The 55845-nt window shown below is 69.0% G+C and carries 59 protein-coding genes (1 of these 59 only partly in view); 37 read left to right on the forward strand and 22 right to left on the reverse strand.

Going from position 1 to position 55845, the window contains the following annotated elements:
- The 6 genes from OG293_RS11730 to OG293_RS11755 form a co-directional block, all read left to right on the forward strand.
- On the forward strand, nt 1-258 hold the final stretch of the coding sequence (locus OG293_RS11730; RefSeq protein WP_405998735.1) for a pyridoxal-phosphate dependent enzyme. It extends 840 nt beyond the left edge of the window; the window shows 258 of its 1098 coding nt (coding positions 841-1098); its start codon lies off the left edge, out of view; its stop codon occupies nt 256-258.
- Nucleotides 259-434: 176 nt separating this feature from the next.
- Nucleotides 435-1118 carry a hypothetical protein gene (locus OG293_RS11735; protein WP_405998736.1) on the forward strand — a complete coding sequence of 228 codons (684 nt, stop codon included), beginning with the start codon at nt 435-437 and terminating at the stop codon, nt 1116-1118.
- A 198-nt stretch (nt 1119-1316) separates the two neighbouring features.
- Nucleotides 1317-1538: a PaaI family thioesterase gene (locus OG293_RS11740; protein ID WP_405998737.1), complete on the forward strand. Its 222-nt coding sequence runs from the start codon at nt 1317-1319 to the stop codon at nt 1536-1538.
- Between the two features lie 17 nt (nt 1539-1555).
- Nucleotides 1556-1867: a DUF4326 domain-containing protein gene (locus OG293_RS11745; protein WP_405998738.1), complete on the forward strand. Its 312-nt coding sequence runs from the start codon at nt 1556-1558 to the stop codon at nt 1865-1867.
- An 81-nt stretch (nt 1868-1948) separates the two neighbouring features.
- Complete coding sequence (locus tag OG293_RS11750; protein WP_405998739.1) at nt 1949-2218, forward strand: type II toxin-antitoxin system Phd/YefM family antitoxin; 270 nt, start codon at nt 1949-1951, stop codon at nt 2216-2218.
- A complete protein-coding gene (locus OG293_RS11755) occupies nt 2211-2474 on the forward strand; it encodes a type II toxin-antitoxin system RelE/ParE family toxin (protein ID WP_405998740.1) in 264 nt (87 codons plus the stop codon). The genes OG293_RS11750 and OG293_RS11755 overlap by 8 nt, the downstream gene beginning before the upstream one ends.
- A 1182-nt stretch (nt 2475-3656) precedes the next feature.
- Here OG293_RS11755 and OG293_RS11760 read toward each other — a convergent pair.
- Nucleotides 3657-7253 carry a Z1 domain-containing protein gene (locus OG293_RS11760; protein WP_405998741.1) on the reverse strand — a complete coding sequence of 1199 codons (3597 nt, stop codon included), beginning with the start codon at nt 7251-7253 and terminating at the stop codon, nt 3657-3659.
- A gap of 168 nt (nt 7254-7421) precedes the next feature.
- Between OG293_RS11760 and OG293_RS11765 the strand changes: the two genes are divergently transcribed.
- The 4 genes from OG293_RS11765 (at nt 7422) to OG293_RS11780 (ending at nt 9610) form a co-directional block, all read left to right on the forward strand.
- On the forward strand, nt 7422-7610 hold the full coding sequence (locus OG293_RS11765; protein ID WP_405998742.1) for a hypothetical protein: 189 nt from the start codon (nt 7422-7424) through the stop codon (nt 7608-7610).
- A gap of 249 nt (nt 7611-7859) precedes the next feature.
- Nucleotides 7860-8246, forward strand: coding sequence for a CPCC family cysteine-rich protein (locus OG293_RS11770; protein ID WP_405998743.1), 387 nt, complete (start codon nt 7860-7862; stop codon nt 8244-8246).
- The gene (locus OG293_RS11775; protein WP_405998744.1) at nt 8243-8974 is read left to right on the forward strand and encodes a HEAT repeat domain-containing protein; all 732 of its coding nucleotides are present in this window, start codon (nt 8243-8245) and stop codon (nt 8972-8974) included. The genes OG293_RS11770 and OG293_RS11775 overlap by 4 nt, the downstream gene beginning before the upstream one ends.
- 3 nt (nt 8975-8977) lie before the next feature.
- Nucleotides 8978-9610: a DUF6000 family protein gene (locus OG293_RS11780; protein ID WP_405998745.1), complete on the forward strand. Its 633-nt coding sequence runs from the start codon at nt 8978-8980 to the stop codon at nt 9608-9610.
- A 320-nt stretch (nt 9611-9930) separates the two neighbouring features.
- Here the strand turns inward: OG293_RS11780 and OG293_RS11785 are convergent, their stop codons facing one another.
- Both OG293_RS11785 and OG293_RS11790 read right to left on the reverse strand, forming a co-directional pair.
- Nucleotides 9931-10062 carry a hypothetical protein gene (locus tag OG293_RS11785; RefSeq protein WP_352151732.1) on the reverse strand — a complete coding sequence of 44 codons (132 nt, stop codon included), beginning with the start codon at nt 10060-10062 and terminating at the stop codon, nt 9931-9933.
- A gap of 173 nt (nt 10063-10235) precedes the next feature.
- The gene (locus OG293_RS11790; protein ID WP_405998746.1) at nt 10236-10586 is read right to left on the reverse strand and encodes a hypothetical protein; all 351 of its coding nucleotides are present in this window, start codon (nt 10584-10586) and stop codon (nt 10236-10238) included.
- A 153-nt stretch (nt 10587-10739) separates the two neighbouring features.
- Between OG293_RS11790 and OG293_RS11795 the strand changes: the two genes are divergently transcribed.
- Nucleotides 10740-11804, forward strand: coding sequence for a serine/threonine-protein kinase (locus OG293_RS11795; protein WP_405998747.1), 1065 nt, complete (start codon nt 10740-10742; stop codon nt 11802-11804).
- 112 nt (nt 11805-11916) lie between these two features.
- On the opposite strand, the gene OG293_RS11800 is transcribed toward OG293_RS11795, so the two are convergent.
- Nucleotides 11917-12273 carry a hypothetical protein gene (locus OG293_RS11800; protein ID WP_405998748.1) on the reverse strand — a complete coding sequence of 119 codons (357 nt, stop codon included), beginning with the start codon at nt 12271-12273 and terminating at the stop codon, nt 11917-11919.
- 95 nt (nt 12274-12368) lie between these two features.
- On the opposite strand from OG293_RS11800, the gene OG293_RS11805 reads away from it, so the two are divergent.
- Both OG293_RS11805 and OG293_RS11810 read left to right on the forward strand, forming a co-directional pair.
- Entirely contained in the window at nt 12369-12911 is a 543-nt protein-coding gene (locus OG293_RS11805; protein WP_405998749.1) for a hypothetical protein, read from the forward strand.
- Between the two features lie 181 nt (nt 12912-13092).
- Complete coding sequence (locus tag OG293_RS11810) at nt 13093-14112, forward strand: restriction endonuclease (protein ID WP_405998750.1); 1020 nt, start codon at nt 13093-13095, stop codon at nt 14110-14112.
- A gap of 312 nt (nt 14113-14424) precedes the next feature.
- On the opposite strand, the gene OG293_RS11815 is transcribed toward OG293_RS11810, so the two are convergent.
- Both OG293_RS11815 and OG293_RS11820 read right to left on the reverse strand, forming a co-directional pair.
- A complete protein-coding gene (locus OG293_RS11815) occupies nt 14425-14955 on the reverse strand; it encodes an NUDIX domain-containing protein (RefSeq protein ID WP_405998751.1) in 531 nt (176 codons plus the stop codon).
- Nucleotide 14956: 1 nt separating this feature from the next.
- A complete protein-coding gene (locus OG293_RS11820; protein WP_405998752.1) occupies nt 14957-16312 on the reverse strand; it encodes a tetratricopeptide repeat protein in 1356 nt (451 codons plus the stop codon).
- Nucleotides 16313-16535: 223 nt separating this feature from the next.
- Here OG293_RS11820 and OG293_RS11825 point away from each other — a divergent pair, with 223 nt between their 5' ends.
- From OG293_RS11825 to OG293_RS11840, 4 genes are all read left to right on the forward strand, one after another.
- Nucleotides 16536-17285: a hypothetical protein gene (locus tag OG293_RS11825; protein WP_405998753.1), complete on the forward strand. Its 750-nt coding sequence runs from the start codon at nt 16536-16538 to the stop codon at nt 17283-17285.
- Nucleotides 17286-17364: 79 nt separating this feature from the next.
- Nucleotides 17365-18276 carry a phosphotransferase family protein gene (locus OG293_RS11830; RefSeq protein ID WP_405998754.1) on the forward strand — a complete coding sequence of 304 codons (912 nt, stop codon included), beginning with the start codon at nt 17365-17367 and terminating at the stop codon, nt 18274-18276.
- 1 nt (nt 18277) lies between these two features.
- Entirely contained in the window at nt 18278-18970 is a 693-nt protein-coding gene (locus OG293_RS11835; RefSeq protein WP_405998755.1) for a class I SAM-dependent methyltransferase, read from the forward strand.
- 35 nt (nt 18971-19005) lie between these two features.
- On the forward strand, nt 19006-19551 hold the full coding sequence (locus tag OG293_RS11840; protein ID WP_405998756.1) for an HAD domain-containing protein: 546 nt from the start codon (nt 19006-19008) through the stop codon (nt 19549-19551).
- Nucleotides 19552-19704: 153 nt separating this feature from the next.
- On the opposite strand, the gene OG293_RS11845 is transcribed toward OG293_RS11840, so the two are convergent.
- The 5 genes from OG293_RS11845 to OG293_RS11865 all read right to left on the reverse strand — a co-directional run bounded on the left by OG293_RS11845 (nt 19705) and on the right by OG293_RS11865 (nt 24746).
- Nucleotides 19705-20145 (reverse strand): hypothetical protein, encoded by a 441-nt coding sequence (locus OG293_RS11845; protein WP_405998757.1) that lies wholly within the window; start codon nt 20143-20145, stop codon nt 19705-19707.
- 57 nt (nt 20146-20202) lie between these two features.
- A complete protein-coding gene (locus OG293_RS11850) occupies nt 20203-21900 on the reverse strand; it encodes a relaxase/mobilization nuclease domain-containing protein (RefSeq protein ID WP_405998758.1) in 1698 nt (565 codons plus the stop codon).
- A complete protein-coding gene (locus OG293_RS11855) occupies nt 21890-22465 on the reverse strand; it encodes a hypothetical protein (RefSeq protein ID WP_406003567.1) in 576 nt (191 codons plus the stop codon). Before OG293_RS11855 ends, OG293_RS11850 begins: the two co-directional genes overlap by 11 nt.
- Nucleotides 22466-22780: 315 nt before the next feature.
- A complete protein-coding gene (locus OG293_RS11860; RefSeq protein ID WP_406003568.1) occupies nt 22781-24034 on the reverse strand; it encodes a DUF3631 domain-containing protein in 1254 nt (417 codons plus the stop codon).
- A gap of 517 nt (nt 24035-24551) precedes the next feature.
- A complete protein-coding gene (locus OG293_RS11865; RefSeq protein ID WP_358978449.1) occupies nt 24552-24746 on the reverse strand; it encodes a helix-turn-helix domain-containing protein in 195 nt (64 codons plus the stop codon).
- A 121-nt stretch (nt 24747-24867) separates the two neighbouring features.
- Here OG293_RS11865 and OG293_RS11870 point away from each other — a divergent pair, with 121 nt between their 5' ends.
- Both OG293_RS11870 and OG293_RS11875 read left to right on the forward strand, forming a co-directional pair.
- A complete protein-coding gene (locus OG293_RS11870; protein ID WP_405998759.1) occupies nt 24868-25368 on the forward strand; it encodes a helix-turn-helix transcriptional regulator in 501 nt (166 codons plus the stop codon).
- A gap of 24 nt (nt 25369-25392) precedes the next feature.
- Entirely contained in the window at nt 25393-26511 is a 1119-nt protein-coding gene (locus OG293_RS11875; RefSeq protein ID WP_405998760.1) for a tyrosine-type recombinase/integrase, read from the forward strand.
- Between the two features lie 108 nt (nt 26512-26619).
- Here OG293_RS11875 and ychF read toward each other — a convergent pair whose 3' ends face one another.
- Nucleotides 26620-27708, reverse strand: a complete 1089-nt coding sequence (gene ychF, locus OG293_RS11880) for a redox-regulated ATPase YchF (protein ID WP_405998761.1) — start codon at nt 27706-27708, stop codon at nt 26620-26622.
- A 195-nt stretch (nt 27709-27903) separates the two neighbouring features.
- Between ychF and OG293_RS11885 the strand changes: the two genes are divergently transcribed.
- Complete coding sequence (locus OG293_RS11885) at nt 27904-28509, forward strand: DUF6542 domain-containing protein (protein ID WP_405998762.1); 606 nt, start codon at nt 27904-27906, stop codon at nt 28507-28509.
- 142 nt (nt 28510-28651) lie between these two features.
- Here OG293_RS11885 and ppgK read toward each other — a convergent pair whose 3' ends face one another.
- Both ppgK and OG293_RS11895 read right to left on the reverse strand, forming a co-directional pair.
- Nucleotides 28652-29392, reverse strand: a complete 741-nt coding sequence (gene ppgK / locus OG293_RS11890; RefSeq protein ID WP_405998763.1) for a polyphosphate--glucose phosphotransferase — start codon at nt 29390-29392, stop codon at nt 28652-28654.
- Between the two features lie 31 nt (nt 29393-29423).
- Nucleotides 29424-30440: a 4-hydroxy-3-methylbut-2-enyl diphosphate reductase gene (locus OG293_RS11895; protein WP_405998764.1), complete on the reverse strand. Its 1017-nt coding sequence runs from the start codon at nt 30438-30440 to the stop codon at nt 29424-29426.
- Nucleotides 30441-30572: 132 nt separating this feature from the next.
- Between OG293_RS11895 and xseA the strand changes: the two genes are divergently transcribed.
- From xseA to OG293_RS11910, 3 genes are all read left to right on the forward strand, one after another.
- The gene (gene xseA / locus OG293_RS11900; RefSeq protein WP_405998765.1) at nt 30573-31781 is read left to right on the forward strand and encodes an exodeoxyribonuclease VII large subunit; all 1209 of its coding nucleotides are present in this window, start codon (nt 30573-30575) and stop codon (nt 31779-31781) included.
- 29 nt (nt 31782-31810) lie between these two features.
- A complete protein-coding gene (locus tag OG293_RS11905; protein ID WP_405998766.1) occupies nt 31811-32050 on the forward strand; it encodes an exodeoxyribonuclease VII small subunit in 240 nt (79 codons plus the stop codon).
- Nucleotides 32051-32176: 126 nt separating this feature from the next.
- Complete coding sequence (locus tag OG293_RS11910) at nt 32177-32767, forward strand: malonic semialdehyde reductase (RefSeq protein WP_405998767.1); 591 nt, start codon at nt 32177-32179, stop codon at nt 32765-32767.
- Nucleotides 32768-32891: 124 nt separating this feature from the next.
- Here the strand turns inward: OG293_RS11910 and OG293_RS11915 are convergent, their stop codons facing one another.
- Entirely contained in the window at nt 32892-33095 is a 204-nt protein-coding gene (locus OG293_RS11915) for a hypothetical protein (protein ID WP_405998768.1), read from the reverse strand.
- A 225-nt stretch (nt 33096-33320) separates the two neighbouring features.
- Between OG293_RS11915 and OG293_RS11920 the strand changes: the two genes are divergently transcribed.
- Entirely contained in the window at nt 33321-34028 is a 708-nt protein-coding gene (locus OG293_RS11920; RefSeq protein ID WP_405998769.1) for a hypothetical protein, read from the forward strand.
- A 66-nt stretch (nt 34029-34094) separates the two neighbouring features.
- Here OG293_RS11920 and OG293_RS11925 read toward each other — a convergent pair whose 3' ends face one another.
- Nucleotides 34095-34616, reverse strand: a complete 522-nt coding sequence (locus OG293_RS11925) for a DUF4245 domain-containing protein (RefSeq protein ID WP_406003569.1) — start codon at nt 34614-34616, stop codon at nt 34095-34097.
- Nucleotides 34617-34748: 132 nt separating this feature from the next.
- Between OG293_RS11925 and glpX the strand changes: the two genes are divergently transcribed.
- On the forward strand, nt 34749-35780 hold the full coding sequence (glpX, locus tag OG293_RS11930; protein ID WP_405998770.1) for a class II fructose-bisphosphatase: 1032 nt from the start codon (nt 34749-34751) through the stop codon (nt 35778-35780).
- Nucleotides 35781-35948: 168 nt separating this feature from the next.
- On the opposite strand, the gene OG293_RS11935 is transcribed toward glpX, so the two are convergent.
- Both OG293_RS11935 and OG293_RS11940 read right to left on the reverse strand, forming a co-directional pair.
- Complete coding sequence (locus OG293_RS11935) at nt 35949-36302, reverse strand: WhiB family transcriptional regulator (RefSeq protein WP_405998771.1); 354 nt, start codon at nt 36300-36302, stop codon at nt 35949-35951.
- 151 nt (nt 36303-36453) lie between these two features.
- Nucleotides 36454-37110: a DUF1707 domain-containing protein gene (locus OG293_RS11940; protein WP_405998772.1), complete on the reverse strand. Its 657-nt coding sequence runs from the start codon at nt 37108-37110 to the stop codon at nt 36454-36456.
- 203 nt (nt 37111-37313) lie between these two features.
- On the opposite strand from OG293_RS11940, the gene OG293_RS11945 reads away from it, so the two are divergent.
- The 4 genes from OG293_RS11945 to OG293_RS11960 all read left to right on the forward strand — a co-directional run bounded on the left by OG293_RS11945 (nt 37314) and on the right by OG293_RS11960 (nt 43587).
- Complete coding sequence (locus OG293_RS11945) at nt 37314-38990, forward strand: fumarate hydratase (protein ID WP_405998773.1); 1677 nt, start codon at nt 37314-37316, stop codon at nt 38988-38990.
- A gap of 306 nt (nt 38991-39296) precedes the next feature.
- A complete protein-coding gene (locus OG293_RS11950) occupies nt 39297-40691 on the forward strand; it encodes a class II fumarate hydratase (protein ID WP_405998774.1) in 1395 nt (464 codons plus the stop codon).
- A 58-nt stretch (nt 40692-40749) separates the two neighbouring features.
- Entirely contained in the window at nt 40750-41427 is a 678-nt protein-coding gene (locus OG293_RS11955) for a DUF402 domain-containing protein (RefSeq protein WP_405998775.1), read from the forward strand.
- 309 nt (nt 41428-41736) lie between these two features.
- Complete coding sequence (locus OG293_RS11960) at nt 41737-43587, forward strand: SpoIIE family protein phosphatase (protein ID WP_405998776.1); 1851 nt, start codon at nt 41737-41739, stop codon at nt 43585-43587.
- A 276-nt stretch (nt 43588-43863) separates the two neighbouring features.
- Here OG293_RS11960 and OG293_RS11965 read toward each other — a convergent pair whose 3' ends face one another.
- A complete protein-coding gene (locus OG293_RS11965) occupies nt 43864-46086 on the reverse strand; it encodes a transglycosylase domain-containing protein (RefSeq protein WP_405998777.1) in 2223 nt (740 codons plus the stop codon).
- Nucleotides 46087-46354: 268 nt separating this feature from the next.
- Between OG293_RS11965 and OG293_RS11970 the strand changes: the two genes are divergently transcribed.
- From OG293_RS11970 to OG293_RS11995, 6 genes are all read left to right on the forward strand, one after another.
- Nucleotides 46355-47290 carry an SPFH domain-containing protein gene (locus OG293_RS11970; protein WP_405998778.1) on the forward strand — a complete coding sequence of 312 codons (936 nt, stop codon included), beginning with the start codon at nt 46355-46357 and terminating at the stop codon, nt 47288-47290.
- Entirely contained in the window at nt 47236-47502 is a 267-nt protein-coding gene (locus tag OG293_RS11975; RefSeq protein ID WP_406003570.1) for a hypothetical protein, read from the forward strand. Before OG293_RS11970 ends, OG293_RS11975 begins: the two co-directional genes overlap by 55 nt.
- Nucleotides 47503-47709: 207 nt before the next feature.
- Entirely contained in the window at nt 47710-48234 is a 525-nt protein-coding gene (locus tag OG293_RS11980) for a PadR family transcriptional regulator (protein ID WP_405998779.1), read from the forward strand.
- On the forward strand, nt 48231-48917 hold the full coding sequence (locus tag OG293_RS11985; RefSeq protein ID WP_405998780.1) for an ABC transporter ATP-binding protein: 687 nt from the start codon (nt 48231-48233) through the stop codon (nt 48915-48917). The genes OG293_RS11980 and OG293_RS11985 overlap by 4 nt, the downstream gene beginning before the upstream one ends.
- Nucleotides 48914-49732, forward strand: a complete 819-nt coding sequence (locus OG293_RS11990; RefSeq protein ID WP_405998781.1) for an ABC transporter permease — start codon at nt 48914-48916, stop codon at nt 49730-49732. Before OG293_RS11985 ends, OG293_RS11990 begins: the two co-directional genes overlap by 4 nt.
- Nucleotides 49696-51270: an FtsX-like permease family protein gene (locus tag OG293_RS11995; RefSeq protein WP_405998782.1), complete on the forward strand. Its 1575-nt coding sequence runs from the start codon at nt 49696-49698 to the stop codon at nt 51268-51270. The genes OG293_RS11990 and OG293_RS11995 overlap by 37 nt, the downstream gene beginning before the upstream one ends.
- Before the next feature lie 13 nt (nt 51271-51283).
- On the opposite strand, the gene OG293_RS12000 is transcribed toward OG293_RS11995, so the two are convergent.
- Nucleotides 51284-52228, reverse strand: coding sequence for a hydrogen peroxide-inducible genes activator (locus tag OG293_RS12000; RefSeq protein WP_405998783.1), 945 nt, complete (start codon nt 52226-52228; stop codon nt 51284-51286).
- 130 nt (nt 52229-52358) lie between these two features.
- Here OG293_RS12000 and OG293_RS12005 point away from each other — a divergent pair, with 130 nt between their 5' ends.
- Together OG293_RS12005 and OG293_RS12010 are read left to right on the forward strand one after the other, a co-directional pair.
- Nucleotides 52359-52913: a peroxiredoxin gene (locus OG293_RS12005; RefSeq protein ID WP_405998784.1), complete on the forward strand. Its 555-nt coding sequence runs from the start codon at nt 52359-52361 to the stop codon at nt 52911-52913.
- Between the two features lie 5 nt (nt 52914-52918).
- On the forward strand, nt 52919-53452 hold the full coding sequence (locus OG293_RS12010) for an alkyl hydroperoxide reductase (RefSeq protein WP_405998785.1): 534 nt from the start codon (nt 52919-52921) through the stop codon (nt 53450-53452).
- 118 nt (nt 53453-53570) lie between these two features.
- Here the strand turns inward: OG293_RS12010 and OG293_RS12015 are convergent, their stop codons facing one another.
- The gene (locus OG293_RS12015) at nt 53571-54953 is read right to left on the reverse strand and encodes an AI-2E family transporter (protein ID WP_405998786.1); all 1383 of its coding nucleotides are present in this window, start codon (nt 54951-54953) and stop codon (nt 53571-53573) included.
- A 113-nt stretch (nt 54954-55066) separates the two neighbouring features.
- Complete coding sequence (locus OG293_RS12020) at nt 55067-55759, reverse strand: transglycosylase SLT domain-containing protein (protein WP_405998787.1); 693 nt, start codon at nt 55757-55759, stop codon at nt 55067-55069.
- Nucleotides 55760-55845: the final 86 nt, after the last annotated feature.

A 55845-nucleotide genomic window follows, 5' to 3' on the forward strand; every position in this document is an offset into this window, starting at 1 on the left:
CTTGCCGAGGGCATCGCGATCCCCCGTCCGCCAAGGGCCCGGCAGATCCTGCGGGCCGTACGGGAAACGGGCGGCACCTTCCTCACGGTGACGGAAGACCAGATCCGGGCGGCTCAGCTCGACCTGGCCGCCCGCGGACTGTTCGTCGAGTCCACGGGCGTCGCCTGCTGGGCGGCGGCCGGTGCCCGGAGCGAAGGCACCGCAGTCGTCCCCCTCTGTGGCGCGGGCCTGAAGACGGGGCTTGCGCCGCGGCCGTGACCGGCGTTCCAGTCGGTCCAGGTGTCGTGCTCGATGAAGACACCGTGTCTCCCGCATCTCACCCATCACGCCGGTTGCGGTGACAAGCGCGGAACCAACCTACGAGCGATGGCCCGGCGGGCGGATGTACGCGATGCCGGAGCTTGGCCACGGGCGGCTCACCCCGTCCCGGGGGCATGCTGTTGGATGGGCGCGTGACCGTATCCGATGTCGCTCGGCAACTGCCGCCCGTCCCCGTCCTGCGTGACCTCTGCCGCTCGATCGCCATGCTGGAAGCGATGGTGAGCCCCGAGTGGGAGGACCGGCTGTACTCCTTCGACGCGCGCTGGTCCACGTCCGAGGAAATGGCGTCGATGCGGACCGCCTCGGGCGACGAGTACGCCATCGTCTTCGCCCCGTACGGCGCGTTCGTCCGGGGCTTCGCCCATGAATCACCGATGAGCCCGTACGTGGCCGACGGCACCTGGCCCGGTGTGCTCGACGAGGTCCCGGAGGTCTTCCGGCCGTGCGTGCAGGAACCGGCCTTCACCGACGAGGACGGCATGCCCGTCGTGACGGCCTGCCTGTGGCGCGAGCCCGCCGACGAGGGCTGGCGGACGGGGACGATCGCGTTCCCCGAGGACGAGGATGACCCGGACGGGGCCGATGGGTTGTTCGCGCTGCTGACGGCCGGGACCCCGCAGGCGTACAAGGAGTTCGCCGAGGACTACTACGACCTCCGGCTCGACCTGGCGGCCGTACGCCATGTGTACGCGCTGCGACCTCTGACGCCCGACGTGATCGCGGCGCTCAATCCCCACCTGACGCCGGACGAACTCACGGAGGACATCGACTCGATCGGCTATCCGCAGGAGCTGTGAGGGCGGCGGGGCCGGGCGGGCAGGGGCACGGCGGGAGTGGGACGGGCGTGAGCATGGCGGGCGGGAGTGAGGCCGGCCCGTCGACGATGCTTCCCTCCAGGGCCCTCCAGGGCGGGTTGCCCCTCCCAACCGGCTCCGAGTTCATGCTCCGCGGAGGATCGTCAGGCCCGTGGTCAACGGCCGCGCAACGACCCCGCCGTGCTTTTGCCGGCCCGCACGGACACCACCATCCAGCTGGGCGTGAACATGGTGCGCCCGGCGTTCGCCCACACCGGCCCGCCGCGCTGCGAGGGCACCGTGATCCACGCGGGCCGGACCACGGCGACCGCCGAGGCGCGCGTGATCGGCACGGCCGACGGCAAGCTCTACGCACACGGCACGACCACCTGCGCGATCTTCGCGTTGCCCGGCGCGGCCTGAGGCCGGAGGATCCACCCATGGACAGGACGACCGTGGTCAACCTCAAGGGACATCGCGACGACCCCGATTACGCGGATGTGGTCTACGTGGGCCGCGCGATGCACCGCGGCGGGTGGCACCTCGACGCCTCCCCACTGGCCAGCCCCTTCCGCCCGGGCCCGGACGGCACCCGCGAAGAGGTCATCGAGAAGTACCGCACCTACCTCCTGACCCGCCCGGACCTGCTGGCGCAGCTGCCGTCCCTGCGGGGCCGGCGCCTGGGCTGCTGGTGCGTACCGGAACGGTGCCACGCGGAGGTTCTGGCGGAACTGGCGGACGGGGGCGCCTGAGAGGTGCCGATCGCGTGGCTCCCGGGGCCGGACCAAGCCGCCGCGTTGTGTACACATGGGACACTCGGTACCCTTGGGCGCATGACGCAGCCACTGCCCATAGAGTCCATCCGCGACGTGCGTGCACACCTGGCGGAGGTCGTGGAGCGCGCAGACCGCGACGACCTACCCACGGTGATCACGCGCCGAGGCAAGGAAGTCGCCGCCGTCGTCTCCATCGAGGTACTGCGCAAGTACCAGGAATGGGAAGAGCGCGAGATCAACCGGATCATCGACGAACGCATGGCCAACCCGGCACCCGGCATCCCGATCGAGGACATCATGAGGGAGACGCTGGCGCGCAGTGAGTGAGTACCGGACCGTCTTCCGGCCCGAAGCTCAGGCGGAGCTGCGCAAGATCCCCCGCGACATGGCGCTCCGTATCCTGGCCAAGCTAACCGAGCTGGAAGGCGACCCACTCGGCTTCAACACCACCGCACTCGTGTCCCAGCCCGAACGCCGCCGCCTACGTGTGGGTGACTATCGCGTCGTCTACACGATCGACAACGGTGAGCTGGTGGTGTGGGTCGTTCACGTGGGGCATCGTTCCACCGTTTACGACACCTGATCCTGCGCCAGGAACAGCTGCGATCGGCCGGAATCCGCTGGAGGTAGCGGCACCAATGTCCAGGCGGCCGCGCCAGATACGGGGAAGCTTCGAATGGTCGTGGCCAAGCCGGTACATGATGCACTTCGTGCGCGAAGCGATCCACGGCCTTGGTATCCGTGTCGATCGGTGCCCCGGAGCGGTGGCACAGGATCGTCCTCGCCTCATGCGTGACTCCGCCTTTCGGCACGTGCCGGATCGTGTGCTTCACGAAACCCATTGATGAGCGGGTCACGATTCCCCCGTGGGCCTGTCGCTTTGCCTTGCACGACGGGCATTCGCAGGGCGGGAATCCGAATCCCTTGTCGGACGGATTGCCGGGCGGGGCAAGGTGCGTCACCTTGTCCTGTACTTCTGTCCGGGCGGCTGTCTCGGCGTTGATCCGATACACAGCGATCGTCATGGTGGTCACGTGATCACGTGCCCTTTCCGGTTGGCGCATGGCGCCATTCCTCGCCCAGATGACACAACAGGTAAGGCCGGACCAGGGTCAGAGGGCGCTCCCAAGGCGCGGGCGGGAACCACTGCGCGCGAGGCTCCGGCAGCAGCGGAACGTGCCTCGCCCCGCGGTCCTCCCGCAGGTGGCTCGCATCCACCCCATGGGGCGGGAAGTTTTTCGGGTGGTGTCGTCGCTGCACAGGCGGAGCAACCCGGAGCTGAGGAGGCTGTCCAAGCTCTCTCTGGGGTCGCGCTCTGATCCACCTTCGGCCACGTGACCAACGCATGACCAACAGCGGCCAGAAACGGCAGCTGAGAAGGGTGTTCGGGCACGCCCCAAGGGTCACCACCAAGTCACCACCGTGCCCAGCAAAGCAAGAAAACAGCCCGGAACGCTCCGAAGAGCGACCGGGCCGTTTACCATCTGACCTGCATGTTTGACCCCTGACCACCTGGAGTGGTGAGGATCCCCGGATCTTGGGCTAAACGTTGAAGCGGAATGTCTGCGGACTGGTCCTGACCTGCGGCGGAGTCCCGTCCAGGGCTCTGACCTGGGATTTCCTCGTTGGGATGCGTTGGCTCCCGACGGCCGTTTACGGGTGTCCTGCGGACTGGCTGCGGACTGAGCACAGGCCCGACTCCGGCCCGACATTGCACGAGCCGAACCTTGTCCGTCCGTGACGCCAGAGATGGGGCGCTGTCTCGCTATACGTCGCCCGCCTGGAAGCGGATAGCCGGCCCGGATCCGTCGGCATCCGTCCTGTCCGGAGTGAGCAACGCGAAGGCGATGGAGACGCGGGCGGGATCGACAGGGTGCACCAGCGCCTGCTCGGGCTCGACGACGGGATAGAGCAGCGCGATCCCGCGCTCGCCATCACGCAGCAGCTCCCGGACCACCCGACGGTGGCCGGGATCACTGATCGCGCCGAAGGCACCCGGGCGCCGACGAGCACGCCGGAACAGTGAGATCTCAGGCGTCCCGGGGAGGGGTCCCTTCAGAGCGTTCACCGAGGCAAGCTGCGGGGCAACGATCAGCCATTCCCCCAGGGGCGCCGAGCCAGTGCCGAGACTCCGCAGATAAGCGAGGTGCGGTGCGAAGACCTTCGGATGGTCCCACTCCAGTCCGCCCAGTACGTCGAGCAGCTGTCCGTGTGTGACGATCGCGGTGAGTGCCGAGAACGAGGCGGCCCTCGTCCCGTCGTGGGCGGGCACCGAGAACTGCTCCAGCGGTCCGCCCAGAGCCGACAGCACCGGCCGCCACCGTTCCGTGTTCCGTGTGATCGTGGCTCCACCGACAGGCAGTGCGCTCGGCTCGATCCATCTTCCGGGCGAGCGGATCTCCACAAGCCGGGCATTCATCATTTTGCTGGCGCTCGTGGGCTTCAGCTCCGGGAGGTACTGAGCCACCAGCGGCCTGATCTGCGACGGCGTGATCGCCGGGCCGCCGTCCACCGGCTTGGCGTAGTCGGCGAGCTGTGCCCGGAAGGCGTCTTCGTCGCGGCAGGCGGCCTCGAACGCCTCGTACAGGTCGATGCCGTGGTCGCCTCCCGTGCCACGCCCGATGTACAGCCGCACCAGGTCCCGGTAGCCGTGGCGGAACCCGAACCAACGGCCCATCTGCATGAGTGAGTCAGCTTGGTTGGTGCTGCGCCGGTAGTACGTGACGGTCAGACCTTCGACGGTGAAGCCACGGGATAGTTTGGCGCCTCCCACAAGGATCTTCCACACCGGACGGCGGTCGAAGTCCACGGTCCCGCTCTCGATGTCCCGGTCGCCGTTGACCACGACGACGGGACCTTCTCCCCCTTCGATGCGGGTGCGCGCCGCGCGGAGGTACGGCACCAGGTCACCGAAGTCCGGTGGCCGCACGAACCCGTCGTGGTGGTGGGCCGAGACTGGTGCGAAGTCGGACTCGAACAGGGCGTGCAGCCGTCCGAGCCCCCCGCCCCGCTCCTGCTGGTCCGCGTGCCAGAGCTGGGCGATCCGGGTCGCGCTCTCGCGGTGGTCGGCCATCCGTACGGACTCGTGGACGAGCATCGTGTGGTGGCGGTAGCCGATACCGCTCGGGTCGTGCGCCTCACGGTAGAGCTTGACTGCCGCCGACAGGAGAAAGGCGTCCATTGCCTGCCGCAGGTACACGTCGTCATCGCCCCCGGTCTCCCCCATGGGTCGGACGTGCGCGAGCTCCTTCGAGTCGGCGACCGTCCGCTCGTCCACTGGCACGGGTGAGTCGAAGTCGTGGAACTCGCGCGCCCCCATGTAGCCGGAAGGGCGGGGCAGAGCGATCACGAAGTCCTTGGGAAACAGGTCCTCCTGATCGGTCGGGTCGATCAGGACGTTCGCGAACGGGGTGGCGGTGTAGGCAACGTACTGGGCGCGCGGGAGCAACCCCAGCAGTTCGGAGACGAGGCCGTTGATCGCCGTGCGTTCGGCACCTTCCCGTCCTCTCCCGGAGTGTGCCGTGTTCACCGATCCGTGGTCCGACTCATCGTCCACGATCAGGACGGGAACCTCTTCGAGCTGTCGCCCCAGCCGCCGAAGGTCGCTGACGACCCGCGCCAGAACCGCCTTGTTCTTCTTCACCACCATGAGTCGCGCCGCGCTGCGGTGCAGGTTGCGTGGGTCGTGGAACGGCAAGGTGGGATCGGCCTTCTCGAATTCAAGCGCGGTGATGCCCTGGCGCAGCGCCTGATAGTCGTCGTCACGGGTAGTGAGTCGGATGACGTCGAACGCGCCGAGGCGTGATGGGAGTTCGCCGTGCGAGAGGAATCCGCCCCGCTGCCACTGCGGGTCGTCGGCGTACTCGGAGTACTCCTCGGGAGCGCCGCGCAGAATGTTCTCCTTGCCCACCAGTTCCATGTCGAGACGCCGTTGAGTCTGGGAGCGCAACATGTTGAGGGAGCCACTGAGCACGATCACCAGCCGGTAACCGCGGTCCACCGCCTTGGCGATCACGCCGGTGAAGTTCGCGGTCTTCCCGGACTGGACATGCCCCATCACCAGGCCCTTGGTCTGATAGGCGACCGCGTCCGTGGGGTCGGCGAGCCGCTCAACCACTCGGTCGGCAGCCTCGTCGATACCGGTCACGGCCTCAGCCGACCAGCCCTTGAGGTCCCTCAAGCACCGTTCGTAGGCGGGCCAGTACCAGCCGTCGGCGAAGCGCGCCGGAGTGGCCCACGGCTGTGGCGGTTCACCGATGACGATGGGGCCGGCGGCGAAGGAGATCGGGATCAACTCGGTCAGAATCCGGCGGGTGGCGGGCTCTAGGGCGAGGGCTTCGTACAGTGCGATCCGTCGCTCGGCGCTGCGGGGCGGGCTGTCCGTCCACCGCGGGCCCGTCTCGTGGTCCCACCGATTGATGTTCCGTCGCCAGGAGTCGACCAACGGGCCCGCGGCGGCTCCGGCTGTCAGCTGGCCACGCAGCACGTGCTGTGAGGTATCGGGCCGGGCCGATAGGTCGGGGGACACGTACACGACTGCTCGGGCAAAAGGCCGAGGACCGGACCCGGCCATGGTCTCGAAGGCCAGGTCATGCAGCTCGACCGTTGCCTCCCCCAGCGGTCCGACATCCGGATCGCCCAGAGGAACGAGGGCATCCAGCACGTCGCGGTGGCGCTGTTCGAGTTCCAGCCGGTCATAGGTCGCGCATCGGCGATCCCGTGTACCCGGCAGGGAATCCGTCCCCGCCATGGTGGGTGCGGAATCCGCACCCACCAAGATGGTGCGCCAGGAGGCCAGAACGGTGGAACGCACTCGGACGGGCATGTCACGGGCACCGGGTGCGTGCTGTGCCGCGTAGCGGTCCAGCTCGGTCAGGAAGGCGTCGCCACGGTCCTCCAGCGATCCCGTAAAGATGTGCAGTTGAGTGCGCAGCCGACGGATCTCCGTGAGGGCCCGGTTCAGGGCGGCCTCCGCTTCCGTGCTTCTGCGATCTGCCTCCTTGGCCTGTTCGGCCGTGCGGCGGACCTGGGCGCTCAGCGTCCTTATCTGGTGCTGTGGGTCCTTGCGCCCCTCCTTGGCGGCGTCATGGAGGCGCCGCAGTTCTTCGGCCTCGGCTACGAAGAGCCTGTCTCCGGCAAGCCCGATGAGCTGTTCGACGAACTCCACAGGCGGAAAACTCTTACACCTGAGGTACCTGCTGATCGTCGCGAAGTTCCACGACAGTTTGCGGGCGACGGCCCTGCGCGATAGGCCCAGCGCGTCGAAGGCCGCGCGCATGGCCTCTACGAGGTCCAGTTCGGCGGCGGACAGATCGGCGCGAGACTCATCGAGCGTGCCGTCCGCCCGATTGTCTGACAGCACCACCCATTCCTACCTGCTACCTCTGACACCCGGGGGTGTTGCGCGGAATCCTGCAACACCCCAACTGTTGCAGCCCGCTCTGCAACATGTTGCCCCGTGCGCAACACCCTTCGAGTACCGGAACGTCGTCACCGGAACTGCCCGACCTCACCACCAGGACGACGAACAATGCGCAAGCCCAAGGCGATCAAGAAGGACCTGAAGACGACCTCGAAGTGGACGGTCCGCATCCGGCTGCTACGTCGGTTCGCCCGCCGCGCCTGGTCAGGTCTCATCAGGCACATGCTCCGCGGCGCGGCTTCGGCGCTCGGTTCCACACTCATGGCGTGGCTCATCTGGTGGGCGATGAACCGGTGAAGCGCAAGACGATTCCCTTCGTGCCGATCGGCGTTGTCGGAGAGCCGGCTCCCGACCGCACTGGCTGAAGCCGGAACCACACGTCGGCACCGCACGAGGAAGGGGCCGGGCCCACCAGAGCCCGACCCTTTTTCTCTGCACGTTCGGCGAGTTATGCGTGGAAGCGGAATGGATCCGGGCAAGCATCTTGCGGTCGTTCAGCCTGGAAATAAATGGCATCGGGACGGGCCCGTCGCTGAGAATACGCGGGTGAGCCACCGCCAGCCGTGTCCCTGCTGCGGGCACCTCGTGTTGGACGAGATGCCCGGGTCGTACGAGATCTGCCCCGTCTGCTTCTGGGAGGACGACGGAGTCCAATTCCGCTGGCCGGCCGCGCCCGTCGGCGCCAACAGGGTCACACTGATCGAGGCTCAGCGGAACTACCAGGACTTCGGCGCCTGCGACCAGCGCGGCCGCCAGTACGCCCGCCCTCCGGCCGCGGACGAGCCGCTCGACCCCGCCTGGCGCCCCATCGACCCGACTCGCGACTCCTTCGAGGACTGGGAGGCTGACAAACGCACCCCGTGGCCCGACGACCGCTCGGTGCTCTGCTGGTGGCTCCCCACCTTCTGGCGTCGCAGCCACCCGGCGTCATGACGTCCCGCATCGACGCACTCGTGCAGCAGCTCGACGGCGAGGCCGCCGCGTCCTACGACGCCCGCGCGGAACTGATCTGCATCGGCTCCGACGCCATCCCCGCCATCGTCGACGGGCTGCCCTCCCTCGGCGGCTTCGGTCACCTGACGGCCTTCGAGGTCTTCGAAGAGGTGGGCGATCCCCGCTGCGGCCTCGCCCTCATCGGCCTACTGGACAGCGACAATCCGACCGTCCGCGAGTGGGCGGCCATGGCCTTGGCGAGCCTGGAGATCGGTGGTGCGGTCGAGCCACTGCGCCGCGCCTACCGCGCCTGCCTGGAACGACAGACCCCGCCCGACTGGACCGAGCCTGGCGGCATCCGTTGGGCTCTGACGGAACTCGGCGCCCGCACCCCTGTCGTCCCACCGCTCACCGCGCGCTTGCGCACCGCCGCTGCAGATGACGCCCCCGGATGGCCCTCAGCCCACTTCGCCGAGATCATCAACGACCTGGCCGACCACGCCCAGGTGGTCCTCTACTCCCAATTCTGGCGGGTGGACGCCGGCCGCACGTACGGCATCTCCGGCACCGGCCTGGACTGGGAACTCGACTGGACCGCGCCCTGGGAGCACCTCGTCGAAGAGTCCCGCACGTGGTCGCTACTGGAAGCCTCCGAAGCCCCCGTCGGCGAGAACATCTTCGTCGCCCCCACCTGGATCGACCGTGCCGACCTATCCCCGGAGAGGTGACCGATGCCGTTCCAGCACCCCGAGGAAATCGGTTACGGCTACGTGATCGAGCGCTACGTGACGAGGAAGGACTCGGACCACCCGCGCTACCTCGAACTGAACAGCGCGCGCATCCTGCGGCCGGGGTGGCCTCACGCCAAACGCTTCGCCCGCCACCTGATCGACGACGCCTCCGCCATCACCGACGCCGAACTGGAAGCGCTCCTCGCCTACGAATGGCGCTCGCGCCTCACCGCCGCCTGCCTGATCGGCGTTGACCGCCGCGAATCATTCCGCGGGCGCATCGGCGACCTCCTCCTCGCCAGCGAGGTCTGCTACTCCGGCAACGCCTACTGCTTCGCCCTGGCCCGCCTCGGCACCCACGCCGATGCCGAGCTCCTCATCGCCTACCTCGACCACTACCTCCCCCGCACCGACCTCCGCTACGACCAACCCGCAGCCCTCGGCGCCCTCCTCCACCTTGACGCCCGCCTCGGCACCCACCGCGCGGCCCGCTTCACCCAGCCCGACGGCCTCTGGGACCACTGGGTCAACGCCCTGGCCCATCTCCGCGACCACCCCGACTACACCCCTACTGAGCAGCGCCGCTGGACGGACCTCCACTGCGCCTTCGCCAACGGCTGGACCCGGCCGTAGCCGTGGCTCAGTTACCCGTAGGCAGCCTGGGGTGGGGAACCCGTCGTACCTCAGGATGGGGATGGATGGGCACTCGACTTGCTACCCGCGGGGGCCGAAGGCAACGTCGTTGGTAACGGAATCAGTATCGCTATTGGCACGCCGTCGTTGCCCATCAAGACTGCACATACCGAAAGTCAGTGAACCGATGGGGGTGTACTGATGAGTGACCTGTTGGACGCGGTCGACACGGCTCACGGCAACATCGAGCGCCTAGCTGATCCAGGTGCCCTTCGCGACGCCACCGAGCAAGTGATGGCTGTCGCACGTCAGCATGGCACTCAGGCGATCCTCGCCGCCAGCCCCGTCGCGGAGCGCTTGGTGGGAGCGCTCTTGTCGTCGTACAGCGAGTTGGTCAGCTTGTCCTCGCAGGCAGCCTTAGCATCCCAGAACGTGCTGATCGTGGACGTCAACCTTGCCAGCGGCACTACTGTGGCGCAGGCCGCACGCCACGCCCGCAGCCTCGGAGCACGACGTATCCACGCAGTCGTCCTCCACCAACTGACCGCGGTCGCAGCGCAAGCCGCAGACTGTGGCGTGGATGTGTTGGACGTACTCGGAGAACTACCACCGGCGCGCCCGTCCTCTACGACGGATTCGGGTCTGTAGATGCAGCGGGCAGAGCAGTGAGAGCCGCCGCAGCCGCAGCCGATCGCTTGGAGTCCAACGCCTTACCCCGTGCAAGAGCATCGGCCTTGCTCAGGCCAAGCGCCTCGCCGACTTCCTTGCCGTTGCGGTACACAACCTGCTGGATCTTGTGATCGCGGCTGACGTATCCGAGAGCGCCTTCGACCATGAGGCGGTGGCGCGGTGCTGCCATACGGTTGCCAGACGGGCTGACGTCCGCGATGCAGATCACCACAGCATCGGGGTTCAAAGCTGAGAGCTTGCTACTGAGCTTTCGCCCCAAGTCTTCCACCTGGTCAATGACCTCCAACGCTGCCGTCCGGAGCTCACACACCTCCAGCATCCGCGGCCCGCCGTGCCATCCCTCAAGGGCGACACAGGTAACTACCGGACCTCGCCCTGCCGTTGGGAAACCCACACTGATCCCAAGTACCACCATGCGCAGCACTATAGGGTGTCGGGCATGTCGGGAACGGTCATCGCCCAGGTCGGCAACCGCCAGATCGGGAACCGCATCAGCGATCGCTACAAGGTGCTGGAACGCCTTGGGCGTGGATCCGGTGGCGAGGTCTACCGGGTCGAGGATGAGCACCTGTGCACGGAAGTAGCGCTGAAGCTCTTCGAGCCCTTGCCGGGTCAACCGGCAACGTGGGACGAGGCCCAGGTACTCAAGCAGTTGCAGAGCCAGTACCTCCTCGCCGTCTACAACGCCGACATTGCCAGCGGTACCGACATCCGGTACATCACCATGCCTGTTATGGACGGCGACCTTGAATCGGCCGCGACGCCCTTCGGCGTAGCCGCTGCCAAGGCGGTGCACTGGGGCCAACAGCTCGGCTACGGGCTCGAGCGCATCCACGCCGCCGGTCTGCTGCATCGTGACGTCAAGCCCGGCAATGCCTTCGTCGACACGGGTGACGACGTCCTGCTGGGAGATCTCGGCTTTGCCGTACGGATGGACGCTGATGGCCAGACGGTGGCGAACGGAACACTCGCCACCGTGGCTCCGGAGGTATTGAGCACGGGTAAGTGTTCGGTGGCCTCGGATGTCTACTCGCTGGCTGCAACCATGTTCTACCTCCTCTCCGGGCAATACCCGAATGGCCCGCTGAGCCTGGGACGACAAGCTCGTAAAGATCGAATCCTCCGCGACCAGTTCGACAAGCTCCGGGATGTCGCCCCGCACGTCTCCCAGAGTCTGCGCAGCGTCGTCGAGCGGGGGCTGTCCAAGGATCCAGCGGCTCGGCCCGGCAGTGCGCAAGACTTCGCCAACCAGCTCGCCCGGTGTTCGCACCATCGCCGGCCTTGGCGCCGCATCGCGGCCCACGACGGTCACGACCAGTGCTTCGAAGGCGGTGCAGCCGGGTCGGCGAAAGAGATCTCGGTATGCGTGCTGCGGGACATACGCGGCCACAGCAGCATCGAAGTACGGCACGCAACAGGACGCCGACTGCGCCAGCACGAGAAGAGCGGGCTCCAGCGAGACCACGTACCCGCCGCATTGCGTTCGCTGTTTCGCGGCCTGTAGCACGGCGGCAGGGACCGCCGAATGCCATGGCGTGCTGTTTGTCCCATCGCAAGACCGAGCGGGTGAGCGGCGCTTCCCCGGCGGGCGAGACCGACTTGCGATCCGGAGTCAGTCAGGGCCGCAGCCGCCGAGCCTGCGGGTCGTAGCAAACGAGCCCCATCGATGCCGCGAGATCGGCAGCGTAGGTCGAAGCCTCCTCGGCCATGCTGTAGCGCATCGGGAAGTAGATGAACGGGCCGGCCGCCTCGCCGATCAAGGGCCCGGTCGACCAGGGAGAGGTGTCTTCCTCGTCCTCCGCGAGGTCCACCCATCGCGCCAGGAGCCCGGCAACGTACTCGGCGACGCGCGGTGACGGTGGAAACTCTTCGTCTGTGTCGATGTAGCGGTCGTACAGCTTGGTGAGGATCTCACCCGCGATCACATCGTCTGCGGGTCTGTCGCCTTCCCACACCGCCAGGTCGTAGCTCATGGCCGCACTGTGCCACGCCCCACTGACAGCACCCCTCCGGCCTCGCCACTCACTCAGCCGGACCCACTGTCCGAGGCCGCTGTTACGTTCCGCCCATGACCGCTTCAGATGATCTGCTCCGCCGGATCGAGCAAGACCCTTCCTTGGCCGCCTCGCTCGCCTGGCCAGGCGACTTCGACATCGATCGCCGAGACCCCATTGAGGACCTTGCCCTTCCTACAGGAACACCGCTGCACCCGATAGCTGGCTGCGGCGCCGGCGGCACGTACTTCCTGTGCGGGGAAGCCGGGGCCGATGAGCGACCTGTCCTGTACGCCGACTCCGAGGGCCAGGCCACTCTGATCGGCGCCGACCTCGTCGAGGCCATCAGGCTCGTCGTGATCCTGCCCTTCTGGCGGGACCTGGCGAAGGGGTTCGCGATCGGCGAGCTGGGATCGGAACTCCGTGCCGACCACCCCGACTTCGACACTGAGCGCGACCGTCTCCTGGACGCCCTCGCGCTCACACCTGCCTCCGAAGAGGAGGCCGCCGCCCGGCTGTTGACCGTCGCAGCACGCACGGCCCCGAACCACATACCGCACGTTCCGGGCGACGAACATCTGCCGTACGAGCCCCTCTTCGGAGACGGCCTCGGATAGCGACACAGCCCTCGGTGGGAATGGCAGCAGTCTCACTTCGCTGCGACGTATTCGGGCGGGTCGACTCCGCCCCGTTTCCGGGCTGGATCGAGGCCCGACTCACTGACGCTCATGGGCGTCATCACGTCTTCCAGCTCCACTGGCCCGCCGCACATGGCGGGGCAATCCATAGCGAAGGCAGGTGAGTGCCCGACTCCTCTCTGTAGCATCATCTGACCAGGCGTTAGCAGCCCTGTACAGAGACTGGGAGGTCGGACGAAAGATGACAAGCACACCGAAACCCGCGCCGCCGATCAGCCCAGCCGCCTACGGCGCCCTTGCTGGCGCGCTGAAATCGATCTTCTGGTACAAGCGTGACCTTGAACGCTTCATCCGCCTGTGGGCCACAGACCACCCTTCCTTGCTGGCCCACATGGACTTCAGTGGCTACAAGTGGGCCACCACGGACGAGTTCGTGGACCGACTGATGGCGAATGAGGGCCGATACCGCGACCTTTCACTTCGGATGATGGCGGAGATCTCGCAACTGACGAGCTTCCCTGGGCTGAAGCGACACGAGAGCGCCGAATCGCTGGTCGCCGAAGCAAGGGAAGCGGTTGACCACCTCAGGGAGCTGGTAGACCGCCAGCGCGATGCCCACGAGGAACAGTCACACTTCGATGATGAACTTGTCACCTACCGTGCGGTGGTGGAGGCTCAGCAGAGCTTCGACGCCAAACTTGCCGCCCTCAAAGAACGCTTCATCGAATTGGAGCGTATGGATAATCGCCAGAAGGCTGGCAGGCTCTTCGAGCCATTCCTAAACGACGTCTTCAGGTTGTTCGACATGGAGCCCCGCCTGTCATACAGCCTGGAATACGAGCAAATCGACGGCTCACTCACATTCGACACAGATGACTACATCATTGAGGCCAAGTGGTGGCAGGAGGCAATCCAGCCCCACCATCTTTACACCTTTAACGAGAAAGTAAGGCGAAAGGGAAAGAATTCACTTGGAATATTTATCAGCGTAAATGGATTCACTAGCGGAGCACGAGAAGCATACCGAGAGAGCACTCCGTTCCTGACGATGGAAGGTCTCGATTTCTTCTACGTTCTCGATGGACGCCTCACGCTCGACGAACTTCTTCGACGTAAGAAGCGTCACGCAAACGAGACCGGAAGCTGTTATTTCCCGGCCACGATGTTCCCGGGCGAGTAGCTGGCTACCGTTGAGGCGGAGTCGCAAGACGCTCTGCTGCTTGAGGTGGGCCGCATCGAGGACGTTGACCCACTGCTGGCGACTGCGGGATATAGGTGGCGACCGTCCGTGCATTGATGTGGGAACGAAGGGGTGCAGGATAATCCTGGCACGACCCGCGCCAACTGCTCTGCAGAGCCGACCCGGCCGCCGGAGACAAGGTGTACGCGGACCGCCTGGCCAAGGCGACGCGCCCACCGCCAAAGCGGCCTGAGCCCTCCCTCAGACAGGGCCGAGATTTTATACATAATGCGCCCGAATTCAGGGCGGCGGCTAACTCCATCCGTCGAGTGACACCTGGGAACTTCCGACCAGGTACTGATGGAGGGCGCTGGCTGTGGTGTCCACAAAGGCTTCGGGGATGGCGTCGGCGTCGATCCAGCGGACCTGGGAGTGCTTGCGGGGTTCGCGGTTTTCGGGTTCGCCGGTCCAGTCGTGGGCGGCGAAGACGACCGTGAGGAAGCCGTTGGGGGCTTCGACGCCCCAGGCGCCGTGGATGATGTGGGCGACCTTGAGGGACTCGGGCTTTACGGTGAGGCCCGTCTCCTCGTAGAGCTCGCGCACCGCAGTTTCGGTGATGGGTTCGCCCGGCTCGCTCTTGCCGACGGGGAGGTCCCACAGGCCCTGGGCGAACTTGGCGTTTTCGCTGCGCTGGAGGAGGACGACGCGGTTGGTCGCCTTGTCGTGGACGATGACGGCCGCGACCAGCAGGGTCATCGATTCGAGCGCCGGCTTGAGGGCTTGGGAGCGGTCGTCGGTCTGCTGGGCCACGGTGTTCCCTTCGTCGGGCGGGTTGTTGGGCATGTTAGGCGAGGGCCTCGCGGGCGCGGCGGGCGAGATCGGCGGCACCGGGAACGCGGCGGCGCTGGTAGACCGCGAGCGTGGAGCGGATTGAGGTGATCGCCTTGCGGGTGCGGTCGGAGGTCATGCCTTCCATGAGGACGAGGGACTGGGTCCAGGCGGCGACGGCCTCGTCGGCGCGGGCCTGGGCGGCGAGGCTGTCGCCGAGATCGGCGTGGGTGAGGGCGTGGACGCGCTTGTACTTCTCCGGGTCCCAGCGAGTGAGGGCGTCCCGGTGCTGCTGCTCGGTGCCGATGTGGTCGGCGAGGTCGGTCAGGGTGCGGGCGGTGTGGCTGGCCACGGTGCCAGCGGCCGGTCCGCTTACGCGGGAGTAGCTGGGCTGGGGGCCGTCGTCGCGGAGGAGGGCGTCTTCGGCAGCGAGCAGGGCGCGCGCGGCCTGGGGGTTCTCGTTCAGGGCGGCGTAGGCGCGGGCGTGGGTGATGTGGAGGAGAGCCTCGGTCTGGCCGTCGACGTGGCCGAGACCTGTGCGTAGGGCGCCTTCGACGAGGTCGACGCAGTGGTGGGGCTGCTTGAGGCTCAGGGCCTGGTGGGCGAGGGCGCGCATCATCCAGGCGGCGTGGCCGTGGGGGTCGGCTTCGCAGGCGAGCTTGTAGCCGACCTGGTAATAGCGCTGGGCGGCGCCCTCCTGGCCGAGGTCGTGGTGCTTCCACCCTGCGAGGTAGGCGAGTTCGGCGACGGCGCCGAAGGCGGCCCGTCGTAAGGCTTCGCTGGGGAAGCGTCCGCGCAGCATGGGGGCGGCTGTGTCGGCGAGGTACGCGGTGACGGTGGTCAGGCCGTGCCCGCCGCCGAGGCGCTCGTCGGCGGCGCTGAAGGCCGCGGTGATCTGGCGCACGACGTCCACGTCCTCCGCGCCGACCAGGGACGTGCCGGTGCGGGCGCGGAGCATGCGGGCGGTGGCTTCGTGGTCGTAACCGAGCGGCATGGCGACGCCGGCAGTGGTGAAGGCCGCGATGGCGAGGAAGCGGCGGCGCTCGACGTCGGCCCGGCCCAGGTCGGTGACCGCGAGGACGGGGTCAGATTCCGCCGGCTCTTCGTCATCACCTGCCTGGAGGCCAATCTCGGTCTGGGTGATCGTGCGCCCCGCTCGGCGGGACAGAGCCTCGGCCAGGTACTGACCTACCCGGCCCGACGGGGCACGGGTGCCGTTCACCCAGTGCGAGATGGCCGACTTGTTGGTCTGGAGGATCTCGCCGTTCTCGGCGGCGATGCGCCGCACGTCTCGGGCGAGGGCCTCGTAGGTGCAGCCGACCGCGTCGATGACGTCGCGCAGACGGGAGTTGGGTTCTCTCTGCGCCGCCACGATCGCCTCCGCCCTGGAGCTGTAAACCGCGTATACCGCTTCAACTGCCTTCCACCGTACCCACTGAGCGTGACCACCGGTTCACTTATCAGCAGCCGCCCGGAACGGCGCGACCGTGATCCAGGCTCCCCCTTGGTCCGGGCGGCTCCCCGAAGTTCCGTACGCCCACACCGGGCTCGGGCATTCCTGTGCCCGAACCCGGCCGATCAGAGACGGAGACACGGTGACCACCATCGACACCACGGCCATCACGGTCGAGCTGCCCGAGGCGTTCGACCCGCGCTGGAGCCGCCTGCCCGGCATCCAGGTCGACGGCCGGCGCATCACGATCGACCCGGCCGAGTACTTCTTCCGCTTCGAGTCCAACTCCTGGCTCGTCGCCGACTGGGAGCTGGTCAAGTCCCAGCTCCTGGACGTGGACGAGACGACCGAGAGCGCGGTCGAGCAGCTCGCGCTCGACTTCATCAAGAACCACGGCGAGTCCACCTCCGACGCCGCCCGCGTCCTGGCCACCGCGTACGAGGTGTACGCCTACCTCTTCCGTGACGAGCACCTCGCCGGTCTCGGACTCCCGCAGATCACCGCCGATCACCTGCGGATGCTCCGCGAGGCGGCCACGCTCATGGCGCTCAACAAGGTCGAGCTCGACGGGCACATCTCCAACGTCGGCCCGTGCTGGTTCTTCCCCGCCGCCACCTCCGTCGTCTTCGACCTGGACGACGAGATGGGCGGGATGCTCGACGAGGTCTACCACGGCGGCTGGTTCAACGAGCACCGCCGGATCGAGTCCATCAAGGCCCACGCCGCCCTCGGCGGCCGGCTCGTGCACGGGTGCCAGTCCGTGCCGGACCAGTCCGGCGGCGCGGTCGCGCCCTACGGTGCCTCGATGGCGAACTTCCGCGACGACCTCTGCGCGTTCAAGGCGGACTGGATCGAGCAGGTCTACGCCCACCGCGTGAACCCCGCCGCGTAACCCACCACCCGATCAGGCTCCGGGGCGGCCCAGCATCCCTCGCCCGCCCCGGACGCCACCATCTCCCCGGAGTCCTCACGTGACCACGAACCCCAGCGCCGAACTCCTCGACAACCTGCTCACCGTGGCCGGCCAGACCACCGCCGTACGGGAGGAGGTACGCGTGTGGTCCATGTCCGGCGTCGAGCGCGTGGCCTTCCCCGACGGCTCCACGGCCATCTTCAAGTACGCCAAGAAGCCGTTCGACAGCGAGGACCAGGCCCTCCGCCTGGCCCGCACCCTCGGCGTCCCTGTCCCCCAGGTCCACGCCTCCGCCGTTCTGGACGGCTGGCTCGGCATGCTCATGGAGGACCTCGGGCCGTCCGTCCGCGAGGCCGATGACCTGGACGGCGTCGCCGCGGCCGTGGTCCTGCACGGCACCCGTACGGCTCCGCCCTTGCCCGTCCTGGACCAGCAGCGGCTGCGCACGCTGCCCGCCCGGGCGCTGGAGCATCTCGAACGGCTGCGCAAGGCCGACCGGTGGCAGGACGCCGATGACGTCGAGGACGCGCTCAACCGGATCGCCGAGGCCGCCGATGCCCGCTCGGCCGGAGCGACGTTGGCGCCGTTCGGCTGGGTGCACTCCGAGTTCCACCCCACCAGCCTCCACATCGGCGAGCACGGCTGGAGGCTGCTCGACTTCGCCCGCGCCTTCACCGGTCCCGGACTGCTCGACCTCGCCAGCTGGCACGGCACCATCGAGCCCCCGCACCCCGTGCGCCTGCGCGTCTTCCTGGAGCAGTACGTCACCGCCGGTGGCACCCCCGACGCCCTCGCCCCGCGCGGCGGGCTCACCGCCGAGAACTGGGCCCTGGGCTGGCACCGAATGTGGGCCGTCGAGTGGTTCATGGAGCAGTCCATCCGCTGGATCGACGACCCGGCCACCGACCCCGCCTACCTCAAGGCCGTCCGCCGCCACCTCATCGACGTCCTCCACCTCCTGGAGATCTGACGTGCTCGCCCAGGCATCCCCATGGCACGCCCACGCCCTCCAGCGCACGGCCGACGGACTCGCCGAACCCCTCTCCGTACCCGCCCGGATGGAATGGACCACGAGACCCGGCCAAGAACCCGGAGCCGAGGTCCTCGGCCCCGACCTGCGCGGCAAGCGACTCCTGGAACTCGGCTGCGGCCCCGGCCACAACGCCGCCCACCTCGCCACCCGCCACAGCGCCCACGTCACCGGCATCGACCTGGTCGGCCTCCAGGTCCGCCGCGCCCGCTCCCACTACGGACGGCTGAACAACCTCACCTTTGTCGCAGGCCACGCCCTGCACTACCTGCACGCCTCCGACGAGCAGTTCGACGCGATCTACTCCGTCTTCGGCGCCGTAGGGCTCGTCGCGCCCGAGCTCCTGCTGCCAGCCATCGCCCAGCGACTTACGCCCGGCCGTGTGCTCGCCTTCTCCGTCCCCCACCCGCAGCGCGGCGGCCGCAGCCCCTCCGGCGACGACCGGCCCCGCCGCGACCACGTCACCCTCCCCGACCACACCCGGCTCCCCATCGCCCGCTGGGAGTTCGACACCGACCGGTGGGAGAAGCACCTCAGCCAGGCCGGCTTCTGGCTCACCTCGGCCCAGGAGTTCCACGACCCCCGCATGGGCCACTGGCCCACCACCCTGCTGATCCGCGCCCGCAAGCTCTGACCAGCCATTCGCCCTGGCTTCCCCCGGAGGAACCGATGCGCCCTCCCTACCTGCTCCTCGACATCGACGGCGTCCTCATACCCTTCCCCAACGCGGACGGCTCGACCCCGGTCACCCACGCCCGCCACGACGTCGTCCCCACCGGCCGGAGCGCCGACAACCCGGTCACCATCTGGCTCGACTCCGCCCACGGCCTCGCGCTCATGGACGTGATCCGTACGGGTCTCGTCACGCCAGTCTGGTGCACCAGCTGGCGGCAGGACGCCACCACCCTGATCGGGCCCCTCCTCGGCCTCCCGTCGCTGCCGTACGTCGACCTGCCGCGTCCGCAGATCACCACCAGCCACCCCAACGGCTACCTCTGGAAGCGCGACCACGTCGACGCCTGGCTGTCAGACGCCCCCGCCGTCTGGATCGACGACGACTTCACCAGCCTCGACCACGCCTGGGCGACGGAGCGCACCGCCAAGGGAACGGCGACCCTCCTCGTTCAACCCGACCCACACCTCGGGCTGCAGCCCGAGCACCTGACCGAGGTCACGACGTGGGCCTCGCAGTTACCCACAGCCCGCGCCGCCTGACGACTGATGCCCTCGCTGCCAGGAGCAGCGAGGGCATCAGGGTGCGCTGTGGGCCCTGCCTGCCTGGGCGCCGTTGTGATCCTGAACGCGATGGCAGCGTGATGGGGACTCTTGGAAACGGCTCTGACCGGAGTTCCGTGAAGCGTTGATCGTCTACGAGGTCGCCGACCTGGCGGCCGACGACTGCGGAGTGGGCCACGGCTGGTCGTCAGGTGTCGTTGCGGGGCGGCCGGCCAGTACGTAGTCGCGGTACTCATCGCCTGCCATGGACTGGTTTACCCAGCGTTCGCGTACGGCTCCGGTTTGGCTCTCGGCAGCGTCCATGGCAGCAAGCGGCTCACTCGTGGTTGCCAAGAGCAGGCCGAAGTCCTCTTCCCCGTCGTCAAACAACGGTGGTAGCGAATCCAGGTCGCCAGTCAGGGGTTCACAGTCGAGAGCGGCGTGGACGTAGACCTGGTAGGACCCTTGGGCCGGTCGTATTTCGACCCAGCGGATCCCCGGCCTCTCGGGGCTTCCAGCCGGTCCGAGGAACTGCTCGACGGAACGCTCCCACTTGAGGGCGCCGAGGATAAATGGTTCTGCGAGATAGCGCACGCCGGAAGGCTACGGCGTGATGAGGATGCGCGTCCGCAGAAGGGCATCTGACCGGGGTCAGCGGTGCCGACTGCGCTCTTCGGCCCTCACGGTCACTGGTGTAGCCGGAGGGTATGGCGTGGTGGACATGGAGGATGTGCCGCTGATGGTGCTTCGCCTGCGAGCCGCTTGCGTCCGCCGGTTCGGCTGAGCGGTGATGCGCCAGTTGAGGACCTCGGCGGGGCGCTCGGCACTGTCGAGTTCTCGCAGGGTGCCGATCGCGGCCAGGAGATGCCGGGGATTGTGTCCGGCGGTTTCCGCGTGGGCGAGGGTAGTGATCAGGGCGGCCCAAGCGGGGTCGGCGAGGATTCGGTCGGCATGGTTGGGGAGAGCCGCACGAACGTCCTGCTCGAAGCGGCGGGCGGTCGCGGCTCGTGGTGCGCGGCGGGCCAAGTCGGCCAAGACGGGTGCGGCGGCCTGCTGGTAGCCCGCCTGTAGGTGGCGGAAGGCTTGTTCGGCCGCAGCGGCCTGCTGTTCGTGGCCGCGCTGCTGGTGCCACTTGGCGGCGGCGCGGGTCAGATGCACGGTGGCGAAGAGCAGGGCGATGGCGAGCCCGCCCGGCTCGCTGGAGGCGTAGGCGAGCTCCTTGGCGGCCTTGCGCAGGGCGCTGGCGGCTTGGTGGTCGGCGCGGGTGGCGGAGCGGCGGGCGCGGTTGAACGCCATCGCCGCCGCCCGCAGTTCCGCCCGGTGAGGGCCGGTCGTGGCGCTGGCGATGTTGTACAGGGCATCACCGAAGGCGGCCAGGTAGCCCTGGGCGGCGGCATCGTCATCGGAGTCGAGGACGGAGTGCGCCGTGTGTATTGCGGTGGTGGTGTGCCGCCATGGCTCGGCGGGGTCCGCCACATACCGGGGGCGGTCGGTCACCTCCTGGTCGGGGAGGCGTTCGCGTAGCCGGTTGATGGAGAGGTCGGGGGCGAGTTTGTAGCCGCCGTACCAGACGGGTTCGCCAGCCGCGTTGTTGTCGCCAGGTGCGGCCAGGCTGTAGCCGATCACGTCACCGGTCTCGGGGCCGAGGCGTGTTTTGACCTTGATGCCGAGGGACTGAAGCACGGTGAAGTAGTCGGCTTCGTTGCGCACCACGGCGGCGACCGCGTACGCCTGCTCGCGCAGCCAATGCCGTGCTGTGACCGTCTGGCCCTCGCGTTCCGCCTTGGCGCGTTCGGCGCCGGTGGGGGTGCGCGGTGCGGTGAGGTCACCGGACTTCAGGCGGCGCAGGCCGAATTCGGCTTCGATCTTGCGGCATTCGGCTTGGGCCCGCTGTCCGTCGCGGTGGGTGCGGGGGCGGCGCCCGTCGGCGCGGACGGTGGTGGCCATGATGTGGATGTGGTCGTCGGCGTGGCGCACCGCGATCCACCGGCATGCCTTCTCGTCGCCTTCGGGGGCAATGCCGGCGGCGTGAACGATGCGGCGCGTGACCTCGGCCCACTCGACGTCGGTGAGGTAGCGGTCGCCGGGCGCGGTGCGGACCGGACAGTGCCAGACATGCTGGGGTGGTTTCTTGCCGCCCAGTTCGCGGGTGCGCAGGTCGACGTGGTGGTCGAGGCGCTTGGCGAGCTGGGAGTAGGTGGCTGCCGGGTCGCGGCCCGGGTCGGGTGCGCCAGCCATGTCCCAGGCGGCGACGATATGAGGGTCAGTGTGCTCGTCGCGGCGGCCGGGGCCGAAGAGGTAGACGATCAGTCCGCGGGTGTCGGAACCGGTGGAGACGTCAGGAACCATGCGTGGTGCCCTCCGTCAGGAGCTGGTCGATCAGTCGGTAGCTGTTCTGAGCCGCTTGCTCGACGCGGTCCAGCACCGCCTCGGCACGCTCGGGCACTGTTCCTCGGTGGATGGCTGCGGTGATCTGGTTGAGGTTGCCGCCGATGCGGTTCAGCGCGACCGTGTGTGCCTCGACGGCCTCGATCAGCGGGCGGAGAGGATCGTCCTCCGGGCTGCCGACCAGCCCCGCCTTGCCGAGGGCAACGGCCAGGGCGGCGTCCCCGACGAATCCGGCGAACTTCTGACCGCGCTGGTGAGCGGCGGCGCTGATCACGCGGACCGCGGTCCGCGTGAAGCGGATGGTCTTCTCCTGGTCGCGCTTCTCCACGGTGCGCTTGCGGTTCATCAGCGCGGGCAGGGTGGGAGCGTCGGGATCCCGCCAGGAGGGCTGCTCGGCGGGCGGTTGGACGTCGGCCGGCGGCTGAGTGCGCGAGGCGACGGAGTCGGCTGCGGGCGGACAGCTGGCCTCGGCTATACCCTCCTCTGGCTCGGGCGCCCCCTGGCGCCCGGCCTTCTCCTCCGCCAACCCTGGGGCGGGGGCAAGCGCGGACGAAGCCTCGTTAGAGGCTCGTTCGCTCCAGCTTGCTGCTGATCGGCGGGGCAGGCCGAAGAGTCCCTTGCGGCGGCGGGTGGGGGCGTTGTCGGTGCTCGTGTCGGGCATGGTGGTGCTCCGGTAGTCGTGTGGGGTGGGGCTTCGCCACGTCCGTTGCATCCGTCCCGTAGCTGGTCAGGGCAGGTACGGAGACGGTCACAGGTACGGAGTGATCCGTATCGCCAAGGAACTCCGTCCCCGCGCTGACCTGCGCGGGGACGGATGCGACGGATTGATACGGAGCTGGTGTCAGCGAGTGGGGTTGGGGCCAGCTGGCCAGTTGGGCGGGCCGATGGGCAGCGTCCCGGACGGAGGGGCGGGCGGCTTGCCGTGGGTTGGCCGTACGAGCGCGACCTCGTCGTCTGCGGGGGCCGGTTGGGCAGGGTCGGGACAGTAGCGAGCCCAGGAGTCGAGGAACTGGTTGCGGGCATACGCCTTGGCCTGCCTGCCGTTCTCGAAACGGTGGTTGGCCGGGCTGATGCCAAAGTCCCGTAGCAGGTTGGCCAGGTGGTAGGCGTTCAGGCCCTTGGTGCCGTACTCGGCCCACGGCCCCTCGGCGTCCTGGACGAGGGCGGCGAGCAAGTCCTGGCTGCGCAGAGCCTCTTTGTGGCCCTCCTGCTCGAACACGCGGCGGACGTCTCGCAGCAGCCGAGTCTTCAGTGTCGTCTGCTCGTCCTGGACCACCTCGTTGCGGGTCATCGCCATGCAGGTGGCACGGGCCCGCGAGGGCCAGCGCCCGCCGGCCAGGTCGGCGATGATCACCAGCGGCTCCCACGTGTCGGCGGCGCGGTCCTCGACCGGCATCTGCGGAACCGAGCCCGCCGCGGTGCTCCGCAGCGGGGCCAGCCAGGCGGTCAGCCGGTCGCGCAGCGCGTGCAGTTCGGGCAGCGAGTACCGCGAGCGGAACGGGGCTATCCGCTCGCCGGGCTTGCGCTTCTGCATGCGGATGACGACCGCCCGATCCATGATCGTGTCCGGCAGGTCACCGATCCCGGCCAGCGCGGCCATCGCGAAGGTGGGAAACGCGGTCGGCTTGTGCTCCGGCCCGGAGATCCGCCAGGCGGGCCGGTTGCGCTGGTGCCCGGCGTTCAGCAGACCGCGCAGGTCCTCCTTGTCACCGGCCTTGGGGCCGAAGATGGTGTCGGCCTCGTCCACCAGCAGCGTCGGCGGGTTCTTGCCGATGACGCGGAAGACCACTGCCGGCGAGGTGTTCACCGTCATCATCGGCTGGTGCACGGTCTCATGGAGTACGTCCAGGACACGGGACTTGCCGCACCCCTTGGTCGGTCCCACGACCGCCAGCCGTGGCGCGTGCTGGAGGGCAGGCTGGATGTGGGAGGCCGCCACCCACAACGTGACCGCCGTCAGAGCCTCGTCGCTCGGCAGCACCACGTACCGACCGATAGCCGCACGTAGGTCATCCAGCAGCTCGGCTCCTTCGTCGGCCGTCTCGCCGCCCGTACCGGCGCGGTCCCCGGTCCCCGAACCGTCGTCGGGGGTCACGGTCCCCACAGATGCGTGGGGACCGTGACCCTCACCATCGGCTCGGAGCACGGCGTGCTCGCCCGGGATTCGGGGACCGGGTTCGGGGACCAGCGGACCGAAAGTCTCCGCCCGGTCCCCGGCTTCCGCTCCGGCGGGACCGGTCCCCGGGGCACTGACCTGCGCATGTTCCGCGCTGGGGGTGTTTCGGTCCCCGACCGGAACACCCGTCGAAGCATCGCCGCTGGCGCGTGCAGCAGGGGACCGTGACTCCGTTCGGTCCCCGCTTCGGTCCCCATTGCGCCAGGAGATGCCCTGGCCGGGGACCGCGGCGGCGGGCCAGAGAACCTCGGATGCGTTCGAGGTGGCGGGGGACGTAGAGTCCTCCATAGACGTTCCTCTCAGGTGAGGGACGGCACGGGCAAGGTCCCGCCCCTCACCGGTTCGTTCGTTCAGGGATGGGCGACGTGCAGGGGAATCTCCGGCCCTCGGCGTTGGCGCGCCGGGGGCCGTTGCTGTGTCCGGGTCTGCTGGCGGCTCATGAGGCCAGGCCCCACTCGTCTCGGCCGTCGATCAGCGTGCGCTCGTAGCGCAGCAGCTCGGCCTCGGGGTACAGCACCCGCTTGCCGACCTTGATGCCGAGCGGCCCCTTCTTGATGTGGCGCCAGTAGCGGACGGTGCTTTCGGCTGTGCGGTAGCGCTCGGCGACCTCGGCGGTGGTCAGGTATCGCATGCATTCCCATTCGGCTAGGTGGCGATTCGATCTGCATAAAGTTGTACCCCAGGATCGGCGGTTACCCAAATCGGGAAGCTCATGTTTCAATTGGGATAGCGACGGTGACGATGGAGGTTCGATGGCAAGCGACAGGCCCGAGGGCGGCGAGGTGCCGCTGCTCTACAGCGAGGGAAACGTGGCCGCGCGCGTGGCGCTGGAGCGCGAGGTCAGAGGGTGGAGCACGACCGAGCTGGCGGAGCGGGTGACCAGAGCCGGCATCAAGATGAACCAGACGGCGGTCTGGCGCATCGAGAACGGCACCCCCCGTCGGCGTATCAACCTCGACGAGGCACTCGCCTTCTCCCGCGTCTTCGAGCTTCCTCTTGAAGAGCTGATGTCCCCGCCCTTGGAGGGGCTCGACATCGACAGCCGGCGGCTCGTCCAAGAAGCCGTCGAGGCGTTCTACGAGGCTCGAGACGCGCGCGACCGTCTGCACCACGCCGTGGTCGCCATCGCCGACCACATCAAGGCCCATCCCGACAGCTCGCGGGCGATCCACGAGCAGTGCCTCCGCCTCATGGGCGACGAGCGGGACGCTCGCACCCTCAGCAACGACATCGAGGACGGCGGCCACTACTGACAACCGACACGAAGGAGAAGCCACTTGGCCAACATCCAGAAGCGCCCCAACGGCAAATGGCGTGCTCGCTACCGCGACCTCGACGGCAAGGAGCACGCGCGCCACTTCGACCGCAAGATCGATGCCCAGCGGTGGCTCGACGAGGTCACGGCCAGCCTGGTCACCGGGCAGTACGTCGACCCGCGGTCGGCGAAGAAGCCCTTCAAGGAGTTCGCGGAGGAATGGCGGGCCATCCAGCCGCACCGACCTTCCACGGCCAAGGCGGTGGCCCAGCACCTGCGCTGCTACGTCTACCCGGCCTGGGAGAAGCGGGCACTCGGCGCGATCAAGCCCGGCGACGTCCAGAGCTGGGTCACCAGCCTGACCACCACGCACGGGCTGGCCGCCAGCACCTCACGGACGGTCTTCAACACGGTCAACGCCGTCTTCCGGGCGGCCGTCCGTGACCGGATGATCCCTCACAACCCGTGCGCCGAGGCGAAGCTGCCCTCGGTACCACGGAAGAAGATCGTGCCACTGGCCGTCGAGCAGGTACGGACGCTGTCCGAGGAGATACCCGCCCGATACAAGGGCCTCGTGCTGCTCGGCGCGGCCACCGGGCTCCGTCCCGGCGAGCTGTTCGGCCTCCAGCTCCGGCACGTGGACCTGCTGCACGCGACCGTCTCGGTCGAGCAGCAGATCCAGCAGACCGCCAAGCACGGCGTGTACGTCTGCCCGCCCAAGACCGCTCGCTCGCACCGCACGGTCCCGCTCCCCCGCATGGCAGTGGACGCGATGAAGGCCCACCTGCGGGACTTCCCCGCCGATGGGCCCGAGGGCTGGATCTTCACGGCGCCGCAGGGCGGGCCCGTGGTCTACACGCACTTCATGGACGGGTCCTGGCGGCCCGCCTGCGCGAAGGCCGGCATACCGAAGGGCACCGGACCCCACGCCCTCCGGCACCACTACGCCAGCCTGCTGATCAAGCACGGCGAGTCGGTGAAGACCGTCTCCGAGCGCCTCGGCCACACCAACGCGGCCATGACGCTGAACATTTACACCCACCTGTGGCCCGACTCCGAGGAGCGGACCCGGGCCGCCGTCGACAAGGCGTACGCGGACCAGTCCGCCGATGCCCAGCCACAGGTCGACGAAGCGGCGTAACCGCTCCCCCGCGTGCCGGACTCATCCAGCACGCTGCGGACTCTGCGCGGACAGCAAAGGCCGCCCAACCCGCTCCGCCGCAGGTCAGACGGCCTTTCGCCACACGCATTAGACGTTGAAGCGGAACTCCACCACGTCGCCGTCCTGCATCACGTAGTCCTTGCCCTCCATGCGCGCCTTGCCCTTCGCACGCGCCTCCGCCACCGAACCCGTCTCCACCAGCTCTGCGAAGGAGATCACCTCGGCCTTGATGAAGCCCTTCTGGAAGTCGGTGTGGATCACTCCGGCCGCCTCGGGGGCCGTCGCGCCCTTCTTGATCGTCCAGGCGCGGGTCTCCTTCGGGCCCGCCGTCAGGTATGTCTGCAGGCCCAGGGTGTCGAAGCCGACACGGCCCAGCGTCGCCAGGCCCGGCTCCTCCTGGCCCATCGACTGAAGCAGTTCCAGCGCCTCGTCGTCGTCGAGCTCGATCAGCTCCGACTCGATCTTGGCGTTCAGGAAGATCGCCTCGGCCGGGGCGACCAGCGCGCGCTGCTCGTTCTTGAAGTCCTCGTCGACCAGCTCGTCCTCGTCGACGTTGAAGACGTAGAGGAAGGGCTTCGTGGTCAGCAGGTGCAGCTCGTGCAGGAGCCGGCCCTTCTCCGTGCCCGCGGTGATGCCCGCCGCGAAGAGCGTCTGGCCCGCCTCGAGGATCTTCTGCGCCTCCTCGACCGCCGCCAGGACAGCGATCTTGTCCTTCTGAAGGCGGGACTCCTTCGTCAGACGCGGCACGGCCTTCTCCACCGACTGGAGGTCGGCCAGGATCAGCTCGGTGTTGATCGTCTCGATGTCGTCCTTCGGCGAGACCTTGCCGTCGACGTGGACGACGTTCTCGTCCTTGAATGCACGGATGACCTGGCAGATCGCGTCCGACTCGCGGATGTTCGCCAGGAACTTGTTGCCCAGGCCCTCGCCCTCGCTCGCGCCCCGCACGATGCCCGCGATGTCGACGAAGTCGACGGTCGCCGGGAGGATCCGCGCGGAACCGAAGATCCCGGCCAGCGTGGCGAGGCGGGCGTCCGGGACGCCGACGACACCCACGTTCGGCTCGATCGTGGCGAACGGGTAGTTGGCCGCCAGCACGTCGTTCTTGGTCAGGGCGTTGAACAGGGTCGACTTGCCGACATTCGGCAGGCCGACGATTCCGATCGTGAGCGACACGTTGGCGACTTCCTGGAGTGATGACTGGCTGCTGGGCGCCCGGCCCGTCGGTGGGCCGATCCCCCAGTTTACGGGCGGGTCAAGCCGGGCGACGACGGGAGCCCGAGCCCCCGGCCGGTCGAACTCACGGCCAACGTCACCCAAAAGGCGTGTCTCATACCTGTTTCCCTCCCCATTCCGACCTACGTTGGTCTGGTGGAGCAGCACAGGACGAGTCAACCTCAGCGCCGCCAGCGGCCGCAGCCCCCTCTCACCCCGCAGAGTCCCCTCACTCCTCAGAGTGCCCTCGCCGAAGGTCCGGCCGTGTACGAGGGTCCCGCCGTCTACGGCGTGACCGCCCGGCCCGCACGCACCGTGCCTCCCATCGTGCTCGCCCTGCGCCGACTGCCCAAGCCCCGCCTGACCGGGCTCGGCGGCGGGCTCTTCGGAGCGGCGACGATGCTCGTGCTCGGCTGCCTGGACTGGCTGCTCCTCGGCGGCTCCGCGGTGGTGTACGGGGTGCTGTTCCTGCCGGTCGCCGCGCTGACCGCGCTCTGGGTGCGGGAAGCCGATCTCGTCGCCGCCCCGATCAGCGTGCCGATCGCCTTCGCCATCGGGATCGTGCCGGTCTCCGGCGGAGAGGGCGGCTTCGGCGGGCAGGTGATGGCCGTGGTCACAGCCCTCGCGGTGCACGCCGGGTGGCTGTACGGCGGAACGCTGATCGCCGGCCTCATCACCTGCGTACGGAAGGTGCGGATGATGAGCCGCAGGCAGCGCCGCAACAACCGCCCGGGCGGTCCGGGCAGCGCACGCCGCCGCTGAGCCGGCGCGCGAACGCCCGGCTGAGCCGGGCGGTCCCCGGACAGTCGTCTCGGACAGCCGACGGAAAGCCCGCGGCCACCGGGACCGCGGCCCCCTCCCTGCCCGTCGCCGCCGTCCGCTACCTGCCCGTCGCCGCCGTCCGCTACCCGCCCGTCGCCGCCATCGCCGCGCCCACGATTCCCGCGTTGTTCTTCAGCTCCGCCGGGACGATCTCCGCCCGGATCCCCTCGATCAGCGGAATGAACTTGTCCGACTTGCGGCTCACCCCGCCGCCGATGATGAACAGCTCCGGCGAGAACAGCATCTCCAGATGCACCAGATACTTCTGCACCCGTCGCGACCAGTGGTGCCACCCGAGGTCCTCGTCGTCCTTTGCCTTCGTCGACGCGTGCTTCTCGGCTTCGTGGCCGTGCAGTTCCAGATGGCCCAGCTCGGTGTTCGGCACCAGACGGCCCTCGATGAAGAGCGCGCTGCCGATGCCCGTGCCGAACGTCAGCAGCATCACCACACCCTTGCGGCCGGCGCCCGCGCCGAAGGTCATCTCGGCGACTCCGGCGGCATCCGCGTCGTTCAGTACCGTCACCGGCAGGCCGCCGACGCGGTCGCCCAGCAGCTTGGCGGCGTCCACGTCGATCCAGCCCTTGTCGACATTGGCCGCGGTGCGGGTGACACCGTCCGTGACAACGCCGGGGAAGGTGATGCCGACCGGGCCCGACCAGCCGAAATGGCCGACCACCTCGGCGACGCCGTCCGCCACTGCGTCGGGGGTCGACGGGTGCGGGGTCAGCACTTTGTGGCGCTCCTGCGCCAGGTCGCCGCGCCCAAGGTCCACAGGTGCGCCCTTGATGCCGGATCCGCCGATGTCCACTCCGAACACGTCCATGGGACACAACGTTACGGGCAGCGGCTGACAGTCACTCCCCGGATGTCTGCGCGGCAGGCCTGCCCGACAGTTCGGCGGCCTCGGCGCGCAGGTCCCTGCGGAGCTCCTTCGGCAACGAGAAGGTGATGGACTCCTCGGCCGCCTTGACGAGCTCGACGTCCTCGAACCCGCGCTGCGCCAGCCACTCCAGAACGCCCTCGACCAGGACCTCGGGGACCGAGGCGCCAGAGGTGAGGCCGACCGTCGAGACGCCTTCCAGCCAGGCTTCGTCGATCTCCTCGGCGAAGTCCACCAGGTGGGCGTCGCGCGCGCCCGCCCCGAGCGCCACCTCGACCAGGCGCACGGAGTTCGAGGAGTTCTTGGAGCCGACGACGATGACCAGGTCCGCATCCGCTCCCATCTGCTTGACCGCGATCTGGCGGTTCTGCGTGGCATAGCAGATGTCGTCGCTCGGCGGCGAGATGAGCTTCGGGAACTTCGTCTTGAGCGCGTCGACCGTCTCCATCGTCTCGTCGACCGAGAGCGTGGTCTGCGAGAGCCAGACGACCTTGGACTCGTCCCGTACGGAAACGTTCGCGACATCCTCGGGGCCGTCCACGAGCGTGATGTGCTCGGGGGCCTCGCCGGACGTGCCGATGACTTCCTCGTGGCCGTCGTGGCCGATCAGGAGGATGTCGTAGTCCTCGTTCGCGAAGCGCACGGCTTCCTTGTGGACCTTGGTAACCAGCGGGCAGGTCGCGTCGATGGTCGCGAGCCTGCGCTGGGCGGCCTCCTCGTGGACGACCGGCGCCACGCCGTGCGCGGAGAACATGACGATCGACCCCTCGGGGACCTCCGCCGTCTCATCGACGAAGATCGCGCCCTTCTTCTCCAGGGTCTGTACGACGTACTTGTTGTGGACGATCTCGTGGCGGACGTAGATCGGCGAGCCGTACTGCTCCAGGGCCTTCTCCACGGCGATCACGGCACGGTCCACGCCCGCGCAGTAGCCACGGGGAGCGGCGAGCAGGACGCGTCGGGCGGGAGTCGTAGCAGTCATGCCCCCCATCGTAAGGCCGCGTCGGAGAGGCAGGAGATCACCCTCAGGGCAGGACCGGGTGCCGAACGCGGTCCGTCCGGGAACGGGTAGCCGCGGCCTGCGCGGAGGGTGTTGTCGTACGCGGCCTATACGCTCGCCCGTATGGCTCTCAACACGTCCGCGGAAGCTCCTCTGCCGGTCGGCGAGGTGTCGCGGCTCATCGGAGGGTGGATCGACCGGCTCGGCGCGGTCTGGGTGGAGGGGCAGATCACCCAGCTGTCGCGGCGGCCGGGCGCCGGGCTGGTCTTCATGACACTGCGCGACCCGTCGTACGACATCTCCGTGGGCGTCACCTGCTTCCGGCAGGTCTTCGACGCGGTCGCCGATGTGGTCTCGGAGGGTGCGCGCGTCGTGGTGCACGCCAAGCCCGAGTGGTATGCGCCGCGGGGCCAGCTGTCGCTGCGGGCCGTGGAGATAAGGCCGGTGGGCATCGGAGAACTGCTGGCGCGGCTGGAGCAGTTGAAGCGGACCCTGGGCGCGGAGGGGCTGTTCGCCGTCGAGCGCAAGAAGCCCCTGCCGTTCCTGCCGCACCGGGTGGGGCTGGTCTGCGGGCGCGCGTCCGCCGCCGAACGCGACGTGCTGGAGAACGCACGGCACAGATGGCCCGCCGTCCGCTTCGAGGTGCGCAATGTGGCCGTGCAGGGCGTGCACGCCGTCTCGCAGGTCGTCCAGGCGGTCAAGGAGCTGGACGAGCTCCCGGACGTGGACGTGATCATCGTGGCGCGGGGAGGCGGCAGCGTGGAGGATCTGCTGCCGTTCTCGGACGAGAAGCTGGTGCGGGCGGTGTCCGAGTGCCGTACGCCCGTGGTGTCGGCGATCGGCCACGAGCCGGACGCGCCGCTGCTCGATCTGGTGGCGGACCTGCGGGCGTCGACGCCGACGGACGCGGCGAAGAAGGTCGTCCCGGACGTGGGCGAGGAGCAGGAGCGGGTGCGCCAGCTCCGCGGCCGTGCCCTGCGCACCGTCCGGGGGCTGCTCGACCGCGAGGAGCGCGGGCTGGCCCATGCGCTGGCCCGGCCGTCGATGGAGCATCCTCACCGGATGGTGGACGAGCGGGAGCGGGAGGTCGACGCTCTGGCCGCCCGCAGCCGGCGGGTGCTGGGTCATCTGCTGGACCGCGCGGACTCGGAGCTGTGGCACACGCGGGCGCGGGTGCTGTCGCTGTCGCCCGCGGCGACGCTTGAGCGGGGGTATGCGGTGCTCCAGCGGGCGGACGGCGGGGTCGTCCGTTCACCCGAGGAGGTCGCGGCGGGCGACGAGCTGAGGGCGCGGGTCTCGGAGGGCGAGTTCGCGGTAAGGGTGTCCGAATGAGTACGAACGGGGTGAATAGGGTGGGCGGCATGGCAGCGAAGACGGAAGAGAGCACGCTCGGCTACGAGCAGGCGCGGGACGAGCTCATCGAGGTCGTCCGGCGCCTGGAGGCGGGTGGCACCACACTTGAGGAGTCGCTGGCCCTGTGGGAGCGCGGCGAGGAACTGGCGAAGGTCTGCCGCCGCTGGCTCGAGGGAGCCCGCGCCCGGCTCGACGCGGCCCTGTCCGAGAGCGAGGCCGAGCCCACGGCGGACGAGGATGAAAACTGAGCAGCACACAGGGCATGCGGGATGTGAGGCGGATCACGATCCGGTGATAGTTGAAATTTAATCTACCGGGGTGCGGTTGGAGCGGGCGTAACAGTGACCCGCACACCTCCGGAAGGTACCGCCAGCATGACCCTCGCACTTGACTCCGCCGCCCAGGACCTGCTGTTCCGTGAGGCCCGTACCGCCAACACGTTCACCGACGAGCCGGTGACCGAAGAGCAGGTTCAGGCGATCTACGACCTGGTGAAGTTCGGCCCGACCGCCTTCAACCAGAGCCCGCTGCGTGTCGTCCTCGTCCGCTCCGAGGAGGCCCGCGAGCGCCTGGCCCCGCACATGGCCGAGGGCAATCGCGCGAAGACCGCGAGCGCCCCGCTGGTCGCGATCCTCGCCGCCGACAACGAGTTCCACGAGGAGCTCCCGAACCTGTTCCCGGCCTTCCCCAAGGCCAAGGACATGTTCTTCTCGGAGCGTCCGGTCCGTGAGCGGGCCGCCGCCTTCAACGCGGCACTCCAGGCCGCGTACTTCCTCGTCGGTGTCCGCGCCGCCGGTCTGGCCGCGGGCCCGATGACCGGTTTCGACTTCACCGGCGTCCAGAAGGAGTTCCTGGACGGCGACCACACCCCGCTGATGATCGTCAACATCGGCAAGCCGGGCGACGACGCCTGGTTCCCGCGCTCCCCGCGTCTGGCGTACGACGAGGTCGTCACCGCCGTCTGACCGGCCGGAGAGCCGCGGCCGACGGCCCCGGAGCGCATGGCACGCATGGCGTTCCGGGGCCTTCGCCATGACCTGGGCCGCCGCCATGACCGGGGGCCCTCACGCGCCCGGGACACCACACCGGCTACCGCCGCGTCCGCCAGGCGCCGTACAGGCCCGTGACCGCCGCAATGACCAGCGAGAAGTTCGCACCGCCCGTGACCAGGTAGACGACGGTCACCAGCGCCAACAGCAGGGCCATCGCACCGAGTTCGGTGGCGCTCACGTCCCTTCGGCTGTCCGGCACCGGTTCGTGGGAGGACGCGTTCTTCGCGTCGTCGTTGTCCATGCGCCCAGCTGAGCCGAGTGGATGACGATCGCCCCAATCGGGCGCACGATCCCGCCTGCCGCCGATCACCGCGGCCCGTTCGGCGTTCGGCGTTCGGCACCGAACTCCGTGATGCATTCCGGATGCATCACGGGCACCACGCTGACGAGCACAGTGTGAGCAGACGGTCACTTGGCGTCTACGATGCCCATCTCACTTTCGTATCGGCGCACGAGGATGGAGCACATGGCATCGCGCCAGGATGAGCCCGCGACCGACTGCGAGGACGCGGAGGCTGTCTATGCCCGCGTGCTCACCGAATTCGCCGAGGAACTGAACGACCTGCACAGCCGGCACGACGCGCCTTCCCTGCAGCGGCTGGTCGACCGCTCCGCCGAGGGGCGGGGACGTCCGCTCGCGAAGTCGACCATCAGCGAGGCGCTCAACGGCAAGCGTCTGCCATCGATCGACATCACGCTCCGGCTGGTCCAGCTGCTCGCCGCCGACGCCCCGGCGGCCGCCCGCGAGAAGCTCGCGGCGCACTGGCGTGCCCGCTGGCAGGCCGCGAAACGACTCCAGAAGGCTGCCCGCCGCCAGGCCCGCAGCCGAACCGATTCGGCACCGGCCGCCCTGCCGGTCCAGCGAACGGTCCAGAACGGCGCCGAACACTCCGGAACGTCGTCGCACGAACCCGAACTCTGCTCCGAACTGCCGTTCTCGCCGCCGTTCTACTTCTTCCTGGACGGCTACGCCGACGTCTGGTCCGTGTTCGACCGTTGCGACATGAACACCACGCCCCTCACCGAACGGACCTGGTACCGCGTCGTAGGGCACGGCCCGGACAACGGCTGGATCATCACCACCGCACCCCCGGACCCGCCGGTCGTGCTGGGCCTCCTGCTCACCCCGGGCAAGATCCGCCGGGAGCACATCCGCAAGTACCTGCCCGCCTAGGGCCTTTCGTCCGGATTCGTCTGGATCAGCCCGGCAAGATCCAAGCGAAAGACCCTGCGGGCCGCGCTATTTCGGATCGTGCCGGGACTCCAGCGCTGCGGCCATCTGCGTCAGCCGCTCGGCCGACGCCGTACCGGTGACGACCGTCGTCGAACCCTTGTCACGGCGCACCAGGGCGTCGTACCGCGGCCCCTCCCAGTGCTCCCAGGCAGCGCCCGCGATCTGCTGCGTGCGGGCCGTCTTCGCGGCCTGCTGGCTCACCCGGGGGATGTACTTCTCGGCGGGAACCGTGGACTGCTCGACGGCGACGTACTCGCCGTCCGGGTCCAGGAAGCCGAGGTGCCACGCGCTGCCCTCGGCCTTCGCGTACGAGACCGAGGTCGGCTTCCACTCCTTGGCAAGACCCTCCGGCGCCGCCACGGGATACGGCGCCGCGCGCCGCGCCGTCAGCAGCTCCACCCGGTAGTCGACCGCCTTGACGGGGGCCGCCTTGTCGTCGTGCGGAATGAACATGTAGATCACTGCGACGACGGCGCCGATCACCGCCATCGACAGCACCATGTCGCGCACCGTCTGTCTGCCTCGCATACCTGCCACGCCCCCATCGTCGCATCAAGGAAGCGCGCTCAAACGTGGGGCCCTCTGCTCAATATGTCGACGTACCGATAGAGTCGCATCACCCTCTTTTCCGGCCGTCGTCGTACAGAAAGGTGCGCTCCGATGACCGAGCATCATCTGCCGTCCCAGCTCGAGGTCTCTCCCGAGGCTCCCGACCGCAACCTCGCCCTGGAGCTCGTCCGGGTCACCGAGGCCGCCGCCATGGCCGCGGGCCGGTGGGTCGGCCGCGGCGACAAGATCGGCGCGGACGGGGCGGCCGTCAAGGCCATGCGGACCCTCGTCTCGACCGTTTCCATGAACGGCGTGGTCGTGATCGGCGAGGGCGAGAAGGACGAAGCCCCGATGCTGTTCAACGGCGAGCGCGTCGGCGACGGGACCGGCGCCGAGGTCGACATCGCCGTGGACCCCATCGACGGCACCACGCTCAACGCCAAGGGCATGCCCAACGCCATCGCCGTCCTGGCCGCCGCCGACCGCGGCACCATGTTCGACCCGTCCGCCGTCTTCTACATGGACAAACTGGTCACAGGCCCCGAGGCCGCCGACTTCGTCGACATCACCGCCCCGCCGTCGGTCAACATCCGCCGGGTCGCCAAGGCGAAGAACATGTCGCCCGAGGACGTCACGGTCGTCATCCTCGACCGCCCCCGTCACGAGGGCATCGTCAAGGAGATCCGCGAGACCGGCGCCCGCATCAAGTTCATCTCCGACGGCGACGTGGCCGGTTCGGTCATGGCCGTGCGCGAAGGCACCGGCGTGGACCTGCTGCTCGGCATCGGCGGGACTCCCGAGGGAATCATCTCGGCCTGCGCCATAAAGTGCCTCGGTGGCACGATCCAGGGCAAGTTGTGGCCCAAGGACGACGCCGAGCGTCAGCGCGCGCTCGACGCCGGCCACGACCTGGACCAGGTGCTGCACACGGACGACCTGGTCAGCGGCGAGAACGTCTTCTTCGTCGCCACCGGCATCACGGACGGCGAGCTGCTGCGCGGCGTCCACTACCGGGCCGAGACCGCCACCACGTCCTCGCTGGTGATGCGCTCCAAGTCGGGCACGATCCGCAAGATCGACTCGGTCCACCGTCTGTCGAAGCTGCGCGCCTACAGCGCGATCGACTTCGACCGCGCGAAGTAGCGCCAAGCGGTACGCGTCGCCGCGGCGAACTCCGAGGGCGCCGCGGCGAGGCCCCGAAAGCGCCGTGGCGGACCTTCGAAGCAGCCGCGCCGCAGCGCACGTACGGAAGGGGCGCCCCCATGTGCGGTGGGGCGCCCCTTTCCGTGTACGCCGTTGCGCGCGCGGCCCTCAGGCCGCCGACGCGGGCTTCTTCAGTTCGACGTCGCGCCGCCTGCGCCGGGCCAGCACCACACGGCGCTCGGCGGCGGTGAGCCCGCCCCACACTCCGTACGGCTCGGGCTGGAGCAGCGCGTGCTCCCGGCACTCGACCATGACCGGGCAGCGGGCGCAGACCCGCTTCGCGGCCTCCTCGCGCGACAGCCGAGCGGCCGTCGGCTCCTTGGACGGGGCGAAGAACAGTCCGGCTTCGTCCCGGCGGCACACCGCCTCCGCGTGCCAGGGTCCGGCCTGATCTTCCCGAGCAGGAATGCGCTGGGGTGGAAGGGCGGCCACCTGCAAGGACTGATGCGGCAGTTGCAGCACGGTCTACTCCTGACGACGGCTTCGCGAGCGAGAGACGATGCAGCACTCCCTACCCGCTGTACGCACTCCTATGCACTGCGTGGCACTGGCTTCCGATGTACGGAATTACGGACGGGCGCTCACGGCTGGAAAGCACTCCGGGGCGGAGCCGTCAGCCGAGGTGTTTGCGCAGGCGGTCATGGAGATCGGAGATCCGCCGGCCCCGTTTCGGTTTGGCCTCCACAGTGCCGAAAACCGAATACCCGTTGACGACGACGACCGGAGCCTCGGGATCGCCGGCCTCCAGCGTGAGCACGTCGAAGGTGCCGAAGATTCCGGTGCCGCTGCCGCGCAGCGAGATGTTCTCCGGGACCCGGATTTCGACAGTGCCGAAGACGGCGGTCGCATTGATCACGGTCAGCCGCTGCTCGAACAGCGCTTCGGTGAGATTGACCTCGACGGTGCCGAAGAGGGAAAAGGCATTCGTACGCCGCCCGACCCGCCAACGGCCCTTTCGGGTGGCGCTGGAGAAGACGGCGACCAGATTCTCGGCGGGCCCGGCAGGGGTCTGGGGCCCGTACGCGTAGGCGGAGTCCGGGCGCCTGCCGGCCGCGGGGAGGTCCCGGACGAGGGGTTCCAGCTCACCGACGGTCTTGGCGCGGTAGACGGCATCGATCCGCTCGGAGTGCTCCTCGGCGTCCAGCCTGCCCTCGGCGAGGGCGTCCCTGAGGATGTCCGCGATCCGGTCACGGTCGGCGTCGGAGGCGCGGATGGCGTCGCCGGGTTCCGCGGGGGCGAGGGGCTTCTGGGGCTTCTTTTCGAGGTCCACGGGACCAGCCTAGCGAAACGCGATAGATCGCGACTAGGTCCTCTCGTTGGGATCTTGCCGGGCTCCCGGAAAGGCGTCCGCCGTCAACGCCCGCCAACCGGCCTCCAGGTGAGCCTTACCTCACAGACCGCGGCGGCGAACCCCGTTCTAACCTGGAGGGCGCGCTGCCAATGGAGGCCGCGCCGCCGTCTGCCGAGTGAGGAATGGGCGAAATGCCAGAGTTTGCGTACTCCGATCTGCTCCCGCTGGGAGAGGACGCCACGCCCTACCGGCTGGTGACCGCCGAGGGAGTCTCCACCTTCGAGGCCGACGGTCGTACCTTCCTCAAGGTCGAGCCGCAGGCGCTGCGCACGCTCGCCGCCGAGGCCATGCACGACATCTCGCACTATCTGCGGCCCGCACACCTCGCGCAGCTGCGCCGGATCGTCGACGACCCGGAGGCCTCCTCCAACGACAAGTTCGTCGCACTCGACCTGCTGAAGAACGCGAACATCGCCGCCGCCGGTGTCCTGCCCATGTGCCAGGACACCGGCACCGCCATCGTCATGGGCAAGCGCGGCCAGCACGTGCTCACCGAGGGCGGCGACGAGGAAGCCCTCTCACACGGCATCTACGACGCGTACACCAAGCTCAACCTGCGCTACTCGCAGATGGCCCCGCTCACCATGTGGGAGGAGAAGAACACCGGCTCCAACCTCCCGGCCCAGATCGAGCTGTACGCCACCGACGGCGGTGCCTACAAGTTCCTTTTCATGGCCAAGGGCGGCGGCTCCGCCAACAAGTCCTTCCTCTACCAGGAGACGAAGGCCGTGCTCAACGAGGCGAGCATGATGAAGTTCCTGGAGGAGAAGATCCGGTCCCTGGGCACGGCCGCCTGTCCGCCGTACCACCTGGCGATCGTCGTCGGCGGCACCAGCGCCGAGTTCGCCCTCAAGACCGCGAAGTACGCCTCCGCCCACTACCTCGACGAGTTGCCCGCCGAGGGCTCGCCCACCGGTCACGGCTTCCGGGACAAGGAGCTGGAAGAGAAGGTCTTCGAGCTCACCCAGAAGATCGGCATCGGTGCGCAGTTCGGCGGCAAGTACTTCTGCCACGACGTCCGGGTCGTCCGCCTGCCCCGCCACGGCGCCTCGCTGCCCGTCGCGATCGCCGTCTCCTGCTCGGCCGACCGCCAGGCCACCGCGAAGATCACCGCGGAGGGCGTCTTCCTGGAGCAGCTGGAGACCGACCCGGCGCGCTTTCTGCCGGACACGACCGACGAGCACCTCGACGAGGCCGGCGACGTCGTGAGGATCGACCTCAACCGGGCGATGGACGAGGTCCTCGCGGAACTCACCAAGTACCCGGTCAAGACCCGGCTCTCGCTGACCGGTCCGCTCGTCGTCGCCCGCGACATCGCTCACGCCAAGATCAAGGAGCGGCTGGACGCGGGCGAGGAGATGCCGCAGTACCTGAAGGACCACCCGGTCTACTACGCGGGTCCGGCGAAGACGCCCGAGGGCTACGCGTCCGGGTCCTTCGGCCCGACGACGGCCGGGCGCATGGACTCGTACGTCGAGCAGTTCCAGGCGGCGGGCGGCTCCAAGGTGATGCTGGCCAAGGGCAACCGGTCGAAGCAGGTGACGGACGCGTGCGGGACGCACGGCGGGTTCTACCTGGGGTCGATCGGCGGACCGGCGGCACGGCTGGCTCAGGACTGCATCAAGAAGGTCGAGGTCGTGGAGTACGAGGAGCTGGGGATGGAAGCGGTGTGGAGGATTGAGGTGGAGGACTTCCCGGCGTTCATCGTCGTCGACGACAAGGGCAACGACTTCTTCACCGAACCGGCACCGGCGCCGACGTTCACGTCGATCCCGGTGCGGGGCCCCGGCCTGGCCTGACCCGCCCGTCTGTCCTCCACCCGCCCCCCTCCCGGTCCGGGGCCCAGCCCCGGGCCTCTTGCGGGGGCGCCCGCTTCGCGGCGCCGGGCCCCGGTCTTCGCCCGGGGACCCCGACGGGCTTGCTGTGCATGGGCGCGCCCGTTCGGGCCCCGCCGACGAGTCCGTACGCGCAACCCGCCGCACTCGGCGCCGCGTTGCCACGCCGGCGGTCTCCCCGGGTATTAACTGACGGGTAAGCGCGGCCGGGAACAGCCGGCCCACGGCATGTGCTCACCTTTCCAGTGGTTCCGAGGAGGCAGGGCGGCGATGGACGACGCGAGCGAGTACCGGACCGAGCACGACTCCATGGGCGAGGTGCGGGTCCCCGCCCATGCCAAGTGGCGGGCCCAGACCCAGCGGGCCGTGGAGAACTTCCCCATCTCCGGACAGCGTCTCGAACGGGCCCACATCGAGGCCCTCGCCCGGATCAAGGCAGCCGCCGCCCAGGTCAACGCCGAGCTGGGGGTGCTCGACAAGGACATCGCGGGCGCCGTCGCCGACGCGGCGGCAGAAGTCGCCGACGGCCGCTGGGACGAGCACTTCCCCGTCGATGTCTTCCAGACGGGTTCGGGTACGTCGTCGAACATGAACGCCAACGAGGTCATCGCGACGCTCGCCACCGAGCGCCTGGGCCGCGCGGTGCACCCCAACGACCATGTGAACGCCTCCCAGTCGTCCAACGACGTCTTCCCCTCCTCCATCCACATCGCCGCGACGGCGGCGGTCTCCCACCAGCTGATCCCCGCCCTGGACCATCTGGCGGCCTCGCTGGAGCGCAAGTCCGCGGAGTTCACGGACGTCGTCAAGTCCGGGCGTACGCATCTGATGGATGCCACCCCCGTCACCCTCGGCCAGGAGTTCGGCGGCTACGCGGCACAGGTCCGGTACGGGGTCGAACGGCTGGAGTCGTCGCTGCCCCGCCTCGCCGAACTCCCCCTCGGCGGAACCGCGGTGGGCACCGGCATCAACACCCCGCCCGGCTTCTCGGCCGCCGTCATCTCCGAGGTCGCCCGCGCGACCGGGCTGCCGCTGACCGAGGCCCGCGACCACTTCGAGGCGCAGGGCGCCCGGGACGCGCTGGTCGAGACGAGCGGGCAGCTGCGCACGATCGCCGTCTCGCTCACCAAGATCGCCAACGATCTGCGCTGGATGGCGAGCGGCCCGCGCACCGGGCTCGCCGAGATCAATCTGCCCGATCTCCAGCCCGGTTCGTCGATCATGCCCGGCAAGGTCAACCCGGTCATCGCGGAGGCCGTGCTGATGGTCGCGGCCCAGGTGACGGGCAACGACACCACGGTCGCGACGGCCGGTGCCGCCGGGAACTTCGAGCTCAACGTGATGCTCCCGGTGATCGCCAGGAATCTGCTGGAGTCGGTCAGGCTCCTCGCCAACGTCTCGCGGCTGCTCGCGGACCGTACCGTCGACGGCATCACGGCCAACGCCGAGCGTGCCCGTGAGTACGCCGAGTCGTCCCCGTCCGTCGTCACCCCGCTGAACAAATACATCGGGTACGAGGAGGCAGCGAAGGTCGCCAAGAAGTCCCTGGCCGAACGGAAGACCATCCGCGAGGTCGTCCTCGAGTCCGGCTACGTGGAGCGTGGAGCGCTGACCCTGGAGCAGCTCGACGAGGCCCTCGACGTGCTGCGGATGACCCGTTCGTGACACGGCGGCCGTGACCTGAGTCGCTGCGGAGCCCGGGCCGTCCTCCTAAGATCTGCTCATGACAGGTACGGAACGTATCGCACGCTGGACGCCCGGGGACCACATCCTCTGGCGCTATCGCGGCCATGCCCCGGATCTGTCGGGCTCCGCCGTGCACATCTGCCGGCCCGTGACCGTCGTGCAGGACGGCGAGGACGTGCTGGCGGTGTGGATGGCGCCGGGCACCGAGTGTGTGAAGCCGGTGCTGGCCGACGGCACCCCTGTCCACGAGGAACCGCTCGCCACCCGCTACACCGCGCCGCGCACGGTCACCCGCGCCCGCTGGTCGGGCGCGGGCGTGCTGAAGCTGGCACGCCCGGGGCAGCCGTGGTCGGTGTGGCTGTTCTGGGAGCACGACTGGACGTTCCGCAACTGGTACGTCAACCTCGAGGAGCCGCGCACCCGTTGGAGCGGGGGCATCGACTCGGAGGACCATTTCCTGGATCTCTCGGTCTATCCGGACCGCAGCTGGCAGTGGCACGACGAGGACGAGTTCGACCAGGCGCAGCACGTCGGGCTGATGGATGCCGAGAAGGCGCGGCGGGTGTGGAAGGCCGGCGAGGCGGCACTGGAGGTCATCCAGGCCTGGGGAGCGCCGTTTTCGGACGGCTGGGAACACTGGCGGCCGGACCCCTCCTGGCGGGTTCCGGAGCTTCCCGCGGACTGGGCCCGCAGACCCGCGCAGCTCACGCCCTGAAGTGCTCGGACGGTCGCTCGCCGGTGTGGCCGGTTCCGGTACGGGAACACGCTCCGGCGCATACGACCTCGTGAGACTCTTGATGCGCCCCCCGGGGGCAAACGTAGGATCGTCGTCCGCAAGACCGCGCCGTATGGGCAATCATTGAGCGCAGCGTACGACCTGACCCTAAGTCATCACGAGGCATCGCCAAGGGGGTGGAGCTGTGCCGGATGCCCGCCATCCTGTCGGTGCCGCACGTAGAGCGGGTATACCGCCTCACGAGGCGATTGCATCGCACAACCGGCCCGGACGGACGGAATCCAACGCGTGACGGAGCAGCCCACCTCCCACGAAGGCCGGCAGCCCATGGCTGCCCGGTCGCACGAACGTACCCGGCCGCGGTCCGAGGCGACCGGTCCCTCGGCAGTGCCGGCTCCGTCCGGTCCGCCGCAGGACATCGCGGGGACGGCGCGACGCGAGGGTGACCGGCTGCGTTTCGTGGGAGCCGCGACGCGACGGATCGCACGCGGGATTGATCTGGACGAGATCGTCCTGGGGCTGTGCAGGGCGACCGTGCCGACCTTCTCGGACGCGATCCTGGTCTATCTCCGCGACCCGCTGCCGGTGGGCGACGAGCGGCCCGTGTCACCGTTCGTGCTGCGGCTGCGCCGTACCGACCGGCTGCGTTTAGCCGGTGAGGAGGCGGACGTCGGTTCCGCCGCCCCCATCGCCGTTCTCGACCCGGGCAGCGACCTCAACCCGGCCGCCGAGCTGTGCGAGGTGCTCTCCGGCGGTGCGCTCTCCGAGGTACTGCGCGGTGTGCGGCCGGTCTTCGGCGACTCCGCGGCCGCCCGGGCGGCACTGCCGGAGCTGCTCGGGGACAGCCGGATCGTGCCCAGCGGCCACCGGGCGATACTCGCCCCGCTCCGCGGACGGCGTCGGGTGATCGGTGCCGCGGTCTTCCTGCGCCGTCCCGACAGGCCCGCGTTCGAGCCCAACGACCTTCTGGTGGCGGCCCAGTTGGCGACGCACACCGCGCTCGGCATCGACAAGGCCGTGCTGTACGGACGTGAGGCGTACATCGCCGACGAGCTCCAGCGCACGATGCTCCCCGACTCGCTGCCCCAGCCGACCGGTGTGCGGCTCGCCTCGCGCTATCTGCCGGCCGCCGAGACGGCCCGCGTCGGCGGTGACTGGTACGACGCGATCCCGTTGCCGGGCAGCCGTGTTGCGCTGGTCGTCGGTGATGTGATGGGGCACTCCATGACATCGGCCGCGATCATGGGCCAGCTGCGGACCACGGCGCAGACCCTGGCCGGGCTGGATCTGCCGCCGCAGGAGGTGCTGCACCATCTCGACGAGCAGGCCCAGCGGCTCGGAACCGACCGGATGGCGACCTGTCTGTACGCCGTGTACGACCCCGTCTCGCACCGCATCACCATCGCGAACGCCGGCCACCCGCCGCCCATCCTGCTGCATCTGGGCGGGCGGGCCGAGGTGCTGCGCGTACCGCCGGGCGCTCCCATCGGGGTGGGCGGTGTGGACTTCGAGGCCGTGGAGCTGGACGCCCCGGCCGGGGCCACCTTGCTGCTGTACACGGACGGTCTGGTCGAGTCACGGCTGCGCGATGTGTGGACGGGGATCGAGCAGTTGCGGGAGCGCCTCGCGGCCACCGCCCAACTGACCGGCCCTGACCACTCGCCGCCGCTGGAGGCGCTCTGCGACGACGTGCTCGACATGCTCGGCCCGGGCGACCGGGACGACGACATCGCGCTGCTCGCGGCCCGCTTCGACGGGATCGCGCCGAGCGATGTCGCGTACTGGTTCCTGGATCCGGAGGACGCGGCCCCGAGCCGGGCCCGCCGGCTGGCCCGCAGGGCGCTGGCGCGCTGGGGTCTGGAGGAGCTGAGTGACTCGGTGGAGCTGCTGGTCAGCGAGGTGGTCACCAATGCCGTGCGCTATGCGGAACGGCCGGTGACTCTGCGGCTGCTGCGTACGGACGTCCTGCGGTGCGAGGTCGGCGACGACTCTCCGCAGCTGCCTAGGCAGCGGCGGGCCAGGGACACGGACGAGGGCGGACGCGGACTGTTCCTGGTGAACAGGCTGGCCAGGCGATGGGGGGCGACCCGGCTCTCGACCGGCAAGGTCGTCTGGTTCGAGCTGCCCACCCGCGCATAGCGTGGATCTGGACCCGGTCCAATGGTGCCGACACAGCGTCGGCGCAGTTCCGTACCGGACCGGGCGCTGCGGTACCGGCGCAACACCGACAAGGAGCTCGGCGACCGCATCGCCAATCAGGTGAACGGCGGCCGACCCGCTCGGCACAGTGCCCGCGGCCCCGAAGACCGGGTGCCGCGGGCACTGTCATGCCGACGTGGTGGCGCGGTGGCGCGGTGCCGTCATGTCCTCAGGGCCGTCATGTCCTCATGGGTCATGTCCTCATGGGTCATGTCCTCATGGCTTGGTGACGGGCTGCCCGTCCGGGCCACCCGGATCACCGTCGCCCGGATCGGTCGGCGGACTGGCGCTCGCCGGGTCCGAGGGGACGTCAGCGCTCGGCGTCTCGGTCGGCTCGTCCGACGGCGTCTTGCTCGGCGTCTTCGTCGGCGTCTTCGTCGGCTTGTCCTCGGGCTCCTCGCTCTCACTCTTCGAAGGCGTCGTACTCGGGGTGTTCGCCGGCGTGGGAGCCGGGTCCGCGATCACGATCTCGTCGACCTCCAGATCGAACTCGGCAGCCGCGTCATCGTCGCCGAGGGCGCCCGTCGTGTACTGCTTCCAGATCTTGGCCGGGACGCCACCGCCGTTGGCACGGCCCGCGTTGACGGTGTCGGTCAGCGTGACCTGGTTGCCCTTGGGGTCCTCACCGAAGAGGGCGACGGCGGTGACCAGCTTGGGCGTGAAGCCGACGAACCAGGCCGAGCGGTTGTTCTCCGAGGTACCGGTCTTGCCGGCCGCCTCGTAGTCGCCGGCCGCGTTCGTACCCGAGCCGGACCTCACGACGCCGGTCATGGCCGCGGTCGTGGTGTCCGCCGCCTCCCGGCCGATGACCTGGTCGCCGATCGGGTTCTTCAGATCCGCCTTGCGGAGCTGGTGCTCGGCGGACTTCACGATCGTGGGCGTGACCTTCTTGCCGTGGTTGTCGAGGCTCGCGTACACCCCGGCCATGTCCCAGGTGGAGGCGCCCATCGTGCCGAGCGTCATCGCGGGCCGTTCCGGCCAGCCCTTGGCGTCCTTCATCCCGAGGTCGAGGGCGGTCTTCTTCGCCTTGTCCGGGCCGACGTCCACGATCATCTGCGCGAAGACGGAGTTGATCGAGCTGTTCGTCGCCCGCTGGACGCTGACCGGACCGTAGTCCTTGTCGTCCTCGTTCTCCGGCGCGAACGGGGTGTCGCTGCCCTCGACCGGCCGCTTGCTCGTGCCGTCGTACGTGGTGTTGAGGCCGATCGGCTCATCGTCCTGCGTCTTGGCGTGGTTCTCCAGGGCCGAGGCGAGGACGACCGGCTTGAAGGTCGAGGCCGGCTGGTAGTCGCGTCGGGTGGCATTGGACAGCCAGTGCTCGGTGGCGCCGATACCGCCATAGAGCGCGACGATGTGCCCGGTCCCCGGCTCGACCGAGGTCGCGCCCGCCTGGACGGTGGCATCGGCCTTGTCCTTCTTACGGTCGAGCTTCGCTTCGAGCTGCTTGTCGACCGCCTTGACCAGGGTCTTCTGGCGCTTCTCGTCGATGTTGAGGGTGATCGTCCAGCCGCCGGCCTTGATCTCGTCCTCGCCGATGCCCTGGCGCTCCAGCTCGGCGTTGGCCGCGTCGACGAGATAGCCGGTCTGGCCGTCCATGCCGGGTGCCGCCTTCGGCTCCTTCGGCACGGGGAACTTCAGGCTCCCGCGCTTGCCGGCGTCGAGCCAGCTCTCCTCGACCATGTTGTCGAGGACGTAGTTCCAGCGTTCGGTGACCATCTTCTTGCCGGTGTCGGAGGCGACCGCCCAGTCGTACTGGCTCGGGGCCTGGAGCAGCGCGGCGAGATACGCGCCCTCGCCGACGGTCAGCCTGGACGCGTCCTTGCGGTAGTACGCCTGCGCCGCGGCCTGGATTCCGTAGGCGTTGCGGCCGTAGTAGCTGGTGTTGATGTACCCGGCGAGGATCTCGCTCTTTTCCCTCTTCTGGTCCACCTTGAGCGAGATCACCAGCTCTTTGAGCTTGCGGGTGGCCGTCTGATCCTGGTTCAGGTAGTAGTTCTTGACGTACTGCTGGGTGATGGTCGAACCACCCTGCTTGCCCTTGCCCGTCAGGGTGTTCATCACTCCGCGGGCAGTGCCCTTGAAGTCGACTCCGGAGTCCTTGAAGAAGGTCTTGTTCTCGGCCGCGACAAAGGTGTACTGCACGTCCTTGGGGATCTTCTCAAGACCGACGATCTCGCGGTTGATCTTGCCCGTGCGTGTGAGGATCTTGCCGTTGCTGTACTTGTAGACGTTGCTCTGCATCTCGGCCGCGGCGTTGGCCGAGGGCACGGGGACCATCAGATAGATCACGAAGAACGCGCCCATCACCAGCAGGCACAGGCCGAAGAAGGTACCCAGCAGCTTCTTCCAGGTGAAGAAGCGCCGTATGCCCGTGGGCTTGCCCTCCTGCGTCCGGCGCGCGCCGCGCTGCCGGGCTTGTCGCGCTTCCGCTCGGCCCATCGCTTCGTTGCTCCGCTCGTCGTCTTCTGTCGTCGCCTGCCGGTACCAGCCCGGCGCGGCCCGGATCCGGGCCGGAATCAGCTCAGAAAGCTAACACCGCCCGTACAGACAAAGGGCAACCGATCCGGTCTTTTCCGGACGTGAGAATCAGCACCCCTTCTCATGGAACCGACTCATGAAACACGTTGAGGGTTGCCGGGCGAGTTAAAGTGATATCACTATGATAGATCGTCGGCGAGCGTCGCCGACACCGAAACGGGGAGCACACATGCCTGCCACCAGCACATCCGCCACCGGGGACCTGCCCCAGATGCCCGCTCCACAGGTCCGCGAATTTCCGGCGCACAGCATCGGCGGGGGGCTCGCGCTGCTGCTCGGGCTCCTGGGAATCACCACCGGGGCGGCCCTCGTCGCGGCCGGGGCGACGGTGGGCGCGGACGGCCTCAAGGCCGCGTTGATCGTGCTCGGGCTGCTGACCGCGATAGGCGCCTTCATCGCCATGTGCGGACTGAACATGGTCGCGCCGGGCGAGGCGCGGGTGGTCCAGCTCTTCGGGCGCTACCGCGGCACGATCCGCACGGACGGGCTGCGCTGGGTCAACCCGCTCACCTCCCGGGTGAAGATCTCGACGCGGGTCCGGAACCACGAGACCGCGGTGCTCAAGGTGAACGACGCGTACGGCAACCCGATCGAGCTGGCGGCGGTCGTCGTGTGGAAGGTGGAGGACACCGCGCAGGCGATGTTCGAGGTCGACGACTTCCTGGAGTTCGTCTCCACCCAGACGGAGGCTGCGGTGCGGCACATCGCGATCGAGTACCCCTACGACGCGCACGACGAGGACGACCTGTCGCTGCGCGGCAACGCGGAGGAGATCACGGAGAAGCTGGCGGTCGAGCTGCAGGCGCGCGTGGAGGCGGCGGGCGTTCACGTCATCGAGTCGCGCTTCACGCACCTCGCGTACGCACCCGAGATAGCGTCCGCGATGCTCCAGCGCCAGCAGGCGGGCGCGGTGGTCGCGGCGCGGCGGCAGATCGTCGACGGTGCGGTGGGCATGGTGGAGGCGGCGCTGCTCCGGATCACGGAAGCGGACATCGTCGAACTCGACACGGAACGGAAGGCGGCCATGGTCTCGAACCTGATGGTGGTGCTCTGCGGCGACCGCGCACCCCAGCCGGTCCTCAACACGGGCACGCTCTACCAGTGACGCCACCGCCCGAGCGCAAGCAGGTACTGCTGAGGCTGGACCCGGCGGTGTACGAAGCGCTGGCCCGGTGGGCGTCGGACGAGCTGCGCAGCGCGAACGCGCAGATCGAGTTCGTGCTGCGCCGGGCGCTGGCGGAGGCGGGGCGACTGCCGGGCGAGGTGGGCCCGATCGCCCGGCGGGGCCGCCCCCCGAAGCCACCGGAGGACTCCTGACGGGGCGCCACCCCCGCGCCCCCGCACCTCCGCGCCCCCCGCGCCTCAATCGCCGGACGGGCAGGGTCCTGCCGGATCCCGGAGGAGCGGAAGGCGCGGGGCGCGGCCCCGTTCCGGCGGGACCCCGGAGCGGGGCTGGCCCTGAGCGACCCCGGCCAGCCCCCTCCGTATACACCGCATGTATACACACGGTGTAGAGTGCTCGGCATGTCCATTGGTCACACCCTCCTGGGACTCCTCGAGTCCGGCCCGCGCCACGGCTACGACCTCAAGCGCAGCTTCGACGAAAAGTTCGGCCACGACCGCCCTCTCCACTACGGCCAGGTCTACTCGACCATGTCCCGCCTCCTGAAGAACGGGCTCGTCGTGGTCGACGGCATGGAGGCCGGCGGCGGCCCCGAGCGCAAGCGGTACGCCATCACCGACACCGGGATCACCGACGTCTCGCGGTGGCTCGCCCAGCCCGAGAAACCCGAGCCGTATCTGCAGTCGACCCTCTACACCAAGGTCGTCATCGCGCTGCTCACCGGCCGCGGCGCCGCCGATCTGCTCGACACCCAGCGCGCCGAGCATCTGCGCCTGATGCGCATCCTCACCGACCGCAAGCGCCGCGGCGATCTCGCCGACCAGCTCATCTGCGATCACGCCCTCTTCCACCTCGAAGCCGACCTCCGGTGGCTCGAACTGACGGCGGCCCGGCTCGACTCGCTCGCCGAGGCGGTACGCGGATGACGCCCGTCGGCTCCCTCCTCGCCGCCACCGATCTGCGCAAGTCCTACGGACCGACTCCCGCGCTCGACGGCGCCTCCTTCTCCGTCCACCCCGGCGAGGTCGTCGCCGTCATGGGCCCCTCCGGCTCCGGCAAATCGACCCTGCTGCACTGTCTGGCCGGGATCGTCCGGGCCGACTCGGGCGCGATCAGCTACGGCGGCCGGGATCTCACGACGATGTCGGACGCGGAACGCAGCAGCCTGCGGCGTACGGAGTTCGGCTTCGTCTTCCAGTTCGGCCAGCTCGTACCGGAATTGAGCTGCACGGAGAACGTGGCCCTGCCGCTGCGGCTCAGCGGCACCCGCCGCAAGGAGGCCGAGCGCACCGCCAAGGAGTGGATGGAGCGCCTCGACGTCGCCGACGTCGGGCACCAGCGCCCCGGCGAGGTCTCCGGCGGTCAGGGCCAGCGGGTCGCGGTCGCCCGCGCCCTGGTCACCTCTCCGCGCGTCCTGTTCGCCGACGAGCCGACGGGCGCCCTCGACTCGCTCAACGGCGAGCAGGTCATGCAGTTGCTCACCGACGCCGCCCGAGACACCAACGCCGCGGTCGTCCTGGTGACCCACGAGGCACGGGTGGCCGCCTACTCCGACCGTGAGGTCATCGTCCGTGACGGCAAGGTCCGTGACATGGCTGGTGCGGCGTGAACCGCGGCACCGCCTGGACACGTGACCTGACCCTGGGCGTCCGGTTCGCCGTCACCGGCGGCCGGCGCGGCTGGACGCGTACGGTCCTGACGGCCGTCGGCGTCGGCCTCGGTGTCTCGCTCCTCCTCTTCGCGGCCTCTGTGCCGAGCCTGCTCCAGGGCCGCGACACCCGCGCCAGCGCCCGGCTGGCCGATCTCTCCGAGGCGAAGCGGTCCGGCCATTCCTTCCTCTTCGTCCGAACGAGCACGCTCTACCGCGAGGACACGGTCAGTGGCGTCGTGTTCCAGCCCGACGGCGACAGGGCCCCGGCCCCTCCCGGACTGACGGAGCTGCCGGCCCCCGGCGAGATGGCCGTCTCCCCCGCACTCGCCGTACTGCTCGACTCGCCCCGCGGAGAGCTGCTGCGCGACCGGCTGCCGTACAAGGTCGGCGCGACCATCGGGGACCGGGGCCTGACCGGCCCGGCCGAGCTGCGCTACTACGCGGGCAGTCCGACCCCGCTGGACGAGTCCGCCGACGGGCGTTCGGACCACTTCGGCGGCACCCAGGAGCGCGACCCGATGAGTGCGGTGCTCCTGCTGATCATCGTGATGGCCTGCGTGGCCCTTCTGCTGCCCGTGGCCGTGTTCATCGGCACGGCGGTCCGTTTCGGCGGCGAGCAGCGGGACCGCCGGCTCGCGGCTCTGCGCCTGGTCGGCGCCGACCAGGCGATGACCCGGCGCATCGCGGCCGGTGAGTCCCTGTGCGGCGCGCTGCTCGGACTCGCCGCGGCGCCGGGATGTTCGCGCTCCTGCGTCGACTCGCGGGCTCCGTGACCGTCTGGAACGTCAACGCGTTCCCCTCCGACATCGTGCCGAGCCCCTGGCTGACGGCACTGATCGCCCTCGCCGTTCCCGCGACAGCGGTCGGCGTGACCCTCTTCACCCTGCGCGGCGTGTCCATCGAACCGCTCGGGGTCGTCAGGAACGCGGCTCCGCGCCGGCGCCGGCTGTGGTGGCGCGTCGCTCTGCCTGTCGCCGGAGTCGCCCTGCTGCTCTCCCAGTCAGGGAAGGTCGGCATGGCCGACACCCGGATCGCGACCTACCGGATCGCCCTCGGCGCGGTGCTGGTGCTCGTCGGGATCACCGCGCTCCTGCCGTGGCTGGTGGAAGCGGTCGTCCAGCGGCTTCGCGGCGGCCCGGTGCCCTGGCAGCTGGCCGTCCGCAGGCTCCAGCTCAGCAGCGGCGCGGCCGCCCGAGCGGTGAGCGGCATCGTGGTCGCCGCCGCCGGGGCGATAGCGCTCCAGATGCTCTTCTCCGCCGTGCAGAGCGACTTCATGAAACCGACCGGCATGGACGTGGCCCGCGCGCAGCTCGAGACCAACGCGTCGGCCAAGGACGGTTCGGCGGCACGGGAAATGATCGAGAAGTACTCCGCGACGAAGGGCGTCCAAGGGGTGATCGGCTTCATCGAGGCCGATGTCGAACGACCGGGGCCGCTGCGTTCGGGCGAGGGCTACGCCCCCATCACACAGCTCACCGTCGCCGACTGCCCCTCCCTGAAGGAGCTGGCCAGGATCACCTCGTGCAAGGACGGGGACGTCTTCATCGCCCAGACGCACGGCGAGGAGGGACCGCCCGACGACTTCCTCGCCAGGACCGCGAAGGCGGGCGCCCAGGTCAACATCCACCCCCAGTCCTACAGGGAGATCGGCAAGGTGCGTCCGCAGCCGGTGCTCTGGCGCATTCCCGCCTCGGCCAAGCTCGTCGACTCGCGCCGCGACCCCATGGGCCGCTACTCCTTCGGCATCATGGCCACCCCTTCGGCCATCGATGTCACGCCGCTGCGCGATCCCCGCGCCAGGGCGATGATCAAGCTCGACCCGCACGTGCCGGACGCCGCCGAGTACGCCCGTAACACCACGGCCCGGATCGACCCGTTGACGCACGTGTCCACCCTGCAGAACTTCGAGCGCGACAGCCAGTTCACCAGCGTCCGCACCGGCCTGTTCGTCGGCACGACCGCCACGATGGCGCTGATCGCCGCGTCGATGCTCGTCTCCACACTGGAGCAGTTGCGCGAGCGCAAGCGCCTTCTGTCGGTGCTGGTGGCCTTCGGCACCCGGCGCGCGACGCTGAGTTGGTCGGTGCTGTGGCAGACGGCCGTGCCCATCACGCTGGGTCTCGTCCTGGCGGTCGGCGGTGGCATCGGTCTCGGGCTCGTGCTGCTGAAGCTGGTCGGCAAACAGGTCGCGGACCGGTGGGCGTTCCTGCCGGTCATCGGGGTCGGGGCCGCGCTGATCGCACTGGTGACACTGCTGAGCCTGCCGCCCCTGTGGCGCATGATGCGCCCGGACGGGCTGCGCACGGAGTAGCGGGCCCCGGCGGTCAGCTCAGCACCCGGACCGGCAGCGAGCCCATCGCCTTCCGCAGTGCCCGAGCGAACTCCTCGAACTCGCCCTGGCGTGCCGCCCCCGCGCGCATCGCCAGGGCGATGCGGCGTGCGGGAGCGGGCTCGGCGAAATAACCGGTCTGCAGTCGCGCCGCACGGCCCGTCTCCACCTCGACCGCGGTCCGCGGCAGCAGCGTCACCCCCAGCCCGCCGGCGACCAGCTGTACCAGGGTCGCCAGCCCCGCGGCGGTCGTGGTGACCGGGGCGCCGTCCGTGCGCCCGGCCTCCCGGCAGATGTCGAGGGCCTGGTCACGCAGACAGTGCCCCTCGTCGAGCAGCAGCAGATGCAGCTCGCGCAGTGCCTCGCGCGGGATGTCCTGACGGCCGCCCAGCCAGTGGTCGTCCGGAGTGACCAGCACGAAGTCCTCGTCGAACAGGGGCAGCTCGGTGACGGTGGGCACGCCGAGCGGCACGGCGAGCAGCAGCAGATCGAGCCGGCCGGCGGCGAGTCCCTCCAGCAGCGAGGACGTCTGCTCCTCATGGACCTGGAGATCCAGTTCGGGGTAGGTGTCGTGGACGAGCCGCAGGACGTTGGGCAGCAGATAGGGCGCGACGGTCGGGATCACACCGAGCCTGAGGATCCCGGTGAAGGGGGCGCGTACCGCCTCCGCCTCCTCCATCAGTTGGCCGACCGCCTCCAGCACGGCCCTGGTCCGCACCGCGAGGCGCTCGCCCGCCGACGACAGCAGCACCTTGCGGGTCGTACGCTCAAGGAGTTGGACACCCAGTGCCTCCTCAAGGGCCGACACGGCTCCGGAGAGCGCGGGCTGACTCATCCCGATTGCCGCCGCGGCGTCCCGGAAGTGCAGATGTTCGGCCACGGCCGCGAAGGCACGCAGCTGCGCGAGGCTCGGCTGTTTGCCCCTGTTCGACCCGCTCACTGATAACCACCTTCGATCACGGCGACCGAGTCTAGCTATTTCCGCGATCAATGCACTCTGTGTCAGGATCAAGATCCGTCCAACCCCCTGGAAGACCCCACAAGGGAAATCCATAGCGCAAGGAGCGCACGTGCTCACTGTCGGTGACCGGTTCCCCACGTTCGAACTGACTGCCTGCGTCTCGCTGGAGAGCGGCCAGGAGTTCCAGGAGATCAACCACAAGTCCTACGAGGGCAAGTGGAAGGTCGTCTTCGCGTGGCCCAAGGACTTCACCTTCGTCTGCCCCACCGAGATCGCGGCCTTCGGCAAGCTGAACGAGGAGTTCGCCGACCGTGACGCCCAGATACTCGGCTTCTCCGGCGACTCCGAGTTCGTCCACCACGCCTGGCGCAAGGACCACGCCGACCTGCGCGACCTGCCCTTCCCGATGATGGCCGACTCGAAGCACGAGCTGATGCGCGATCTCGGCATCGAGGGCGAGGACGGCTTCGCGCAGCGCGCCGTCTTCATCGTCGACCCGAACAACGAGATCCAGTTCACGATGGTGACCGCCGGTTCCGTCGGCCGTAACCCCAAGGAGGTCCTGCGGGTACTGGACGCCCTGCAGACCGACGAGCTGTGCCCCTGCAACTGGACCAAGGGCGAGAACACCCTCGACCCGGTCGCGCTTCTGTCGGGCGAGTGATCCGGATGTCTCTCGACGCACTCAAGTCCGCCGTACCGGACTACGCCAAGGATCTGAAGCTGAACCTCGGTTCGGTGATCGGCAACAGCGAGCTTCCGCAGCAGCAGCTGTGGGGCACCGTCCTTGCCTGCGCGATCGCCTCGCGCTCGCCGCGGGTGCTGCGTGAGCTGGAGCCGGAGGCCAGGGCCGCCCTCTCCGCCGAGGCGTACACCGCAGCCAAGTCGGCGGCGGCCGTCATGGCGATGAACAACGTCTTCTACCGGACGCGTCATCTGCTCTCCGACCCGGAGTACGGGACGCTGCGCGCCGGTCTGCGGATGAACGTCATCGGCAACCCGGGCGTGGAGAAGGTCGACTTCGAGCTGTGGTCGCTCGCCGTCTCCGCGATCAACGGCTGCGGTCAGTGCCTGGACTCCCACGAGCAGGTGCTCCGCAAGGCCGGGGTGGACCGCGCGACGATCCAGGAAGCCTTCAAGATCGCCGCGGTGATCCAGGCGGTCGGTACGACCCTGGACGCCGAAGCCGTGATGGCCGGCTGAACCCTGCGCGGTGACAAGGCGCCTCCGCCCGGCTCGATGCCGGACGGGGGCGCCTTCGTCGTAGGCCGTCCGCGTCCGCGCAACCCCTCGTGGTCTCCCACCCGTTCCGGCTAGGAGATCACTCCCGCTCCTGCGCGACCGCGGGGACGGCCTCGGCGGATGCCGGGGCCGGTCCCGCGGTGGATGCCGGGGCCGGTCCCGCGGTGGATGCCGGGGCGGGCACCATCTCGACCGCGGGCGCGCCGTTCGGCTGCGGAGCGGAACGCATCGCCTGCTCCTTGCTGTACGCGCGCAGATAGCCGACGACGGTGTTGGTCACCGCCACCAGCGGTACGGCGACCACCGCACCGCCGATGCCCGCGGTCATGCCCCCCGCGGCGACCGCGAGTACGACGGCGAGGGGATGGACCCGCACCGCACGGCCCAGGATGAACGGCTGGAGCACATGGCCCTCGATCTGCTGCACGGCGAGGACGACGATGAGCACCATGAGCGCGGTGAACACGCCCTGGGTGACCAGCGCGACGACAACGGCGAGCGCGCCGGAAATCACCGCGCCGACCAGCGGGATGAAGGCGAACAGGAAGATGAAGACGGCGAGCGGCACGGCCATCGGGACATCGAGGAAATAGATGCCCAGACCGATGAAGATCGCGTCGATCAGCGCCACGATCACCGTGCCGCGCACATAGGCGGTGAGCGTGCGCCAGGCGCGCGGCCCCGCTCCGGCGACACCCTCGCGGGCCTGTGCCGGGACCAGCTTGAGCACCCACTCCCAGATGCGCTTCCCGTCGTAGAGCAGGAAGAGCGTCGAGAACATCGCCAGCAGAATGCCGGTGAGTATCTCGACCATCACCGTCACACCCTGCAGGCCCGCCGAGGTGATCTCCTCGGTGTTGGTCCCGATGGTGTCGCTGAGGTTCTTCGCGATGTCGTTGATCTGCTGCTCGGTGACGTGGAAGGGACTGTCGAGCAGCCAGCGCTTGAGCTCCTCGATGCCGTCCCTGACCCGGTCGGAGAGATTGTCGAGGTTGTCCATGACCTGCCACACCACGAACCAGCCGACCAGGCCCATGACGACGAAGCCGGCTACCGCCGTGACGGCCGTGGCGAGCCCCCGGGGCAGGCCGAGCCGCTTCAGCCGGGCCACGGTGGGCTGGAGCATCGCGGTGACCAGCAACGCGGCTACGAACGCGAGGACCACCAGCTGAACAGCGCTGATGACCCGCATCAACACCCAGAGCGTGCCCGCCAGTACGAGCAGCCGCCAGCCGGCCTCGGCCGCGACGCGCATCCCCCAGGGGATCGCGGCGACCGGATCGGGCCTGGCGGCGACGGTGGGCGCGTAGGAGGGCGGGGGCGGGACGCTGTCCGGGGCGGCGGGCAGGACGACCGCGGGCACATGCTCCTCGGCGGCCTCGCTGCGGCGCTCGTCCAGGGCTTCGCCGATGCGCGTCAGACCGGCGCCCATTCCGGCGAGCCATCCCGGCAGTCTCGACATGATCGTTCCTCTTCCCCCCACCGCTCCCCCGGGTGCTCGACCGACGGTACACGCACCGAGCCCCCCACCGTAGGACGGTGGGGGGCTCGGTGAAGTTGAGCGGCGGACCGGATCTAGTACCAGTGGTTGGCCTGCCAGAACGACCACGCGCCACAGGGGCTGTCGTAGCGGGTGTTCATGTAGTTCAGGCCCCACTTGATCTGGGTCGCGGGGTTGGTCTGCCAGTCGGCGCCGGCCGAGGACATCTTCGAGCCGGGCAGTGCCTGGACGAGACCATAGGCGCCGGAAGAGGCGTTCTGTGCGCGGTAGTTCCAGCTGGACTCGTGGTCCACGATGTTGCTGAAGCACTGGAACTGGTCGGCAGGAATCATCTGCCGTGCGATCGCCTTGACCTCGGCGACGGTGTAGGAACCCTTGGCGGTGAAGCTGGACGCGTCGCGGACGGCGTCGCGGCTGGCGCGCTCCGCCTTCGCCTCGGCCTCACGCTCGGCCTTCTCCTCGGCGGCTTCCTTCTTCGCCTCGGCGGTCTTGGCGGCCTGGATGCGGGCGGCTTCCTCGGCAGACTTCTTCGCGGCCGCGTCTGCGGCAGCGGCCTGTGCGTCGGCCTGCTGCGTCAGGGACGAGACCTGAACCTGGGCCTGCTGGCCCACGGGTATGTCCGCGAGGAGAGTCGCATCGGCGGCCGTTGCCTCAAGATTGTCTCCCGAGGGCTGGGCATTGCCCGACGCAACGCCCACGACGGCGCCGACGGTGGTGACCGCAGTGGCAGATGCCACCGCGAATCCCCGGACCGAGATCCGGCTCACACGCTTTCCTTCCAGCATCATCCGCATAGGTGACCTCGCGGACGCGATCGTGCCCCTGGCGCTGGCCTCCCCACTGGGTCACGGGA

The organism is Streptomyces sp. NBC_00829, assembly GCF_045161795.1.
Classification (GTDB): Bacteria; Actinomycetota; Actinomycetes; order Streptomycetales; family Streptomycetaceae; genus Streptomyces.

Excerpts from the sequence above, each read along its gene's own strand:
- OG293_RS11735 (WP_405998736.1), top strand. The coding sequence starts at position 435 with ATGCTGTTGGATGGGCGCGTGACCGTATCCGATGTCGCTCGGCAACTG.
- OG293_RS11745 (WP_405998738.1), top strand. The coding sequence starts at position 1,556 with ATGGACAGGACGACCGTGGTCAACCTCAAGGGACATCGCGACGACCCC.
- OG293_RS11750 (WP_405998739.1), top strand. The coding sequence starts at position 1,949 with ATGACGCAGCCACTGCCCATAGAGTCCATCCGCGACGTGCGTGCACAC.
- OG293_RS11765 (WP_405998742.1), top strand. The coding sequence starts at position 7,422 with ATGCGCAAGCCCAAGGCGATCAAGAAGGACCTGAAGACGACCTCGAAG.
- OG293_RS11775 (WP_405998744.1), top strand. The coding sequence starts at position 8,243 with ATGACGTCCCGCATCGACGCACTCGTGCAGCAGCTCGACGGCGAGGCC.
- OG293_RS11780 (WP_405998745.1), top strand. The coding sequence starts at position 8,978 with ATGCCGTTCCAGCACCCCGAGGAAATCGGTTACGGCTACGTGATCGAG.
- OG293_RS11795 (WP_405998747.1), top strand. The coding sequence starts at position 10,740 with ATGTCGGGAACGGTCATCGCCCAGGTCGGCAACCGCCAGATCGGGAAC.
- OG293_RS11800 (WP_405998748.1), bottom strand. The coding sequence starts at position 12,273 with ATGAGCTACGACCTGGCGGTGTGGGAAGGCGACAGACCCGCAGACGAT.
- OG293_RS11805 (WP_405998749.1), top strand. The coding sequence starts at position 12,369 with ATGACCGCTTCAGATGATCTGCTCCGCCGGATCGAGCAAGACCCTTCC.
- OG293_RS11815 (WP_405998751.1), bottom strand. The coding sequence starts at position 14,955 with ATGCCCAACAACCCGCCCGACGAAGGGAACACCGTGGCCCAGCAGACC.
- OG293_RS11840 (WP_405998756.1), top strand. The coding sequence starts at position 19,006 with ATGCGCCCTCCCTACCTGCTCCTCGACATCGACGGCGTCCTCATACCC.
- OG293_RS11850 (WP_405998758.1), bottom strand. The coding sequence starts at position 21,900 with ATGGTTCCTGACGTCTCCACCGGTTCCGACACCCGCGGACTGATCGTC.
- OG293_RS11865 (WP_358978449.1), bottom strand. The coding sequence starts at position 24,746 with ATGCGATACCTGACCACCGCCGAGGTCGCCGAGCGCTACCGCACAGCC.
- OG293_RS11870 (WP_405998759.1), top strand. The coding sequence starts at position 24,868 with ATGGCAAGCGACAGGCCCGAGGGCGGCGAGGTGCCGCTGCTCTACAGC.
- ppgK (WP_405998763.1), bottom strand. The coding sequence starts at position 29,392 with ATGGACGTGTTCGGAGTGGACATCGGCGGATCCGGCATCAAGGGCGCA.
- OG293_RS11895 (WP_405998764.1), bottom strand. The coding sequence starts at position 30,440 with ATGGGGGGCATGACTGCTACGACTCCCGCCCGACGCGTCCTGCTCGCC.
- xseA (WP_405998765.1), top strand. The coding sequence starts at position 30,573 with ATGGCTCTCAACACGTCCGCGGAAGCTCCTCTGCCGGTCGGCGAGGTG.
- OG293_RS11905 (WP_405998766.1), top strand. The coding sequence starts at position 31,811 with ATGGCAGCGAAGACGGAAGAGAGCACGCTCGGCTACGAGCAGGCGCGG.
- OG293_RS11910 (WP_405998767.1), top strand. The coding sequence starts at position 32,177 with ATGACCCTCGCACTTGACTCCGCCGCCCAGGACCTGCTGTTCCGTGAG.
- OG293_RS11915 (WP_405998768.1), bottom strand. The coding sequence starts at position 33,095 with ATGGACAACGACGACGCGAAGAACGCGTCCTCCCACGAACCGGTGCCG.
- OG293_RS11920 (WP_405998769.1), top strand. The coding sequence starts at position 33,321 with ATGGCATCGCGCCAGGATGAGCCCGCGACCGACTGCGAGGACGCGGAG.
- OG293_RS11925 (WP_406003569.1), bottom strand. The coding sequence starts at position 34,616 with ATGCGAGGCAGACAGACGGTGCGCGACATGGTGCTGTCGATGGCGGTG.
- glpX (WP_405998770.1), top strand. The coding sequence starts at position 34,749 with ATGACCGAGCATCATCTGCCGTCCCAGCTCGAGGTCTCTCCCGAGGCT.
- OG293_RS11945 (WP_405998773.1), top strand. The coding sequence starts at position 37,314 with ATGGGCGAAATGCCAGAGTTTGCGTACTCCGATCTGCTCCCGCTGGGA.
- OG293_RS11950 (WP_405998774.1), top strand. The coding sequence starts at position 39,297 with ATGGACGACGCGAGCGAGTACCGGACCGAGCACGACTCCATGGGCGAG.
- OG293_RS11955 (WP_405998775.1), top strand. The coding sequence starts at position 40,750 with ATGACAGGTACGGAACGTATCGCACGCTGGACGCCCGGGGACCACATC.
- OG293_RS11965 (WP_405998777.1), bottom strand. The coding sequence starts at position 46,086 with ATGGGCCGAGCGGAAGCGCGACAAGCCCGGCAGCGCGGCGCGCGCCGG.
- OG293_RS11970 (WP_405998778.1), top strand. The coding sequence starts at position 46,355 with ATGCCTGCCACCAGCACATCCGCCACCGGGGACCTGCCCCAGATGCCC.
- OG293_RS11980 (WP_405998779.1), top strand. The coding sequence starts at position 47,710 with ATGTCCATTGGTCACACCCTCCTGGGACTCCTCGAGTCCGGCCCGCGC.
- OG293_RS11985 (WP_405998780.1), top strand. The coding sequence starts at position 48,231 with ATGACGCCCGTCGGCTCCCTCCTCGCCGCCACCGATCTGCGCAAGTCC.
- OG293_RS11995 (WP_405998782.1), top strand. The coding sequence starts at position 49,696 with ATGTTCGCGCTCCTGCGTCGACTCGCGGGCTCCGTGACCGTCTGGAAC.
- OG293_RS12010 (WP_405998785.1), top strand. The coding sequence starts at position 52,919 with ATGTCTCTCGACGCACTCAAGTCCGCCGTACCGGACTACGCCAAGGAT.
- OG293_RS12015 (WP_405998786.1), bottom strand. The coding sequence starts at position 54,953 with ATGTCGAGACTGCCGGGATGGCTCGCCGGAATGGGCGCCGGTCTGACG.